Source organism: Streptomyces tibetensis, from assembly GCF_040647715.1.
In the GTDB taxonomy this organism is placed as follows: domain Bacteria; phylum Actinomycetota; class Actinomycetes; order Streptomycetales; family Streptomycetaceae; genus Streptomyces; species Streptomyces tibetensis_A.
This window is the reverse complement of sequence record NZ_JBEZCR010000004.1, coordinates 285979-342135: the sequence shown is the minus strand read 5'-3', so window position 1 is coordinate 342135 and position 56157 is coordinate 285979. Positions and strand designations below refer to the sequence as shown.

Here is a 56157-nt window from a genome sequence, read left to right as displayed (position 1 = left end):
GGTGAAGAACGCGATCGCGGCCGGCACAGTGCGCGCGGACTCGGTGGACGTCAGCGAGATCGCGAACAGGAAGTCGTTCCAGCAGAAGATGAACACGAGGATGGCCGTGGTGAACACGCCCGGCGCCGCCAGCGGCGCGATGACCAACCGGAACGCCTGCGCGGGCGTCGCGCCGTCGACCTTGGCGGCCTTCTCCAGATCCCAGGGGATCTCCCGGAAGAACGCCGACAGGGTGTAGATCGCCAGCGGCAGGGAGAAGGTCATGTACGGGATGATCAGCCCCAACCAGGTGTCGAAGATCCCGATGATCCGCTCGATGTTGAACAGCGGCGACACCAGGGAGATCGGCGGGAACATGGCGATCAGCAGTGACATGCCGATGAGGACCCGCTTGCCGGGGAACCGCAGCCGGGCCACCGCGTAGGCGGCCATGGTGCCCAGCACCACCGCGATCACGGTGGCGATCAGGGCGATACCGATCGAGTTGATCAGCGCACGGGTGAATTCGGAGGTCGCGAAGATGCCCCGGTAGTTCTCCCAGGTCCAGTCCCTGGGGAGGTAGTCGCCGTCCGTCAGGGTCCCGGGGTCCTTGAACGACAGAGCGGCGATCCACCAGACCGGGAACAGGGCGTACAGCACCACCACCACGTTCAGGACGCCCCATCGGACGGCATGTGTCCTTCCCGCAGCGGCCATCAGCGCTTCACCTCCGCGCCGGGTGCTGCGGCGCCGAACAGTTTGACGAAGGCGAAGGCGATGATCCCGACGCAGATGAAGATCAGGACCGAGATCGCCGACCCGATGCCCAGGTTCAGCGCGGTGAACAGGTTGTCGTACCCGAGGATCGACAGGGAGCCCGTCCCCTGGGCGCCCGCGGTCAGGATGTAGATGTTGTCGAAGATCCGGAACGCGTCCAGCGTGCGGAAGAGCAGCGCCACCAGGACGGCCGGTTTCATCAGCGGCAGCATGATCTTGATGAAACGCTGCCAGGAGGTGGCACCGTCCACCATGGCCGCCTTCAACGTCTCCTCGGGGACCAGCGCGAGACCCGCGAGCAGCAGCAGGGCCATGAACGGCGTCGTCTTCCACACCTCGGCGAGGACGATCAGCCAGAGGGCGGGCCACTGCTCGGTCAGTGGGGCCTCTCCGCTGGGCAGCAACTCGGCGAGGTATCCGAGGTCGGGGGTCCAGGCGTACTGCCAGGAGAATGCGGCGACCACGGTGACGATCCCGTAGGGGATGAGGACGGAGGTGCGGACGACGCCGCGCCAGAAGATCGTACGGTGCATGACCAGGGCGAGCCCCATGCCGAGGACCAGTTCGATCGTCACGGACACGGCGGTGATGAAGAAGGTGACCCAGAAGGCGTCCCACCAGAACGGGGAGGACAGCACCGCCCCGTAGTTGCTGAAGCCGACGAACTCCGCCCGTCCGGGAAAGCGCAGGTCGTACCGCTGAAGGGACAGATAGACGGCGTACCCGATGGGGTAGGCGGTCACGGCGAGCATGACGACGACGGCGGGCGCGCAGAGCAGCCAGCCGAGCCGCCGCTCCTGCCGGGCGCCCGCCGAGAGTGCCGCCCGGTCCGGCTCCGTCGCCGCCTCGGGGGGTGGCGGGGGTCCGGCGGGTTGCGCCCGTGTGGTCATCTCGGGCCGCCCGGAGACGTGGCCCAGGCGCCGTGGCGCCGGGCGGCGAAGTGGTGCGGGAGGTGGTGGTTCACGGGATCACACCCTCGGATCGCAGGGCATCGTCGATCTGTCCGCCGATGGTGTCGACCGAGCTCACCGGTTTGATCCCGGACGGCGGAGACAGCGTGTGGGAGACCGCGATCGACACGTTCTGGTAGACCGGGGTGATCGGGCGCACGCTCGCCGCTTCCAGGGCGGCCAGCACGTCCGCGGAGAAGGGGTATGCCTTCATGAACGCGGGCTCGTCGTACAGGGCGCGCAGAGTGGGCGGCAGTCCGCCCTCGAGCGCGGCGGTGAGCTGGTTCTCCCGGTTGCGCAGGCACAGTGCCGCCTCGAAGGCCAGGTCCGGGTGGCGCGAGTAGGCGCTCACCGCCAGATCGATGCCGCCGATGGTGGGCCGGGCCGGGCGGTTCGCGTCGACCCGAGGGTACGGCGCCCAGCGGAAGTTCTTGAACAGCGCGGGGTTGTTCGCCTTCATCGACGGATAGACGAACGGGTAGTTGAGCTCGAACGCCGCCACCCCCGACTCCATGGCGAGGCGGTTCTGGTCCTCCATCTGGTTGGGCAGGGAGGGGTCCGCGGCCGGGGACTTCGCCAGATCGCGCATGACTCCTGCGGCCCGCACAGCAGGAGGACCGAGGGAAGGCTCTGTCGCGCTCGCGTTGAGGATGGAGCCGCCGGCGCTGTTGATCAGGGTGTTGAACCAGGCGGTCAGGCCTTCGTACTGGGCGCCCTGGATCTCCACGAAGTGCGGTTTGCCCTGCCGGGCGAGGGCATCGGCCATGTCCAGCATCTCGGCCCAGGTTGTGGGCGGGGTGGGCACCAGGTCCTTGCGGTACCACAGGAGCTGGGTGTTGGTGTTGTACGGGACGGCGTACAGCTTGCCCTTCCAGGTCGAGGTCTGCAGCGGTACGCGCAGGGTGCCCTTCACGGCCTGCCGCCTCGCCGTCCCCGTCCATTCCCGGATCCAGCGCGCCTCGGCGAACTCCGCCGCCCAGGTGACGTCCAGGCCCAGGATGTCGAGCGAGTCGTCCTCGGCGGCGAGTCTGCGGACGAGCTGCTGGCGCTGGCCGTCCGCGGCACGCGGGAGCTTGTTGTAGCTGATCCGGTAGCGGCCGCCCGACGCCTGGCCGCACCGGTCGGCCGCCTTCTGGAGCGCGCCGGAGTCGTCAGGAAAGTTGTACCAGTTGAGGGTGGGCGTACCGGAGCCTTCGTCGCTGCCACAAGCCGCAAGCCCCGACGCCAGCAACGGCAGTACGGCGAGCGCCCGCAACCATCGCGCCCCTTTGGGACGCACCTTCCGACCCGAAACGGGCCGGCAGTCGCACCTCGCGTGCACCGCTCCACACCTCGTTTCCGGACGATGGCACGGGCCTCGGGCCTCGCAGCGTTTCCCTCCGGCGAACACTAAAGACCACTTAAAGCAACATCAAGGACATAACGCATCGAATCGCCCACCGACCGGCCGGGGAGCCCCGTACCAGGGCCCAGGATCAGGCGGAAGGAAGCCCGTGGCCCGATGTCGAGGTGGTCGGGTGCCGCCATGAGCGCGCGTACACAGCGCGTCAGTCCACGTTGGCGGGGAAGGGTGAGACGCGACCCCGAGAAACGATCAAGGGCCTTGTCTCACCGAAGTGATTCAAGGCCCTGACCTACGATGACAGCCCATCGAACTGTCGGGACGACAGGATTTGAACCTGCGACCCCTTGACCCCCAGTCAAGTGCGCTACCAAGCTGCGCCACGTCCCGGTGCGCGCCACCCGCGGTTGAGCCGCGTGATCGCGCGAACAGCACCTTACCCCACACCCCTGGCCACACCGAAAAACGGGCTGGGCGGGACAATCGGCCTATGGGCAGCACAGGAGAGACCGGCTCGGGCCGGCCGAGCGGCACGCGGGACCGTGACGGTGAGGGGCGGGCGCGCAACGCCCGGCCCCGGGACGGACTCGGACGGCCCCTGCCGTACGGCACCTACGGTGTGCCCCGGCAGCCCGAGGGCGTCGTCCGCACCCCCGAGGAGACCGTCGCGGAGGCGCAGCGGCTGCTGGACGAGGGCAAGCCGTTCCACGCGCACGAGGTCTTCGAGGACGCGTGGAAGTCGGGACCCGACCAGGAGCGCGAGCTGTGGCGCGGACTCGCCCAGCTCGCCGTGGGGCTCACGCACGCGGCCCGGGGCAACCTGACGGGCGGGGCCCGGCTGCTGCGTCGCGGGGCGGGAGCGGCCGAGGCGTGGGTGTCCGAGGCCGGGCAGGCGCTGCCGCACGGGATCGACGTCGCGAGCGTGGCGGCGTGGGCGCGGGAGCTGGCCGGGGAGGTGGAGCGGGAGGGCCGAGCCGTGGAGGACGCGGGTGCGCGAGCGCCCCGGCTGCGGGGCGAGGTTCCCGGGCGCTGAGACGAGGTCCGGGGACGGGCGGCCAGGCGGTGAGCCGGGGGCCGGGGACGGGCGGCCGGGCGCTGAGCCGAGGTCCGGTGATCCGACCGCGGTGAAGGCCGCCTCACCCCCGTGCGGCAGACTCGGGGCGTGCGAAAGATTCATGTCATCGGTATCGGCGCGGGCGACCCCGACCAGCTCACCCTCCAGGCGGTCAGGGCGCTGCGGAGCACGGACGTGTTCTTCATCCTGGAGAAGGGCGAGGTGAAGGCGGACCTCACCGGGCTCCGCCGGGACATGCTCGACGCGCACGTGCCCGAGGGGACGTACCGCGTGGTCGAGGCGCGGGACCCGGAGCGGGACCGGAGCGCCGGCGGTTCGGCCTACTCCCCCGCCGTCGGGGACTGGCGCCGCGCCCGTGCCGACATCTACGAGCGGCTGATCGCCGAGGAGCTCGGCGAGGAGCAGACCGGCGCGTTCCTGGTGTGGGGCGACCCGTCGCTGTACGACAGCACGCTGGGGATCCTGGAGGAGGTGCTGGCGCGGGGCGCCGTGGCGTTCGAGTACGACGTCGTGCCCGGCATCAGCAGCGTCTCGGCGCTCGTCGCCCGCCACCGCACGGGCCTCAACCGCGTGGCCCGGCCCGTGCAGATCACCACCGGCCGGCGGTTGGCGGAGGGCTTCCCGGAGGGCGTGGACGACGTCGTGGTGATGCTCGACGCCCATCAGACCTTCCGGCAGTACGCGCAGGAGGACGTCGACATCTACTGGGGCGCCTACATCGGCACTCCGGACGAGATCCTCGTCTCCGGCCCCATCGCCGAGGCGGCGCCCCGCATCGAGCGGTTGCGGGCCGAGGCCCGTGAACGCAAGGGCTGGATCATGGACACGTATCTGCTGCGCCGGCACCCCCGCGACTGACGGGACCGACGGGCCGGCTCCGGGTGCTCCTGCGGGCGTTCCGGCATGCGCCCGTAGCCCGAGCTCGTGGCTGGAGCCCCTGTACGTGTGCGTGCCGGCGCAGCGACATCCGCCTCTTCACGCAGGCGCTGACGATCGCGGTGCGGAACGCCGAGAGATCCCTCACGGTGGGTTCGGTGCGAGGCCCTGCCCGAGCCCCAGCCGCCCCAGCACGCCCTCCACATCGGGTACGGCCGTCACCCCGTCCGGCAGGGGCGGCCGCACTACGACCACGACCGGGAGGCCGAGGTCCCGGGCCGCTGTCAGCTTGGCCGCTGTGGCTGCTCCCCCGCTGTCCTTGGTCACCATGACGTCGATGCGGTGCTCGCGGAGCAGGGCGGTCTCCCCGGGGACGGTGAACGGGCCGCGGGCGAGCAGTACATGGGTGTCGGGCGGCAGCGGCGGCTCGGGGGGATCCACCGAGCGCACGACGAAGTGGAGGCGTGAAAGGTGGGCGAAGGAGGCCAGGCCGAGACGCCCGGTGGTGAGGAACACCCTGCTGCCCAGGGTCGGGAGCAGGTCCGCTGCGGCGTCCAGTGAGGGGACCGGGAGCCAGTGGTCCCCGGGGCCGGGGCGCCACCCGGGGCGACGCAGCACCACGGCGGGGACGCCGGTCTCGGCAGCGGCGCGGGCCGCGTTGGCCGTGATCGACTCGGCGAAGGGGTGTGTGGCGTCGACGAGCGCGTCCACGCCTTCCTCCCGCAGCCAGCCGGCCAGCCCCCGGGCCCCGCCGAAGCCCCCGACGCGCACCTCCCCGTCGAGCGCCCCCGGCCGGGCGACCCGCCCCGCGAGGGAGGTCGTGACGCGGACGCCGGGGCGGTTGGACAGCGCCGCGGCCAGGGCGCGGGCCTCGGTCGTACCGCCGAGGATCAGGACATGAGGGGACACGGCGTCGAGCGTAGAGGCCCGGTGCGGCGCGGGCCGGGGCGGGTGCCGGCAGGGAGCGGCAGCGGGACGGTGGTCGGTCGGCCTGGCCGGATTGCGCCTGCGACTGCGCGACCGGTTCGAGCGGCGCCCCCGGCCCCCCGTCGCTATCGTCCTGCCATGGGGTCCGTGCGTGCCGTGCTCGTGGACATCGACGGGGTGCTCACCGTCTCGTGGCGACCGTTGCCCGGAGCCGTCGAGGCGTTGCAGGAGATCCGGGAGGCCGGGCTCGGCGTCCTGCTGGTCACCAACACCACCTCGCGTACCAGGGCGTCGATCGCCGGGACGCTGGCCGAGGCGGGGTTCCCGGTGTCCTCCGAGGACATCCTGACGGCGCCCGCCGCCACCGCCGCGTACCTCGCCGAGCACTGCCCCGGTGCCCGATGCACGCTGCTGAACAGCGGTGACATCGCGGAGGACCTGGACGGTGTCACCGTCGTCGAGGCGGGCGGCGAAACCGGCAGCGTTCCCGATGTCGTGCTGGTCGGCGGTGCCGGCCCCGAGTTCGGCTACGCGGCGCTCGACCGGGCCTTCGGGCATCTGCAGCGTGGGGCCCGGCTGGTGGCGATGCACCGCAACCTGTACTGGCGCACGGCCGAGGGGCTGCGGCTGGACTCCGGGGCGTTCCTGGCCGGGCTGGAGCGGGCCGCGCGGGTGGAGGCCGAGATCACCGGCAAGCCCGCGCGGGCGTTCTTCGACTCGGCGCTCGCCCGGATGGGCATCGGCGCGGAGCAGGCGCTGATGGTCGGCGACGACGTCGAGTCCGACGTGCTGGCGGCGCAGCGGGCCGGTCTCACCGGCGTGCTCGTGCGGACCGGGAAGTTCCAGGAGGAGACGCTGCGGGCCGCCGACGGCACGCCGGACCACGTGATCGACTCCTTCGCGGACCTCCCTGCGCTGCTGCGGGAGTCAGCGCAGCAGTAGCTGCAGACCCCCCACGATCGTCGCGGCGATGACGAGCCGCTCGAACAGCCGCTGGTTGATCCGGTGCACGGCCCACTTGCCGAACAGCGCGCCGGGAACGACGAACGCCACGAGCGCCAGGTCGAGGAGGAGCGAGTGGCCGTCGATCAGGCCGAGGCCCGCGCTGAAGGGCAGCTTGGAGACGTTGACGATCAGGAAGAAGAAGGCCGAGGTGCCGAGGAAGCCGAGCTTGCGGAACCCCGCGGAGAGCAGGTACATCGACATCACGGGGCCGCCGGCGTTGGCGACCATGGTGGTGAAACCGCCGAGGACGCCGTAGGAGCGGGCCTTGAGGCGGCCCGACCTGGTGGTGACCGACTCCGGCTCCTGCTCCTTGTCGGCCGTACGGCGGCGCCACACCGTCACGGCGGCCATCAGCAGCAGGATCGCGCCGATGGAGGTCCGTACGATCGCGTCGTCCGCCCAGAGCAGGAACACCGTGCCGACGACGACGCCCGCGGCGACCGCCGGGAACAGCCGCCACAGCGTGGGCCAGTGGGCGTGCCGCCGGTAGGTGGCGACGGCCAGGAGATCGCCGGCGATCAGGATGGGCAGCAGGACGCCGGTGGAGGCGCGGGCGGGCAGCACCGCCGCGAAGATGGCGAGGCTGACGGTGTTGGCCCCGCTCACGGCGGTCTTCGAGAAGCCGACGAGCAGGGCCGCGCAGGCGAGGGTGGCGAACTCCCAGCCGGTGATGTGCCAGAGGGTCATGGTGTTCATGCGAACACTGATGCTATGTGCAACGAACCGGTGCTCGTAAGCGCTGTCTCGCCTGGTGGGCCGGGGGCCGGGTTCGCTAGGGCCGTTCTACGAGCATCGCGCTGCCCTGGCCCACCCCGACGCACATCGTGGCCAGTCCCCGCCCCGCTCCCGTGCGCCGCATCCGGTGCAGCAGCGTCGTCAGGATGCGGGCTCCGGAGCAGCCCAGCGGGTGGCCCAGCGCGATGGCGCCGCCGCTGGGGTTGACCAGCTCGGGGTCGATGCCGAGCTGATCGACGCAGGCCAGTGCCTGCGCGGCGAAGGCCTCGTTGAACTCGGCCTCCTCCAGGTCCCCGACGCTCCAGCCGGAGCGGGCCAGCACCTTGCGGGTGGCGGGGACCGGGCCGATGCCCATGACGTCGGGGTGGACACCGGCGGAGGCGCCGGCGACGTAGCGGCCCAGGGACGTGAGGCCCAGGTCGTTCAGGGCGTCCTCGCTCACGAGGAGGAGACCGGCGGCGCCGTCGTTCATCGGTGAGGCGTTGCCCGCGGTGACCGTGCCGCCGTCGCGGAAGACCGGCTTGAGCCGGGACAGCTTCTCGTACGAGGTGTCCTCGCGGACGCATTCGTCGGTGTCGACGACCACGCCGTCGGGGCGCTCGACGGGGAGGAGTTCGTCGTCGAAGTGGCCGTTCTTGCGGGCCAGGGCGGCGCGCTGGTGGCTGCGCAGGGCGAAGTCGTCCTGGCGTTCGCGCGGGATGCCGTACCGGGCGGCGACCTCCTCGGCCGTCTCCCCCATGGCCAGCAGACCGTGCAGCTCGCGCATCGCCGGGTTGACCAGGCGCCAGCCGAGACGGGTGTCGGCGGTCTCCATACGGTGCGGAAGGGCCTCGTCGGGGCGGGGCAGGACGAACGGGGCGCGGCTCATCGACTCGGAGCCGCCCGCGATCACGATGTCGGCCTCGCCCGCGGCGATGGTGCGGGCGGCCGTGGTCACGGCTTCCAGACCCGACGCGCAGAGGCGGTTGACGGTGGCGCCGGGCACGGAGTCGGGGAGGCCGGCGAGCAGCGCGGCCATGCGGGCGACGTTGCGGTTGTCCTCGCCCGCCTGGTTGGCGGCGCCCCAGTAGACGTCGTCGATGCGGGCCGGGTCCAGCGCGGGCACGCCGGTGACCAGGGCGCGGACCACGGTCGCGGCGAGGTCGTCGGGGCGGACCGTGGAGAGGGCTCCCCGCAGCTTGCCGATGGGGGTGCGGCGGGCTGCCGCGAAGTGGACGGGACGCACGTAGGGCTCCTCACACCGCGCATCAACGCGCATTAATTAGCACTGCTAGTTTCGAACTATAGACCTTGGCGCCGCCTCCTGTGAAGATTCTGCGGCTCCGGGGGGTACTCCGCAGTCGTACCGCAGGTCGGGCGACGCCCATGCGTCGCGTTTGCACCGATGCGTCGGGGGCACCCGCGCGTTCATGGAGTGGTTGCGGAGCGCCGCCTGCGTGGACGAGGACCCCGAGCTGTTCTTTCCCGTCGGCACCGCCGGTCCCGCGTTGCGCGACGTGAGCGCCGCGAAGCGGGTCCGTGCGCGCTGCCCCGTGACCGAGCAGCGCCTGCACTCCGCGCTGAGCAGCGGCCAGGCCGCGGGCGTGTGGGGCGGCACCGGCGAGGAGGAGCGCGACGCACCGCTCCGGACGACCAGGAACGACGCGAAGAGGAGAAGCGCCCTATGACGACTGTGAGGAGCACCCTGCCCGACGACGCCCGCAAGGTCGCCTGCGAGGCACTCCAGGACACCTTGGTGGATCTGCTCGGGCTCTCGCTGGTCGGGAAGCAGGCGCACTGGAACATCGTCGGACCACGGTTCCGGTCCATCCACCTCCAGCTCGACGAGGTGGTCACGGCGGCCCGGGACTTCGCCGACACGGTCGCGGAGCGGTCCGCGGCGCTGGGCGTCCCGCCGGACGGCCGGCCGGAGACCGTCGCCAAGGCCTTCACGCTGCCCGCCCCGCAGGAGGGCTGGGTGCGCGACTCGGACGCCGTGCAGGTGATGGTGGATGCGCTGCAGGAGGCTGTCGGCCGGCTGCGCGAGCGCATCGACGCGACCGAGAAGGCGGACCCGGTCACCCAGGACCTGCTGATCGGCATCACCGCGGAGCTCGAGAAGCAGCGGTGGATGTTCGACGCCGAGAACTTCCCCCGCTGACGCGCGGGCGGACCGGCGCAGAACACCCACGTACGGAAAGGGGCAGGCGATGACCGACGCCCTCGAACTCGACGCGCTGTGGGAGGACTTCCACCGCGTGGTGAACATGACCTCGCAGGAGCTCGCGGCGTGGCTGCGGGTCCGCGACGCCGACGAGGCCACCGAGCCGCTGCCCGACCAGGCGGGCCCGGCCACCGGGCAGCACGTCCTGGCCATCCTGCAGAAGCGGCGCACCGATCTGACCGAGGACGACCTGCGCGTGATGCGGAAGGTCGTGGACAAGGTCACCGCCGAGGTGGACCTCGAGAACGAGCCGGAGCCCGAGGTGACGGCCGAGGACACCCGCCGCAGGCACCGGCTGATGACCGTCGGGCACGACCCGCTGAAGGGCTAGTCCGTGGACCGTCCGGAGCGCGTCGTGCGGGAACTCGTCCGCGCGCACGGCCGGACGTACGCCGAGGAGGCGGGCATCGGGCTGAAGGACACGCCCCAGCCGCTGTACCGGCTGCTGGTGCTGTCCCATCTGCTCAGTGCCCGCATCCGCGCTTCGATCGCGCTGGCCACCGCCCGTGCGCTGCACGAGGCGGGGCTGCGCGACCCGCGGCGCATGGCACGGGCCTCCTGGCAGGAACGGGTCGACGCGCTGGGTCGTGGCGGGTACCGGCGCTACGACGAACGTACGGCCACCCAGCTCGGTGACGCCGCCGAGCTGCTGACCCGGCGGTGGGGCGGCGACCTGCGGCGGCTGCGCCGGGAGGCGGACGGCGAGATCCTCGAACTGCGCCGCCTCCTCCGGGAGTTCCCCGGAATCGGGCCGGCCGGTGCCGACATCTTTCTGCGTGAGGCGCAGGGCGTCTGGCCGGAGGCGGCCCCGTACCTGGACGCCAAGGCCCTCCAGGGCGCCGAGCGGCTACACCTGCCCCGGGATCCGAAGCGCCTCACCGAACTGGCCGGGAACACCGACCCGGCGGTCCTCGCCGCCGCACTGGTGCGGGCGGCGGTGGACCAGCAGGTGGCACAGGACGCACTGCGCACCGACTGACCGGCGCCCCGTCTGACCGGCGCACCGACGGGCCGACCACCTCGGAACAGCCGCCCTTCCTTCCGGCCTGCCTCCGGCCCGTCCTTCAGGACGGCCCCCAGCACGCCCGTGGGGCCGGGTCCTCGCGCGCTCTTCCGGCCGGCCTGCCCCTCGCCCTCTCCTCCGGCCAGCCCCTGTCCCCCCGTACGGCCGGCCGTCGGCTGTCCCTTCTGCCGACCAGCTGCTCACCCCAGCAACCACCCTCCGTCCACCGTCAGTTCGACGGCGTTGACCGCCCGGTTGCGCAGCAGGAAGTCCACCGCGTCCACCACGTCCGCCATCTCGGCGAGCCGCCCCGTGGGTGTCTCGGTGCGCAGGGTGGCCAGCACCTTCTCCGGCTTGGCCTGCCAGTACGGGCTGTCGCCCACGACACCGGGATGCACGGCGTTGACCCGGACGGGAGCGAGCTCGACGGCGAGGGAGTTCATCAGGCCCCGCACCCCCGCGTTGACCGTCGCCACCGTCGTCGCACCCGGGTAGGGGCGTTCCTTGGCCTGGCCGCCGAACAGCACGATGGCGCTGTCGTCGTGGAGGCGGCCGCGCAGCGTGTGCACGACCTCCGTGTACCCGACGAGTTTGAGGGTGACCAGATTCAGCGCGGCGTCGATGTCGTAGTCGGTGACCTTGTTGTCGTCCCGACGGACGCCCGCGATCACCAGATGGTCGACGCGCCCCATACCGGCCAGGGCCGCCGCGATCTCCAGCGGCCGTGCCAGGTCGAGGGCGAGCCCGCGGGCGCCGAACTCCTTCGCGACCGCTTCGGCCCGCTGGGTGTCGCGGCCGGTGAGAACCACGTCGTCTCCGTTTCCGGCGCGCGTCCGGGCGAACTCGAGCCCGATCCCGGACGTGCCGCCGACGACGAGCACACTGCTCATGACTTCTCCTCCAGTGCCGCGCGCAGGTAGTCCCAGTCCCGCGTGAACCGGTACGAGTTCCGTGACGGCGGTTGCGGCGCCTGGGTCTCCAGCCAGCGCAGCGGGCCGTGCCCGGCGTTGACGAACCCGTGCACGCACCCGGCACCCGCCCAGGCGACGTCGCCGGGCTCCAGCCGGTACCGCTCGCCGTCGAGGGTGGCCTCCGCGACGCCCTCCCGGATCAGATACGTCTCCTCGAAGGGGTGGTCGTGGGTACCGATGACCCCGTCGGACGCGTACTGCACCATGAACATCGTCGAGGCGACCGCGCCCAGATCGCCGTCGATCATCATCTTCACCGTGATCCCGCTGTAGACCAGCAGCGCGGTCCGCATGCTCGCCGTGGCGGCCAGCAGCTCCTGGGACTGCCTGCCGGGATCCAGCTGGCCGGGCTCGAACCGGCCGAAACCGCGGGTACGCGGGTCGCGCACGTCGACCCGGACCGGCTCGCGCGCGGGCAGGTCCGGCACGGCCAGGGTGTCGTGCCCGTAGCGGGCGCGCGGCACCGGGGCCAGCATGTCCGCCCAGCGGCCGCCGGTGCCCCCGGCCCCGCGCCAGGCGTGCGGGACCCCGGTCGGCAGCAGGCCGTAGTCGCCCTTCTCCAGCAGGTACGACCCCTCGGGCAGGTCGAGGATCACGGAGCCGTCGAGGAGGTGGAAGCTCTCTTCGTACGAGTGCACATGAGCGGGCAGCCGGCCGTCCGGGAGCAGTTCGCACAGCCCGAAGCCGGTGTGGACGCTTCCGTCGTCCTCGCCGACCAGTGCCCGGCGCCGGTGCCCCTGGCCGTCGAAGGGCGCCTCGGGCAGGTCGGCGGCGTGCCGCACCAGGTGACCGGTCATGCCGGAGCCTTCGCTCCCTTGGCCTCCTTCGCCGCGAGGAGCCGGTCGCGGGACTCGCCGACGAGCCGCAGGGCGCGGGCGGTGTCACCGAGGAGCCGGCCGTCGCGCTTGTGGATCACGCCGTCGACGAGGACGGTGTCCACGTTGGAGACGTCGGCGCACAGGGTCACCGCCGCCACCGCGTCGTGCACCGGGGCGACGTTGGGGGCGGTGGCGTCGATCGCGACGATGTCGGCGCGCTTGCCGGGCGTCAGGGAGCCGGTACGGCCCTCGAGACCGGCGACATGTGCGCCGTTCACGGTGGCGGCCTCCAGCATCTGACGCGCTGTCAGCATGGTGCCGGGCACGGGCATGTTGGCCTGCCAGCAGTCGGCGTTGACGCGGGCGCGTTCGGCGGCGAAGGCCGCGCGGATCTGGGTGAACATGTCGCCCGGCACGGTGGTGACGACGTCGATGCTGAGCGCGGGGCGCAGGCCGTACTCGATGGCCTGCATCACGGGCGGCCAGCCGTGCCCCATCTGGAGCTCCACCTGCGGCGCGACCGAGATCGTGCCGCCGCTTTCGGCGACCATCTGCCACTCCTCCCCGCTGAGGTGGCAGCTGTGGACGTAGGTGGTGTCCGGGCCGAGCAGCCCCAGGCCGTGGAGCTGCTTCACCATGCCGAAGCGGCCGGCGAGGCGCCCCATGGCCACGTGCACGGTGATCGGCAGGCCCAGCTCGCGCGCCATGGCCCACTCGGCGGTGACGACCTCGTCGACGCAGAATCCGGGGCCGCGGGTGGCGAGGCCCATGGTCAGCAGACCGTCGTCGGACGCGAAGTGCGTCGACCGGATCCGCCGCACGTCGTCCGCGGGGATCGCGATCGTGCTCTCGAACCAGTACTCGGCGAGGGAGGTGTTGGCGCTGCCGTACGCGTACTGCGCCCGGATGCCGGACTCGCGCAGGCCCTGGATCGCCGCGTCCGGGTGCTCGGGGGTGTTGTTGATGTGCGACCAGTCGACGAGTGTGGTGATGCCGGCGTTGAGGCACTCCAACGCGCCCGCGAGGTTGCCGGCGTACACGTCCTGCGGGGTGTAGAGAGGGGCGAAGGTGTCGAGGATGTCGACGAAGTAGTCGTCGAGGGTGGCGTCGGGGGCGACGCCCCGGATGGGTGCCTCCCAGGTGTGGCGGTGGGTGTCGACGAAGCCGGGGATCACGATGTGGCCGCTCAGGTCGAGGACTTCGGCGTCGGCGCTGATGTCGGGTTCGACGGCCGCGATCCTGCCGTCCTCGACGAGGACGTCCCCCTGGGGCAGGTCCCCGATGTCCGGGTCCATCGAGATCACGTGGCCGGAGCGCAGCAGTGTCCTGGTGGTCATCTCGCTTCCTCCCATGGGCTGTTCGGTGCGGGTGGGCGGCTCAGTACGCGGCGAGCCGGCGCACCTCCGTGACGATCTTGTCGACGGTGGGGATGACCTGTTCCTCCAGCGCGTCCGCGAACGGCAGCGGGACGCACTCCCCCGCCACCCTCCGCACCGGCGCGTCCAGCAGTCCGAATCCCTCGTCGGCGACGACCGAGACGACGGTTGCGCCCCAGCCGCCCTGGTACGGGTTCTCCTCGACGGTGACGAGCCGGGAGGTTTTACCCAGCGAGGCGAGGACGGTCGCGGCGTCGAGCGGGACGAGGCAGCGCAGGTCGACCACTTCGGCCTCGATGCCCTCCCCTGCCAGGATGTCGGCGGCCTTCAGGGCCAGGGGGACCATGGAGGCCAGCGCGACGAGCGTGACGTCGCCACCCTCGCGGACGACCGCGGCCCGGCCCAGCTCGACGACGTGATCGGGCGGGGGCGGCGGGCCCTTGGTCGCGAGCAGTCCCTTGTGCTCGAAGAAGACCACCGGGTCGTCGCTGCGGACCGCGGCCGCCAGCATGCCGGTGACGTCGGCGGGTGTCGCCGGCGCTGCGACCTTCAGCCCCGGGACGGCCAGGGCCCAGTTCTCGGTGGCCTGGGAGTGCTGCGCGCCGAAGCCGAGTCCGCCGCCGTTGGCGGTGCGCACGACGAGGGGCACGGTCACCTGGCCGCCGGTCATGTAGCGGACCTTGGGGATTTCGTTGGCGAGGTAGTCCCAGCAGCAGGCCAGGAAGTCGGAGAACATGACCTCCGCGACGGGCCGCATCCCGGTCATGGCGGCGCCCATCGCCGCGCCCACGATGGCCTGTTCGGAGATGGGCGTGTCCCACACGCGCTCGGGCCCGAACTCCTCCAGCAGCCCCGTGGTCGTCTTGAACACGCCTCCGGCCGCACCGATGTCCTCCCCGAGGCACACCACCGACGCGTCGCGCCGCATCTCCCGGGCGATGCCCTCGGCGACGGCGTCCCGGTAGGTGATCACGTCCGCCATGCGGCACCTCCGTCCGCCCACACGTCGGTCAGTGCCTCACGCGGATCGGGCGGCGGCGCGGCCTTCGCCGCCGCCACGGCCCGCTCCACCACGTCCCGGGCCCGCCCGTCGGCCCCGGCGACCGTCTCCTCCCCCACCCCCAGTTCGGCCAGGCGCCCCCGCGCGAGGTCCAACGGGTCGTGTTTCAGCCAGCGTTCGACCTCCTCGGCCGGACGGTAGGTCGCCGGGTCGGCACGACTGTGCCCGAAGTGGCGGTAGGTCTCGGCCTCCAGCACGGCGGGCCCGTCCCCGGCCCGGGCCCGTCCTGCGAGCCGCCCCACCGCTTCCTCGACCGCGACGACGTCGTTGCCGTCGACGACCTCGCCCGGGATGCCGTGGGCGGGGGCCCGGTCGGCGGCGGGGCGGGGCACGGCGGTGACGTCGGCGATCGGCGTGTACTCCATGTACAGGTTGTTCTCGCACACGAACAGCACCGGCAGCTTCCACACGGCGGCCAGGTTGAGCGACTCGTGGAAGGCGCCGATGTTGGTCGCGCCGTCGCCGAAGAAGGCGACCGCGAGCTGCTCGGTGCCCCGCAGCCGGGCCGACCAGGCGGCGCCCACCGCCATCGGGAGGTGTGCGCCGACGATGGCGTACGAGCCGAGCATGCCGGTCGCCGCCTTGGTCAGGTGCATGGATCCGCCCTTGGCCCGGCACAGCCCGGTGGCACGGCTCATCAGCTCGGCGAGGCACTCCTCGGGTGTGGCTCCCCGGGCGAGGGCGTGGTGGTGGCCTCTGTAGGTGGCGAACACGTAGTCGTCCGGGCGCAGGGCGGCGCTCGCGCCCACGGCGATCGCCTCCTGCCCGGCGGCGAGGTGCGTGGTGCCCTTCACCAGTCCCCGCAGGAACAGGTCGTGGGCGGCCTTCTCCGTCCGGCGGATGACGTTCATCCGCTCGTACCGGTCGAGGAGCGCGGTGGCGTCCATCAGCGGTCCCGGTGGGTCGACCGCGGGCCGTGCCCGGTGTGCGCGTATGAGCGCTCCACGGTGTCCGCCCGCGTGCGGTCCCCTGTGTTGAGGTGGGACTGCGCCTCGCGGCGGGTGTTCAGTTCGCCGCCCACCGTCCAGTACTTGCGCCCGGCCACCAGCAGTTCCTCGGCGGGGAACTTGGTGATGACCTCGCAGCCCTCGGCGGTGACGACCAGTTCCTCCTCGATCCGGGCGGCGGACCAGCCGTCGGCGGCCGGCCAGTACGTCTCCAGGGCGAACACCATGCCCTCTTGGAGGACTTCGGGGTGGTCGAGGGAGACCAGCCGGCTGAAGATCGGCTTCTCCCAGATCGACAGGCCGACGCCGTGGCCGTACTGGAGGGCGAAGGCGGCGGTCTCGTCGGCGAAGCCGAACTCCTCCGCGCGCGGCCAGACCCGCACGACGTCGGCGGTGGTGGCGCCCGGCCGGACCAGGGCGATCGCCTCGTCCATGTACGCCCGGCAGCGCACGTAGGCGTCCCGCTGCGCCGGCGACGCGCTGCCCACCGCGAACGTGCGGTAGTAGCAGGTGCGGTAGCCGAGGTGGCTGTGCAGGATATCGAAGAAGGCCGGGTCGCCGGGGCGGATCAACCGGTCGCTGTAGACGTGCGGATGCGGCGAACAGCGTTCACCCGAGATGGCGTTGACGCCCTCGACGTACTCGCTGCCGAGGTCGTACAGCACCTTGCTGACCACGCCGACGCACTCGTTCTCGCGCACCCCCGGGCGCAGGTACCCGTACAGCTCCTCGTAGGCCGCGTCGACCATGGAACACGCCTGGGCGAGCAGGGCGATCTCGTCGCCGGTCTTGATGCGGCGGGCCTCCAGGAAGACCTGCTGCCCGTCGACGACGTCGATGCCCTCGGCGCGCAGCGCGGTGAGGACGGGCATCTCGGCGACGTCGACGCCGAGCGGCTCGCCCGCCAGACCATGGGCCCGCAGCTCGGCGGCGATCTTGGCGGCCACGTCCTCGGCGATCCCGGCGTCCGGGTGGAAGGCGCCGCGCAGGGTGGAGATGCCGGCCCGGGCGCCCGTGGGCGGGCCGCCCTCGCCGTCGCTGTGGTCGAGCCACGGGTTGTACAGCTGGTGGTGGCGGGCGGCGGAGCCGAAGTCCCAGACGACGGGTTCGCCGTCGCGCACCAGGAGGGCGAAGCGGATCAGCTTGTCCATCGCCCAGGTGCCGATGTGGGTGGCCGTCATGTAGCGGATGTTGGCGAAGTCGAAGCTGAGCACGGCGCCCAGCTCGGAGCGGTTCAGGGATGCGTGCAGCCGGGCCAGCCGCTGTCCACGCAGCCGGTCCGGGTCGATGCGCTCTTCCCAGTCGACGGCGTTGGGGCCGTATGTGCGGATCGCCATGGCGACCACCCCCACTTCGGAGTGAACGCCCGTGTGCGGCGGGTGTCAAGCGTCACTGAACATCGCCGGACACGAACCAGACGCCCACCGCGGGTACCTCTCCATCGTTGCGGTAGCGGTGGGGAGTCGTCGACTCGAAGCAGACGGAGTCGCCCGGTCGCAGTGTGTACTCCTCGAAGGCGAGGGTGAGGATCAGCTCGCCGGAGGTCAGATAGCCGTACTCGGTGCCGGGGTGCCGCATCAGCGCTCCCGAGCCGGAGGACGAACCCCCGGGCCGGTACGTCACCAGCAGGAAGTCGGTCTCCGCGCCCGGGACCCGCCCGAGCCGCTCCCACACCACCCCCGAGTCCAGCTCCAGCGTCTCGCGCCCGCCCGCGGCGACCAGCGGCCCGATCCGCCGGCCAGGCTCGGCGGCGAGGGCCGCGAGGGTGAGCGGCACGGTGGCGGGGGACGCGCCGGGCGGCCCCGCGGTCCGGAGCGTGGCGGGCGGGATCGCGGGCCGGAGCGTGGCGGGCGGGATCGGCGCGGCCTCATCCCGGGCGTCGAAGAGCGACTCCACGGAGATCCCCAGCGTCGTGGTGATCGCGTACAGCGTGCTGACGGACGGCTGGCTCTTGCCGGTCTCGATCTGCGACACGAGACTCGCCGACACCCCGATCTCCCGGGCCAGCGCGCGCAGGCTCGTCCCGCGCTCCAGGCGCGCCTGCCGGATGCGCGCGCCGACCGGCGGCACGACGGCGGGGGACACGGGCGGCTCCTCTGCTCGGGAAGACGGTGCACACTGTGCAGCTTCATTGAACAGCGCTCGCCGGCCCTGGCGCCAGGGCCCTGCAGGTGGACCCAGCGGCGGCCGGCGCTCACCCGAACGGTCCGACGCCGGTGGTGGGCCACAGGGGGAGGTGGTGCGCTGAGGGCACGCGTCACGTTCTCAGGAGGCACTCCCGATGACCCGTCGTCCGTCCAGGCTCATCCGTGTTCTCTCCTCTTCCCTGGCGGCGGGCACGCTGCTCTCCACCGCCGCCTGCTCGGACGACGGCGGCACGGACGGCTCACGCGTCTCCGGTGTCACCGCGTCCCAGGTCGCCGAGATGCGCCAGACGCCCTCCCCCACCGCCACCCTCTCCACGGACGGCGCACGCACCGCGCTGATCACCGAGGCGGACATCGAGGACGACTGGACGCAGGTCAAGGACACGGAGGCCGAGAACTGGCACGACAGCCTCCTCATCGGCACGGTCGACGTGTCCGACTTCGTGTCCGGCAAGGCCCAGGCATCCGACTGCCAGCGGCTCATCGACTCCCTGTACGACGACGATCTGCTGGGCAAGCCATCGGGCGCGTCCGAGTTGCGGGGCTTCGAGCAGGGCGACTCCCGCCTGCTGTACCAGGTCGCCTCCTACGACCGGACCGATCCGCAGGACTCCCTGAACTGGATGGCGACCCTGCCTCAGAAGTGCGACCAGTTCACCGTGACCGACGGCAAGGACAAGCGCACCGTCCAGGTCGTCGAGACCTCGGTGCCCAAGGTGGGCGACGCCCGGCAGGGCCTGCGCGTGACGGTGCAGGGGTCGGTCGACGGCAACGACGCCACACTGACCCTGGACGTCGCCGCCGTACGGGTCGGCGACGACGCGATCACCGTCACGGCGGGCGGGCTCGACGGGGGCGAGGACGACTCCATGAAGCAGGCGGCGCAACAGGGCACCCAGCGCCTCGAGGACGTCCTGGCCGGCAAGTCGCCCGCCGCGAGCCCCACCTAGGCCGTCCCGCACACCCGGAAGCTCCTTTCCGGCGCCAACCGCCCTTACCGCTGCGCCGATTCCCGGGACAGCTGATCAACGGAGCGGCACAATGACGGCGATGACCGGCTTGGGTCGTGCGTGCGAGGAGAGGACGAGTCGTGAGTGATGGCCACACCCCTTCGGGAGGGTCCACGACGCTGAACACCGGTGTGGCGCACAACGCGCGCGTGTGGAACTACTGGATCGGCGGCAAGGACAACTACGAGGTCGACCAGCGGGTCGGCGAGCACGTCGCCGGCATGTTCCCGATCATCCGGGACATCGCCCGGGCGGACCGGGACTTCCTCGGCCGGGCCGTGTCCTTCCTCGCCGGTGAGCGGGGAGTGCGGCAGTTCCTCGACGTCGGCACGGGACTGCCCACGGCGGACAACACCCACGAGATCGCCCAGCGGCTCGCGCCCGAATCGCGCGTCGTCTACGTCGACAACGACCCGATCGTGCTGGTGCACGCCCGCACCCTGCTCACCGGTACCCCCGACGGCGTCACCGCCTACATCGACGCCGACGTGCACGACCCGGACGCCATCGTCGAACGGGCCGGACACACCCTCGACCTCACCGAACCCGTCGCCGTGATGATGCTGGGCATCCTCAACTTCGTCCTGGACGTCGACAAGGCCCGGGACATCGTGCGCCGGGTGATGGCCGCGATGCCCTCCGGCAGCTTCCTTGTCCTCACCCACCCGACCTTCGACGACGAGCTGGGCGGCGCGGGCCAGATCCCGGCCATGAAGTTCTGGAACGAGAACGCCACTCCCCCGATCACGGCCCGCAGCGGCGCGGACATCGCCACGTTCTTCGAGGACCTGGAGCTGCTCGCACCCGGAATGGTGTCCTGCGGGCAGTGGCGTGCCGAGCCCGGCTCGGCCGTCGTGGTACCGCAGTACGGTGCGGTGGCCGTCAAGCCCTGACGGTGCCGCCTCGTCGCAGAAGTCCGGTGAACCGCGGGAGGACGCATGACCACCCTGGCCGATCCCGTGCCCGGCGGCCGTCCCGGCGACGTCGAGCGGGCCACCGCGCTGAGCGGCGAGCTCGCCGGCCGGGGTGTGCACGGTGTGGTGCTGGCCTACGTCGACACCGCGGGCATCGGCCGGGTGAAGACCGTCCCCACGGCCCGGCTCCCCTCCGCCGCGGCCTGGGGTGTCGGCATGTCGCCGGTGTTCGACACGTTCCTGGCGAACGACTCCGTCGTCACCACCGACGTCCTCGGCTCCCCCGACGGCGACCTGCGCCTGTACCCGGATCTGGACCGGCTCGTCGTCCTGGCCGGGCAGCCCGGCTGGGCCTGGGCGCCGGTCGACCGCATCACCCAGGACGGCGAGCGCCACCCTGGCTGCACCCGCACGTTCCTGCGCCGGATCGTCACCGAGGCGGCCGAGCGGCACGGCCTCACCTTCAAGGCGGCCGTCGAGGTCGAGTGGACGGTGGCCCGGGGCGACGCAGCCGACGACGCGTTCGTGCCCGCGACGACGGGACCGGCGTACGGGGCGACCCGGCAGGTCGAGCTCGGTGACTGCACCGCCGACCTGCTGGCGGCGTGCGCGGCCCAGGGGGTCGAGGTCGAGCAGATCCATCCCGAGTACGCGGCCGGGCAGTTCGAGATCTCGGTGGGTGCCGTCGATCCGGTGGCGGCGGCCGACCTCAGTGTGCTGGTCCGGCAGACCGTGAGAGCGGTGGCGGGGCGGCACGGGCTGAGGGTGTCCTTCGCCCCGGCCGTCGTGGGCCGGGGCGTCGGGAACGGCGGGCACGTCCACCTCTCCGCCTGGCGCGACGGGATCAACCTGCACTCCGGCGGCCCGGGGCGGTACGGCATGACGGACGAGGCGGAGTCGTTCACGGCCGGCATCCTCGCCCACCTGCCCGCCCTCACGGCCGTCACCGCCCCGAGCCCCGCCAGCTACCTGCGGCTCAGGCCCTCCCAGTGGGCCGGCGTGTTCACCGCCTGGGGCCGCGAGACCCGGGAGACCGCGCTCCGCGTCGTCACCGGCACCGAGGGCCTGCGCGACCGGGCCGCCAACCTGGAGATCAAGCCCGTCGACCTGGCCGCCAACCCCTACCTCGCGATCGGCTCCCTGATCGCCGCCGGGCTGGACGGTCTGACCTCGTCCGCCGCCCTCCCCGACGAGACCACTGGCGACCCGGCCCACCTGGGCGCGGCCGAGGCGGCGGGCCGGGGCGTGCGACGGCTGCCGGAGTCGCTGGAGCGGGCCGTCGAGGAGTTCCGCGCGGACGAAGCCCTGCGCGCGGCCCTCGGGCCGGTCCTGGCCGACGCGGTGATCGCCGTACGCCTCGGAGAAGTGACGTCCGTCGCCGGTCTGGACGACGACCGGGTGGCGGCGGCCTACCGCTGGGTGTACTGACATGGCCGCGGTCCGCGAGGCGCTCGACTCCGTACGGCTGGTCGACCACCACTGCCACGGCACCGTCACGGCCGACCTCGGCCGGGACGCCTTCGAGTCCCTCCTCACGGAGGGTGAGGCCTGGCCGGGCATCTCACCCTTCGACAGCCCCGCGGGCGTGGCCGTGCGCCGGCACTGCGCTCCCCTGCTCGGCCTGCCCCGGCACGCTCCCCCCGGCGAGTACCTGGCCCGCCGCTCGGAACTGGGCTGGCGCGAGGTGCAGCGCCGCTTCCTGCGCGCGACGGGCACGGACGTCTTCTGCGTCGACACCGGCCACGCCCCCGACCGCCTCACCACGCCCCGGGACATCGCCGAGGCCGCGGGCGGGACGTCGTACGAGATCGTACGGCTGGAGGGCGTCGCGGAGTCGGTGGCGGCCGCGGGCGTCGAACCCGGGGCGTACGCGGACGCCTTCCGCACGGCCGCGCTGGACGCCGTGCGGCGGCCCGGTGTGGTGGCCGTGAAGTCGGTGGCGGCCTACCGCACCGGTTTCGACCTGGACCCGGCCCGCCCGTCGGACGCGGAGGTCACCGAGGCGGCCCGCACCTGGCTCGGCAGAGGAGGCCGTCTCGACGACCCGGTCCTCGTACGGCACCTGCTGTGGACCGCCGTCGACCTCGGTCTGCCGCTCCAGCTGCACACCGGGTTCGGCGACAACGACATCCGGCTGCACCGCGTCGACCCCACCCACCTCACGGACTGGCTGCACCTCACCGCCGGAACGGTTCCCGTGCTGCTCCTGCACTGCTGGCCCTACCAGCGGCAGGCCGCCTACCTGGCGGCGGTCTTCGAGCAGGTGTACCTCGACGTCGGCCTCACCCTCCACCACGTCGGCCCCGCCCGGGCCGGTGCGGTCCTCGCGGAGGCCCTGGAGATCACACCGTTCCGCAAGCTGCTGTACAGCTCCGACGCCTACGGTGTGCCCGAGTTCCACCACCTCGGGGCGCTCGCGTTCCGGCAGGGGCTCGCGGGGCTGCTCCAGGAGCGGGTGGACGCCGACGAGCTGGCCCTGCCGGACGCGCTGCGGATCGCCCGCTGGGCGGCGCGGGACAACGCCCTGCGGGTCTACCGGCTGCAGGACGAGCGGCCCCAGGACGATTGAAGAGGCGTGGGGCCGGTCACAGTTCCCCTGAAGTGGCTACCCAGGAAGTCCGAACGGCTGAAAGTATGATCAAGCGATGTCTGACATGACCGAAACCACGCCCGGCTGGCTGTCCTCCGACGAACTGGAGATGACACGTGCCCGCATGCCGATCCTGTACGTCGAGGCCGTCCCGGTACGCGTCGACGACAGCGGCGAAGTGACCAGTGTCGGCCTGCTGCTGCGCATCGGGCCCGACGGCACGGTCAGCCGGACGCTGGTATCCGGCCGCGTGCTGCACCACGAGCGCGTGCGCGACGCCCTGCTGCGCCACCTGGAGAAGGACCTCGGCCCGGTCGCGCTGCCGCGCGTCCCGGCGTCGCTCCAGCCGTTCACGGTCGCGGAGTACTTCCCGACGCAGGGCGTCACGCCGTACCACGACCCGCGCCAGCACGCGGTGTCCCTCGCCTACATCGTGCCGGTGACGGGCGACTGCCGACCTCGGCAGGACGCACTCGACCTGGTGTGGTTCAGCCCGCAGGACGCCGTCTCGGAGGCAGTGCAGAGCGAGATGCCGGGCGGGCACGGGGTGCTGCTGAAGCAGGCGCTGGCGCACGCGGGCTGCGGGATCTGACCGTCCCGGGCGGTCAGGAGTGGTGGTCTTCCTGACGGCCGGGCAGGAGGGCGTCTGGGCCAGCCGGCGCGTGGGCGCCGGAGGTGCACGCGTGGGACGGCAGGTACTACCTGTTCACGACGCTGCACAACGCGGACCGGCCGCTTCCGGTGCTCCCGCCCAGGCGGTCCCGCTGGCACCGGGCCTGTCCCGCGCGGCGGGCGATCACATCACCGACGGCCCCCAGCTGTACCGCGCCCCCGACGGCTCCCTGCTCATGCTGTGGTCGACCTACGAGAAGAACGAGGCCGGCCGGAACGGCACGGTCAGCGGCGGCTATGCGCGGACCTACGCCGTGTACCGATCGGGCAGCCTCGCCGGGCCGTGGGAGCAACGCCGTCCGCTGGTCCGCGACGACAGCGGCCACGGCATGCTCTTCCACACCTTCGACGGCCGGCTGATGCTGATCCTCCACCGGCCCTTCGAGAACGCCCGCGGCAAGCTGTACGAGATGCGGCTCGACGGCCACACGCTGGAAGTCTCTCGCCGGCGGGAGGATCTGGACGGCGGAGGCTGAGCCGCGGGGGCAGCCGGCCGGGTACGCCCTGGCCGAGCTACTGCCAGCCCTCGCGCGGCAGTTGGGCCTGCGCACATTGGTATCCTCGCAAGCCTTCCGGGGGCATGACCGTCCCGGGTGTACGGGGAACTGCGGGGGGCTCGATGACACCACGTCTCGTCTTCGTCCACGGGGTCGGCAAGCCCCGGGTCGTGGCCACGGATCTGGACGAGTGGCGACGCGCGCTGGGTGAGGGGATGCGGGCCGCCGGGCACTCCCGCCGGGTGCCGCAGTTGCTGGACGGCACGTCGGTCGATGTCCGTTTCGCGCACTACGGTGACCTGTTCCCGGGCCGGGAGCCCCAGGAGACCGAGGCGTCGGAGGAGGAGGCGGAACTCGCGCAGATGCTCCTGGACGCGGTGGACGCCCGCCTTGACGAACCGCGGGAGGACCGGGAAGAACAGGTGCTGCGCAGGGCCAGGAACCAGCTCGCCCCGGACGGGGAGGCACAGGGGGCGGGAGATGTCCTGCGGCGTGTCCTCGCCGCGGGGAACACGCTCCTGGCGATGCCCGGGCTGCGCACCGTCGGGGGCTGGACCAGCGGCCGACTGATGGTCCACCACCTCCGGCAGGTCAGGCAGTACCTGGCTCGCCAGCACCCCGACGAGGCCGGCGCGGGCCTCGACACCCGCATCCGCGACCGCGTACGGGCGGAACTCGACCCGGCAGGTCCCACCGTCGTCGTCGCTCATTCGCTGGGCACCGTGGTGGCCTTCGAGACGCTGCACGAACACCAGGCGCCGGTGCCGCTGTTCGTCACGCTGGGCTCGCCCCTCGGCATGCGAGCGGCCGTACAGCCCCGGGTACGCCCCCAGCCGCTGCGAACGCCGGACCAGGTCCGCGAGTGGCTGAACTTCTGGGACCGCGACGACTTCGTCACCGCCCGGCCCGATCTCGAGCGGTTCGTCGCGCCGAACGCAGCGTCGGTGGCCCCCGTGAGCAGGCGCGTGGACTCCGACGGTGCCTATGTGCACCCGGCGGCCAAGTACCTCGCCCAGCCGGGTGTGGCGGGCCCGATCGCCGAGGCGCTCGAAGCAGTCACGTCCGCATGAATCCGCCTTCCCCGCCCCGTCACCTCCTGGTGGTCGCACCGCAGTGCCCCGACCTGGGGCTGCTCGACGGTCTCGAAGAGGTGGCCCGGTCCCTGCAGACGGTCCTCACCGACCCTGCGACCGGCGGCTGCGACGAGAGCTCGCTGCTGAGCGGAGCGGACGTCACCCAGGCGCAGGTGGAGAAGGCGGTCAGGGAGGCGGCGGAACAGGCCGGCGAGGCAGGGGCCACGCTGCTCCTCGCATTCCTGGGCCACGGGACCACACCGGGTGACATCCCTCGGCTGTCCTTCATGGCCTGCGACTCCCGCGCCGACGCGCCGACCACCGTCGTCGATCTCGGCAGGCTGCTCGCCGACGCCCTGGACACGCCGGGTGTCGAGGGCGTCATCGCTCTGGTCGACACCTGTCGTGCCGGTGGAGCCGTACCGGACCTCACCACGCTGAGCGCGGGCGTGCGCCAGGGGTCGACCATGTTGTCGATACTGACGGCGGTGGGCGTCACCGAAGACGCCTACGGTCTGGCGTTCACCCGTGGCGTCGTCCAAGTCCTGCGCGCAGGCGTGGCCGGAGCGGGCGAGTACCTCTCGGCCGGGGACGTCCGGGACTCCGTCAACGCGGTGGCGGGTACGGGCGTCAAACTCGTCACGCAGGAGGGCGATCTGATCGGACCGCGTCCGTGGATCGCCCGCAACGCCCGGCACGCAGCGCATGCCGGAGCGCTGCTCGGACCGCTGGGCGAAGAGGAACTGCACTGGGTGCTGGAGCCCCTCGGCGCGGCGGTGCCCACCGCCGTGCCGGGCACCGCTGCCGAATTGCAGCGACTGCGTGAGACGCTGAACGAGCTGCGCCGGGCCGGTACCGCCGACGCATACGAGGTGGCCACGGCCCTCCGCATCGTCGACGGCCTGTCGGTCGCGGTGCGCACCACCGTCCTCCTGCTGCGGTGGCCGGGCCGGCCGCTGACGTCCGTCCGCCTGCGACGCGCCTTCTCCGCGGCGGCGGGCGGCGCCGTGCGGGCACCCCTCACCGAGGGCACCGACCTGCTGCGCGATTGCGTGGAAGCCCTGTGCCTGCGTGTTCCCCGGGCGGGCAGCAGCCGTACGGCGCCCCTGGCCGCGTTCGTCGCCGCGCTCGCCACGGAGGATCATCTGGACGCGTCCACGGGTGAGGTGGCGGCGTGGTCCACCGCCGTGGGAGCGGTCGTGGAGCTGAACGACGCCTTCGCAGAAACGGCCGAACGTCGCGCCGAGTGCCGACTGCGCCTCGTGGTGAGCTTGCACGCGGCGGTCGCTGACGACTGGCCCGAAGTCCTGCTGGCCTGGCTGCTCGACGGTGACACGCCCCTCGCCCACGAGGAGTTCCCCTGCGACCCCACCCAGCCCGGAGTCGAGAGGACACTCGGCGCCGTGCTGACCTGGGCCGCCCGGCGTGCACGAGAGGCGGGTCTACGGCTGAGAAATGTCGACATCGCTGCTCCCTCTGCACTGCTTGCCTGTTGGCGGCCCGAAGAGGCCCGGGTCGGGCCGCGGCTGGGTGTCCAGTACAACGTCGTCTTGCGGTGGAGCGACCGGCTGTGCCCGCCCGCTCACATCTCCTGGATCAACGACTACGCCCGTGACCGGCTCGAGGCAATGCACAAGGGCGACAGCGTCCCTCTGGACTGGCTCGGACCACAGGAAACCGGTCACCTGGACGACCTCACCGCTCGCCTGGAGAGTGGCGTCTACGAACAGGCCGTGGCCCTGGCCCACCGGCCCGAGCGGCTGGGGGACCTTCTGCCGCCACTGCTGGCGTACGCCCCGATCGTGCTGTGGCCCGACGGTCCGGGCGAGCTGCCCGCGGCTTCGCGTGACAGCGTGGAGCGGCTGTGGGACCAGCTCCCCGCCGAGTTCAGCGCGGCCTACCGCAAGGCGTGGCGAGAGGCCGCCGGCGGAGCGAACCCGGCGAGCCGCCAAGTCGATCTCGCCCGGGTGCGGTCCGCATGGCTCGACAATCAATGGCTCAACTTCTGCGACTGGTTCGAAACCCGCACGGGCGATGGAGAGAACACCCGATGACCTGGACCCCTTTCTACGTCGGCGACGGCCAGCCCAAGGAGGTGGACCTCGGTGACCCCCCGCCCTGGCGCTCTTTCCCCCGTCGGCCGCGGCCCGACCGGTTCCAGCCGCCTCCCGGCCTGGTGGAGGCGGTCAACGCCGCGCTGTTGCTGCGCCGTCCACTGCTGCTGACCGGTGCTCCCGGTTCGGGCAAGTCGAGCGTGATCGAGCAGGTGGCGGAGGAACTCACGATGGGCGAGCCCCTGCGCTGGCACATCACCTCACGCAGCACGCTCGTCGACGCGCTCTACCGGTACGACGCTCTGGGCAGGATCCACGCCCAGCGACTGGCCGACGACTCCGGCGACGACATCGCCCCGTTCCTGCGGCTGGGCCCGCTGGGCACTGCCCTGCTGCCGGTGAAGCGACCCCGCGCCCTGCTGATCGACGAGATCGACAAGAGCGACTTCGATCTGCCCAGCGATCTCCTCGACGTCCTGGAGCACGGCGAGTTCGAGATCCCGGAACTGGCCCGCTACCAGCGGGCCGAGGTCGACATCCGGGAATGGGGCGGTGACGACCTGCACACCATCGCCAACGGCAGGGTGCGGTGTGACACCTTCCCGTTCATCGTGATGACGAGCAACGGTGAGCGCGACTTCCCGGCCGCGTTCCTGCGCCGCTGCATCCGTTTCACGATGCCGGCGCCGACGGTCGAGTCGCTGCGCGGTGTCGTGGCGGCCCATCTGCGGGTCGGCCCCGAGCACTCCGCGTCGGTCGACACGCTGATCGCCCGGTTCGTGGACCGGCTCGCGTCCGGCGAGAGCCTCGCCGTCGACCAGTTGCTGAACGCGGTCCATGTCCTGACCAGTGGGGAAGCCCCTTCCGGCGACACAGTCCAGGACGTCATGGAGCTGATCTTGCGCGAGCTGTCCCGTGTCTGAGGGCCCACGGTCCCCCGATGAACCACGGGCTTCGGACGGCGCTTTGATGAGAGCTGTCTCGACGCTGAGTGCCGTAGCACCCCAGCTCGATGCCACGGGCCTCGCGGAGGCACTCTGGCTGGCGTCGCGCATGGGAACCGGCCCTCTTCCGGCGGGAACCGAGTCGGACGAGGCAGAGCCCGCGCCTCCCACCGCCGGAAAGGCGCTGGAGGATGCACGACCGCGTTCCGTCGACGGCGGGACGGCTCCCCGGTCGACCTCGCTCCCGTCTCCGCAACAGCAGACCCGTCCCCTGCACGAACGGCTGCCCGGCGTCGACTCCCCGGTCGCCGGGGACGCATTCGCCGCTCCCCGTCCCTCCGCGCTGCCCCTCGCGCTTCCTCTCACCAGGGCATTGCGCCCCTGGAAGCGGCCGTGGCCGACGGGGCGGCGCCATACGCTCGACCTCAGCGCCACCGTGGACGGCTACGCGCGCAGCGGGGAACTCCTTCCGGCGCTCACCCACGAGCCGGAACGCTGGTTCGACCTGACTCTCGTCGTCGACCGCTCCCCCTCCATGCAGGTGTGGCAAGCGACCGTCCAGGCGTTCGTGGACGTACTCGACCAGCTCGGCGCGTTCCGCACCCTTCAGGTCCGTGTGCTGCGCTTCGACCCCGAGAACGGCGTGGCACTGAGCGACCGGCAGGGAAGGCCGGTGTCGTCCGGGCAGCCCGGCTCGGCCGACGGCCGCCGACTGATCGTCGTCGTGTCGGACTGCGTCGCCGGAGCCTGGCGTGCACCCGAGGTGTGGCAGCGTCTGTGGGCCTGGTCCCGCACCGCGTCCCTCGCCCTGCTGAACCCACTGCCCACCAAACTCTGGCGCCGCACGGGTCTCGACCTGCCGACCACCCGTGTCACGCAGGCCACTCCCGGCGGCGGCAACAGCGGGCTGGCTTTCCGGCTCCCGTCTCTGATGCCGCGCGGCGAGGACGGTGCCGGCCGCGACCAGTGGCTCGCGGTGCCGGTGCTGTCCCTCTCCGTGCACTCCCTGGAGCGGTGGTCGCGGGCCATGATGCTCGGAGCGCCGGAGGGCTGTGCCGCCACCCTGGTTCCCTCCGCCGGGCGTCCTGACCCGGCCCGGGGCACGGGGGACGTACCGTCGTCGGCCGGCAGGGGGCCGGAGGCCCGCACCGAGGGCTTCCTGCGGACCGCCGCGCCCGCCGCCGCACGGCTCGCCGTGTTGTGCTGCACCTTCGACCGGCTGAGTCTCGACATGCTGCACGTGCTCCGCCAGGAACTGGTCCCCGAGGCCACGACCGCGAACGTCGCCGAACTGATCGCCTCCGGCCTGTTCGCCCTGCACGCGGACTCCGCCGGCGCGGTCGTCCTGGAAGCACAGCCGGAGATCCGCGCCCGGTTGGCGGCTGAACTGTCCGAACACGATGCTCTGCGACTGGGCCGAGCCCTCGGCCGTCATGTGACGGCGCGGCGGGAAGGGCGCGGGACCATGGCAATGGTGGCGGGCCGTACGGACGGCGACGACGGCGACCTCTTCGCTGAGGACCTTGCGGCGGAGTCGACGCCGGTGGGGCGGGCGCTGACGCGGACACTGGAGCTGCTGGGAGTACGCCGGACGCCGGAACCGTCGCCGGCAACAGGCGGCAGCCGCCCGTTGCCGGCGCTGACAGACCACGTGCCGGAGCCGGTGCCCGACGCGAGCCGGCTCGCGGCACAGGTGGTGACGGCCCTCCTCGCTTCCGACCTCGACTCCATGAGGGACGCCTTCGATGTGGCCTTGACGCTCCTGCGCCGACAGGGCATCGACGTGGACCCCGACGCCCTGTGGCGCCTGCTGGACGCCGAACGCTCGGGCCCGCGCCAGGGCCTGCCGAGCGGCCGGGAGCCGTGGCACCGTCGTGAAGTGCGTCCCCGCTACGAGACGTTCTGGGGGCGTTATGCGGCCCTGCTCGAACAGGCACCGAGCCGTACGACGTCTCAGACGTCCCTGCTCGACCAGGCCACGGACCGGCTGCTGGAAGAGCTCGTGGATCCGCGCAGTCGAGGACGGCGGCAGCGGGCGGGCGTGGTCATCGCTCCTGATCAGGCGTCGCAGTCCACGGTCGTCATCGGCCTGGCCGCCAAAGCACTGGACGCGGGCTACCGTCTGATCGTCGTTCTGACCGGACCGTTCCATGACGAGCGCCTGCAGACCCAACGGTTGATCGACGAGGGCTTGCTGGGCTTCGACACCGCCTATCAGACCGCGTACTCCCGCTACGACCCGCAGGTGGTGAGGCCCGTGGGCGTGGGCACCCTGCGGACGCACGAGCATCTGGAGATCGCCGCGCTCACCAGCACCACCAGCGACTTCACGACGCGCGGAGCCGCTCGTACGGACGCCGCTCCGGACGGCTCTCCCCTGATCTTCGTGATCAAGAAGAACAAGCGCGTGGTGGACAGTGTCCGTACCTGGCTCGTGCGACGGAGCCGGCGCATGGCCCCGGCGCCGGACCTTCCGCTCCTGGTGATCGACTCAGCCACCACGGGCAGGCCCTCAGCAGTGGATGACAGCGTCCTGCACCTGTTGTCACAGTTCTCGGTAGCGACCTACGTCAGCTTCGCCTTCGCGCCCTTCCTGCCGATCCCTGGTCCCGGGGGCGAGGAACGGCTGCGGTATCCCGACCACTTCGTGCACAGTCTGCCGATGCACCGCTGGGGCGAGGAGCCCGAGCCGATGACGGAGGAATGGCTGCCCCGCCTGTTCGAGGTCACCGACCAGGAGTGGTGGCTGCCCGCCCGCCATGACGCCACCCAGTCGGTGGGCAGGGATCTCCCGTCCTCCCTGCGGGAGGCCGTGCACGCGTTCGTGCTGGCCGGCGCGCTGCGGCGGGAGCGGGGACAGACACACATGCACCACTCCATGCTGGTCTCGGTGAGTCGGTTCACCGCCGTCCAGGCCCAGGTCCACGAGCAGTTGGCCGGGTACATGCGGTTCGTCGCCACCCGTCTGTCGGAACCGGGCAGCCGAGAGCTGCTGAACGAGTTCTACTCCCTGTGGCGGTCGGATTTCGCCCCGGAGGACATGCGCCCGGAGACAGCTGCGGAATCGGTCGCCTGGGCGCGCGCGTCGCGGCATCTGGCGACCGTCGCCCAGGAGATCCACGTGGTCCTGGTGAACAGCGGCTCGACCGGATTGCCCGCATGGCACGCACACCCCAAGGGTCTGAGCATCATGGCCGTCGGAGGTACGAAACTGGCACGGGGCGCAGTCCTGGAGGGGCTGACCGTCGGCTATTACCTGCGGGCCACCGGCACACCCGACACGCTGCTTCAGTTGAGCAGCGCCTTCGGTTACCGCACCGGCTACGAGGACGTGTGCCGCCTGTACGTGACGCCCGAGGTGCTGGGGCGTCGCCGGAACGCCGTGGAGCTCCACCCAGGGGCGCTGATCGAGCTCCGGCACTTCCGTCTGTCACCTCCTGTGGTCCGGCGCAACTTCCGGATGCTGGAGAGCTTCGTCCGTTCACTCGACGGGCTGGGCCCGGGCCCCCGGCCCGTGGACGGGGGGAACCTCGTGTGGGACGACGTCCCGACGGAGCGCGTGCTCACGGGATTCCTGGATCCCTACGTCCCCGCGCTTCCTCCGGCAGGGCAGGGAGAACCGATCAACGACCTCTCCACCTACGTGCGCAAGTGCGTGGCTCGCGGGGAGATGCAGCGCTGGGCAGTGCAGATCGCCAGCCCGGCGACCGGCCGGGGTGAGGTGGTCGTGGCCGGGCACAGCGTCCGGACGGCGGTGCGTCGCCCCGAGGACGTGTCCGAGGACGGCGTCTACCAGTTGAAGGCCCTGCACGACCGCCGCAACGACGAGGTTCACGGCATCGACGTACGACACGCGGATCAGCCTCTGCTGACGATCTACCTGATCGCCCCGGAACTACCCCTGGCGCGCGCTGCGGCTGCCCAACCCCTGGTCGGGTTCGCGGTGAGTCTCCCCCGCGCCAGGGTCGGGATCATGTAGCTGCCGCCCCGGCGGCCGGAGTGGCGCTGCACCCCCGGGTGTGGACCCCTCCGGACCGCGGGTAGGGCCGGACCGGCTCTTTGGCCGGTCCGCCATGACGGCCGTCTTCATGTCGGCCTGCACGAAAAGGGGCCTTCACAGGCTGCTGCCCGTGAAGACCCTTCGCACGGTCGGGACGACAGGATTTGAACCTGCGACCCCTTGACCCCCAGTCAAGTGCGCTACCAAGCTGCGCCACGTCCCGTTGCCCGTCTGACCTGGGGGTTCCCCCGGCCGAACGCGCAGGGAAACAATACCGCACTCGCACCGGTGATCGCGCATCCGTTTCCGAGGGACGCCGCTTGACCTCAAGCTTGGTTGAGGTTGCACGCTCGTCGTCATGACCGACGCGACACTGACGCACACGTACACCCATGGCGATCTGCCGGGGCTGATGAGCCTGATGACCGGCGACGAGAAGCACGGGCCGGCCGCGACGTCCACGCTGGACGCCCTGTGGGTCCTCTACGACCGGGTGCTGCGGGTGAGCCCGGAGAGCCGGGAGGACCCGGGGCGGGACCGGTTCCTGCTGTCGAAGGGGCACGGGCCGATGGCGTACTACGCCGTCCTGGCCGCCAAGGGCTTCCTGCCGGTGGAGTGGCTGCCCGGCTTCGGCTCGTACGACTCCCCGCTCGGCCACCACCCCGACCGCACGCTGGTGCCGGGGGTCGAGATCGGCAGCGGATCGCTGGGGCACGGGCTGCCCATCGCCGTCGGTACCGCGCTGGGGCTGCGTGCCCAGGGGCTCGACGAGCCGCGGGTGTGGGCGTTGATCGGGGACGCCGAGCTGGACGAGGGCAGCAACCACGAGGCGATCGCCTTCGCCGGGCCCGCCGGGCTCGACCGGCTGCACACGGTCGTCGTCGACAACGCCTCCGCCGCCTATGCGCGGCCCGGCGGGATCGCCGCCCGCTTCGAGGCGGCGGGCTGGTCCGCGCTGACCGTCGACGGCCGTGACCACGATGCCCTGTACGCCGCCTTCACCGCGCCGCACCCGGGCCGCCCGCACGTGGTCGTGGCCCGGGTCGAGCCGAAGTCCGCCTGATCCCTGCACCGAGAGGAACCCTCCCCCATGGACACCATGCGCGACCGTTTCGCCCCCGTCGTCCCCGGCTCCTCGACGAGGACCCCCGGGTGGCCGTGGTCCTCGCTGCGATCGGCACGGACGGCTTCGCGGCGGCCGCCCGCCGCCATCCCGGCCGGGTCGTCGACGTCGGCATCCGCGAGCAGCTCCTGGTCGGGGCGGCGGCGGGGCTGGCGCTGACCGGGCTACGGCCCGTCGTGCACACTTTCGCCAGCTTCCTCGTGGAGCGGCCCTTCGAGCAGGTGAAGCTGGACCTCGGGCACCAGGACGCGGGGGCGGTGCTGGTGAGCGCCGCCGCCTCCTTCGACTGGCCGGCCGGGGGCTACACCCACATGGCTCCCGGCGACGTGGCGCTGCTCGACACCCTGGACGGCTGGACCGTCCATGTGCCGGGTCACCCGGACGAGGCCGAGACACTGCTCAGGCACGCGGTCGCCGCGGGTGACGACAAGGTGTACGTGCGGCTGTCCGTCCAGGCCAACGGACAGGCACTGCCGGTCGACGGCGAGCACTTCCGTACGGTCCGCGAGGGACACTCCGGCGTGGTGGTCGCCGTCGGGCCGATGCTCGACGCCGTGCTCGCCGCCACCGAGGGACTCGACGTCACCGTCCTGTACGCGACCACCGTCCGACCCTTCGACGGCGCCGCCCTGCGCCGGGCCGCCGAGACGGCCGGGACGGACGTCGTCCTCGTCGAGCCCTACCTGGCGGGCACCTCGACGGCCGCCGCGAACGACGCGCTGTCGGATGTGCCGCACCGGGTCCTCGGACTGGGCGTGGGCCGTCGAGAGCTGCGGCGCTACGGGCAGATGGAGGAGCACGTCGCCGCCCACAGTGTCGACGCCCGGTCGCTGCGGGAGCGCATCGGGGGCTTCGTCGGGGCGGCGGCCGTCCGAGGGTGAGACCGGGCGGACGTCACTGCGCCGGCAGGCCGAGCCGGGGATGGGCCTCGAGGAGTCGGGCCGGGGCCGCCTGGCGCCAGGAGTCGGCCAGGATGTCGCGCAGTTCGGCCTCGTCCTCGATGGCGTCGAGCCGGGCCCGCACCCAGGCGAACTGGGACTCGTGGTCGGCGATCCAGAACTTCCCCGGCTCGGCGAGCACCAGCTCGTTCCGCTCCTCCTTGGGGCAGCGCACGGCGAGGGACGTCTCGTCCTCCGGCAGCGTGGCGAACATCTTGCCCGCGACCCGGAACGTGGGCATGCTCCAGGCGATCTTCTCCGTCGTGTCCGGCAGGGACAGGGCGATCCGTCGTACGTCTTCGGCATCCGGCATGGCAGGCACCGTATCGGCTCGCACTGACAATCACCTGGTGGGAGCCGGGGCCGGGATGTGCTTGTAGTAGATCGTCGTCGGCCGCAGCACCCCGCCGGGATCGGCCGCGTAGTCGGGGATCGCGCCGATCGGGATCCACCCGGCGGACCGGTACAGGCGCTCGGCGGGGCTGCCGGTCTCGGTGTCCAGGTGCAGGAGGCCGACACCGGCCGCCGCCGCCTCGGCCTCCGCCCCGGCCAGAAGCCCGCGGCCGAGACCGCGGCCACGGGCCGTCCGGTGCACCATCAGCTTCACGAGTTCGGCGCGGTGCCGGCTGTTGGTCTTGCCGGGGAAGGCCAGGCTCACGGTGCCGAGCACCCGCTCCCCCTCGCACACGGCCCAGACGGCGAGCCGGCCCGCGGCGACGTCCGCGGCCCGCTCCTCCCACCAGGCCAGGGCTTCCACCCGGGTGAGCGGGGCGAGGAATCCGACCGACGCGCCACCGTTGACCGTGTCGCACAACAGATCTGCCAACGTCTCCACGTGTTCCCGGAGCCGGGCCTCGTCCAGGCGGATCACGGCCGCACCACCGTCAGCAGATACCGCACGCCCTCGGGAGCGGCGCACCGGAACCGGGTCGGGCCCCACACGCGCAGCCTCAGGCAGTCCCCGATGGCGAGGTGGTGTTCGGTGTCCTCGGCGGTCACGTCCAGGGCCCCCTCCAGGATCCAGATGTGCTGCTCCAGCCCGGCCAGGGGCGGACGGTCGTAGGCGATGTCGGCGCCGGGCGAGAGGCGGGCCTCGATCAGCTCGCCGCGCAGGGCGGGGTGCGGGGGCGACACGGAGCGCCGGACGAAGCCGGAGGCCCGGTCCTGCCACACGGGCTGCCCGGCGGAGCGGACCACGGCCTCCGGTTCCGCCTCGACCTCGCTGAGCAGCTGGGACATGGTGCGTCCGTAGACGGCGCAGAGGCGGTTCAGGAGTGCGGCCGTCGGGCTGGTCTCCGCCCTCTCGGCCCGGGACAGGGTCGACCGGCTCACCCCGCTGCGGTCCGCCAACTCGCCCAGGGACCAGCCGTGTTCGGCCCGCAGCTCGGCCAGGCGTGCGCCCAGCCGGGCGTCGACCGGGTCCACTTCGTCGTCGCTTCTCATATGCGGGACGTTATCCCGCATATGAGACGGCTGGGTTACGGGGCGCTCACACCTCGGCCGCGGCGCCGAGCGCGTCCAGCACGGGGCGGATGAGGGGGTGCTCCTCGGCTCCCCTTCGGACGGCGGCGAAGACCCGACGGGTGGGGGGCGTCCCGTCGACGGGACGGACGACCACCCCGGCGAGGTCCATGCCGCGCAGCGCCGAGCGCGGTACCAGGGCGACACCCGCGTCGGCCGAGGCAAGGGCGACGACCGCGCGGAAGTCGTCCGAGGAGTGCTGCATACGCGGCTGGAACCCGGCGTTCTCGCAGGCCAGGACCACCACGTCATGACAGGGATTGCCGGGGTAGGGGCCGATCCAGGCGTCCTTGGCGAGTTCGGCGAGAGGGACCTGCGTCGCGTCCGCCAGACGGTGGGTGACCGGCAGGACCGCGTCGAAGGGCTCGGCGTACAGCGGTACGTGGGCCAGCCGCGGGTCGTCGGCCGGCGGGGCACCGCGGTACTCGACGGCGACCGCGACATCGACCTGCCGGTCCAGCACCATCGGCAGGCTGGCGTCGCCCTCGGCGTCCTGGACGCGGATGCGGATCCCGGGGGCCGACCGGGCGAGACCGGCCACGGCGGGCGCGACGACCAGGGCGATGCCGGTGGCGAAGGAGGCGACCGTGACGGTGCCGGCCGCACCCGAGCTGTACGCGGCGAGCTCGGCCTCGGCCCGCTCCAGCTGGGCGAGGACCGCGTTGGTGTGGTTGAGCAGGATCTCGCCGGCGGGGGTGAGCCGTACGCCCTTGGCGCCTCGCTCGACGAGCCGGTGGCCGGTCTCCTGCTCCAGGGCGGCGAGCTGCTGGGAGACGGCCGAGGGGGTGAGGAACAGCGCGGCGGCAGCCGCCGTCACCGTACGGTGGTCGGCCACCGCCCGGAGGATGTGGAGCCGCCGCGCTTCGATCATGCGATCGATTGTCTCAAACGCGCCCCTCAGGCCTGCCCGGCGTCCAGCTGGGCCCGGGCCGCCACGAAGGCGTCGACCGCGCGGTTGACGTCGTCCGTGGAGTGCGCGGCCGACAGCTGGACACGGATCCTGGCCTGGCCCTGCGGCACCACCGGGTACGAGAAGCCGATGACGTAGACGCCGCGCTCCAGCAGCAGCTCCGCCATGCGGCCGGCGACCGCCGCGTCCCCGATCATCACCGGGGCGATGGCGTGATCGCCGGGGAGCACGTCGAAGCCCTCCTCGGTCATCCGGCCGCGGAACAGGGCCGTGTTCTCGGCCAGCCGGACGCGCAGGTCGTCCGCCGACTCCAACAGGTCGATGACCTTGAGGGAGGCCGCCGCGATCACCGGGGCGAGCGTGTTGGAGAACAGATACGGCCGGGAGCGCTGGCGCAGCAGGGCGACGATCTCGGCGCGGGCGGCGACGTAGCCGCCGGAGGCTCCGCCGAGGGCCTTGCCGAGGGTGCCGGTGATGATGTCGACGCGGTCCATGACGCCGTGCAGCTCGGGCGTGCCCCGGCCACCGGGGCCGACGAAGCCGACCGCGTGGGAGTCGTCGACCATGACCATCGCGTCGTAGCGGTCGGCGAGGTCACAGATCTCGCGCAGCGGGGCGACGTAGCCGTCCATGGAGAAGACGCCGTCGGTGACGATCAGGCGGCGGCGCGCGTCGGACGCCTCCTTGAGACGGGTCTCCAGCTCGGCCAGGTCGCGGTTGGCGTAGCGCAGGCGGCGGGCCTTGGACAGCCGGATGCCGTCGATGATGGAGGCGTGGTTGAGCGCGTCGGAGATGACCGCGTCCTCCGGGCCGAGCAGCGTCTCGAACACGCCGCCGTTGGCGTCGAAGCAGGAGGAGTAGAGGATCGTGTCCTCCTGGCCGAGGAACGCCGACAGCCTGGCCTCGAGTTCCTTGTGCACCTCCTGGGTGCCGCAGATGAAGCGGACGGAGGCCATGCCGTAGCCCCAGCGGTCCAGGGCCTCGTGGGCGGCGGCGACGACCTCGGGGTGGTCGGCGAGCCCGAGGTAGTTGTTGGCGCAGAAGTTGAGGACCTCGCCGGGGCGGCCGCCCGCGGTGACGTTCACGGTGGCGGACTGCGGGGTGCCGATCACGCGCTCGGGCTTGTGCAGGCCGGCGGCGCGGATCTCGTCGAGGGTGGCGCGCAGGTCGTCGCGCACGGAGTCGAACATCGGGAAAGCTCCTAAGGTGCTCGCGGAGTGGGGGGTTACGCGGTCCAGTCGAGGATGACCTTGCCGCCGCGGCCGCTCGCCGCGTCCTCGAACGCCGCCTCGAAGTCGCGGTGGCTGTAGCGGCCGGTGATGACGGGCGCCAGGTCCAGGCCCGCTTCGAGCAGGACCGACATGGCGTACCAGGTCTCGAACATCTCGCGGCCGTAGATGCCCTTGATGGTGATCATCGAGGTGACGACCCGGGCCCAGTCGACGGGGAACTCCTGTGCGGGCAGGCCGAGCATGGCGATGCGGCCGCCGTGCGTCATGTTGGCGATCATGTCGCGCAGGGCCTCGGGGCGGCCGGACATCTCCAGGCCGATGTCGAAGCCCTCGCGCAGTCCGAGCGTGCGCTGCCCGTCGGCGATGGTCGAGCCGGAGACGTCGAGCGCCAGGCTGACCCCGATCTTGCGGGCCAGCTCCAGCCGCTCCGGGCTGACATCGGTGATCACGACGTTGCGGACGCCGGCGTGCTGGGCGACGGCGGCGGCCATCAGGCCGATGGGGCCTGCGCCGGTGATCAGGACGTCCTCACCGACGAGCGGGAACGACAGGGCGGTGTGCACGGCGTTGCCGAACGGGTCGAAGATGGCTGCCACGTCGAGGTCGACGGGCACCCGGTGCACCCAGACGTTGGCGGCGGGCAGGGCGACGTACTCGGCGAACGCGCCGTCCCGGCCGACGCCCAGCCCGACGGTGGCGCGGCACAGGTGCCGGCGCCCGGCCTGGCAGTTGCGGCACTTGCCGCACACCAGGTGGCCCTCGCCGCTGACGCGGTCGCCCACGGAGATGTCGGTGACGTCGCGGCCGGTCTCGACGACCTCGCCGACGAACTCGTGCCCGACCACGAGCGGGGTGCTGATCGCCTGCCGGGCCCAGCCGTCCCAGGCCCTGATGTGCAGGTCGGTGCCGCAGATGCCGGTGCGCAGCACCCTGATGAGCACGTCTTTGGGCCCGACGGTGGGTTCGGGGACGTCCGCGAGCCACAGCCCGGGTTCCGCCTTCTGCTTGACCAGCGCCTTCACCGCTACGGCTCCTGTGGGTGAGTCCCGGCTCCGGGCATGCCGAAGGAACCCCTGGGCCGGGAGAGGAGTGGGATCGCACTGCAATCTGCCGTACCGCGGCCTGCCGGTCCATCGAGGTTTTCTTAAGCGCCGCCGCAGCTTTCCTTCACGCCCCCAGGGGTCCGGTGGGAACCCCGGCGTCAGTAGGGCGGCAGGCCGTCGCGGCTCTCCAGCTCCACAACGAGCCGCGCGGCGTGTTCCTTGATCGTCGTCAGGCCGGGTTTCCCCCAGGGCCGCGGCGCGACGTCCGCCACGCTGACCGTGCCCAGCACCAGGCCCGTACGGTCGATGAGCGGTGCCCCCAGATAGGAGCGGATGCCGAACTCGTCGACCACCGGGTTGCCCGCGAACCGGGGGTAGTCGGCGACGTCCTCCAGGGCGAGGGCCTTGCGGCGCACCACCACATGGAGGCAGAAGCCGTGGTCGCGGGGCAGGGCACGGCCGAGGCGCGGGCTGGTCCCGTCGCTGCGCACGACCGGGGCGACGGCCGGCACGTGCAGGCCCGCGTAGAACTGCCCCTGTTCGCCGGGGAGGTTGACCATGGCGTACGGCGCCCCGGTGAGCTCGGCGAGGCGCTGCGCGAAGGCGTCGAGTGCGGGTTCGGGACGCTCCCCCAGGCCGAGGCCGCGCAGTCGGCCGGTGCGGGCGGGGGCCTCCTTGTCCTCGGGTGTGAGCAGTAGACGACCGGCCGGGCGCGGCGGGTCGTAGGTCATGGGCATGCTCCTGGGCTGTGGGCTTGTGTCATATAGGGACTCCCGGGCGGGTGTGTTGGGGTCATGTGTGGGCGCCATACCCCGTAGTGGGGGCCGGCGTGTGGGCGATGAGGTGGCGCACCAGGGTCAGCAGGGTCTGGACCCCGGAGCTGGAGATTCGCGCGTCGCAGCACACGACGGGGACGTCCGCGGACAGGTCCAGGGCACCGCGCACCTCCTCGGGGTGGTAGCGGTGGGCACCGTCGAACTCGTTGACCGCGACGATGAAGCCGAGGCCGCGCTGCTCGAAGAAGTCGACGGCCGCGAAGCACTCCTGGAGCCGGCGGGTGTCGGCGAGGATGACCGCGCCGAGCGCGCCCTCGCACAACTCGTCCCACATGAACCAGAACCGCTCCTGCCCGGGCGTGCCGAACAGGTACAGCACGTGCTGCGGGTCGAGGGTGATGCGGCCGAAGTCCATGGCCACGGTCGTCTCGAGCTTGTTCTCGATGCCGTCGAGGTTGTCGGTCGCGGCGCCGACGGTGGTGAGCAGCTCCTCCGTGCTGAGCGGCGCGATCTCGCTGACCGCGCCGACGAAGGTCGTCTTGCCCACGCCGAATCCGCCCGCCACCAGGATCTTCAGAGCGGTGGGGAACGGGTCTGCGGTGTGGCCCGGTCCGTCGGTGTAGTCAGAGCTGTCGTCGTAGTCCATCGAGCACTGCCTCCAGAAGGGCCCGGTCCGTCGGGTTGTGGTGGAACGCGGGGGGCTTGGTCGTCAGGGCCCCGCAGTCGACGAGGTCCGCCAGCAGCACCTTGGTGACGGCCACCGGCAGTTTGAGATGGGCGGCGACCTCGGCGACGGCGACGGGCACCCGGCACCGCTCGATCGCTTCCGCGTGTTCGGGGCCGAGATAGCCGAGGGGGGTCGCCCCGGTGGCCATCACCTGCGACACGAGGTCGAGCGCGACGGTCGGACGGGTGCGGCCGTTGCTGACCGTGAACGGCCGCACCAGCCGCCCGGCCGCGTCGTCGAGCCAGGGCCCGTCACCGGCCGCCGTCACGCTCAAGGCCTCATCGCCGGGGAATCGACGGACTGACGGGGGGCGGTCACCAGGTAGGGGCGGACGCTCTTGACCAGCATCGCCATCTCGTAGCCCAGCACGGCCGCGTCGGCCTCACGGCCGGCGAGCACGGCGAGGCAGGTGCCGGAGCCCGCGGTGGTGACGAACAGCAGGGTCGAGGCGAGTTCGACGACGACCTGCCGCACGTCGCCGCCGTCGCCGAAGCGGACACCGGCGCTACGGCCGAGGGAGTACAGGCCGGAGGCCAGCGCCGCCATGTGGTCGGCGCTGTCCGGGTCGAGGCCGTGCACGGACTTCACGAGCCCGTCGCAGGACAGGAGCACCGCGGCGGTCGTGTGCGGTACGCGCTGCACGAGGCCGCTCATCAGCCAGTCGAGGTCGGAAACGTGGGCGGTCGGCGCATCGCTCGCCATGGTGGATCGACTCCTTGGGGTACGAAGGTCTGGGGAGCGCTGGGGGTGGGGGTGGGTAGGGGGGATGGTCATCCGGCGGGTGCGCTCCCGTCCTGCCGGGTGGTGGTCGTGCGGTGGTCGGAACGGGATCCGGGCGCGGGCCTGTGCGAGGGGGACAGCTCCGAGGGGAGCGCCTCGAGGTGAACCGGCCGGACGGGCATCGGCTCCCTGGGGGCGGACCCGCCGGGCGCGGGGTCCGTCCGGGCCTGGCCTGGGTGGGCGGAGTCGATGCGGGCGGAGCCCATGTGTGCGGAGCCCGTGTGGGTCGGGTCCGTGCGGGAGGGCTCCTCGTGCTCCCGGTCCGGGTACCCGGACTCCATGTTCTGCTGGGCTTCCGCGAGGCTGATGCCGCGCTGGAAGGCCGCCATCAGACCCGGGTCGTGGCCCACGAGGTGGTCGGGGTCCTGGCGTGGCGTCGGGCCGTCGCGCAGCTGGGGTGCGATGTGCTCCTGGGCGCGTCGGCGGGGCAGTTGGGGTTTGCCCATGGTGCCGCGCACGGCGCTGCTACGGGGGGTGGGCAGCTCGGTGACGTTCTCGGCGAGCACGCGCCGGTCGTCGGGACCGATGCCGGGCCGTGCCTCGGCCGGGGTCGGACGCTCCCGACGGGCACCGCGCAGGGGCAGGGGCGCGGGCCTGCCCCCCGGAGCGTTCCCGCCCGGGGCTGGTTCTGCTTCCCGTTCGTGCCCGCGCGAGGCGCCGGGCGCCGGTGCCGCGAGCCGCATCGACGCCCCGGACCCGGACGCGGGCAGCTGGAGGGAGGGGGCCCCGCATTCGGTCCCCTCGACCGGCGACCGCGCCGTGGAGGTAGCACCGGCAACGACACTCGGCCCGGCTCCGGCTCCGGCTCCGGCCTGCCCGGCCGGTGGTCCCGCCACGGCCGGTCGCTCCGCAGCCGTTCCGCCCTGCGGCTGCCCCGCTCCCCCTGCGGCCCCCGCCTCCGCTCCCAGCAGCGCCTGCGGTACGACGAGCACCGCCTGCACTCCGCCGTAGATGTTGGTCTGGAGCCGGACGGTGATGCCGTGCCGACGGGCGAGCTGGGAGACGACGAACAGGCCGATGCGCCCGTCCGCCAGGAGCCGGGCGACGTTCACCTGGTCGGGGTCGGCGAGCAGCGCGTTCATCCGCGTCTGCTCCTCCAGGGGCATGCCGAGTCCGCGGTCCTCGACCTCGACGGCGAGCCCGGAGGTGACGAGGTTGGCGCGCAGCAGGACGTGGGTGTGCGGGGCGGAGAACACCGTGGCGTTCTCGACGAGTTCGGCCAGGAGGTGGATGACGTCGGCGACGGCGTGTCCCCGCAGCTGCCCGTCGACCGGCGGCACGAGCTTGACCCGCGAGTACTGCTCGACCTCGGCGATGGCCGAGCGCAGCACCTCGGTCATGGAGACCGGGTTGCTCCACTGGCGGCGCGAGACGGCGCCGCCGAGCACGGCGAGGTTCTCGGCGTGACGGCGGATGCGGGTGGCCAGGTGGTCGACGTGGAAGAGCCCCTTGAGCAGGTCGGGGTCCTCCATCTCGTTCTCCAGCTCGTCGAGGATGGAGATCTCGCGGTGCACCAGGGACTGCAGGCGCCGGGCGAGATTGACGAACACCTCGAGCTTCTGTTCGCTTCCGGCCTGGCTGGAGAGCTGGGAGGCCTGCACGACGGCGGTGACGGCGCCGTCGTGTGCGCGGGACAGATCGGCGGCGAGGAGGTCGAAGTCGTCGGCGTCCTCCGGGGGAGCGCCGGTCCGGCTCTGCGGTGCGAGCTGCGGCGGGCCGTCGCCGCGGCGCAACGTCTCGACGAGGGTGCGCAGATCGGCCTCGCGCCGGGCGGTGCCGCGGCGCAGCACGCCGATGCGGTCGTGCACGGAGCGGGCGGCCCGGTCGGCGGCCACGGCGGCGACGACGATGCCGACGAGGGCCACGAAGACCGCGCCGCCGAGCACCGCCCACAGGGTGGGGCCCGGCCGCGTTCCGGTGGACCGGACGGTGAAGAGAACGGCGGCGCAGCCGCTGAGTGCGACGGCGACGGGGGGCAGGACCGCGAGCCGCAGCAGCTGGGGCCGTATATGGGTCTCGGGCAGCGTGGGTGCGGTACGGACGGCGGGGCGCCCGTGCCGCCCGCCCTCACGGCGGTCTGCGCGCGCGGCCGGTGCGCGGAGGTGAGACATCGGTGTCCTCGTGCTGGTACGTCGGGCCTGGGTGCCAGGGGGGCTCACGGGGGTGCGGCCGGGTTCGCGGGGCCGCTTGCGCACGCCCCGGGCCGTGCGCCCGGACCCCCCTCGCTTCCGTCCCGTCCCGGCGCCACCGGGGCCCGCGTGCCGGCCCGGACCATGGGCCCCGGCGCCACGCGCGCCGACGGCGGCCGAACCCGCGCCACCGACGGCGGCGGTCGCGTCACCGGCCCGGGCACCCGGGCCCGACGCACCCGGGTCACCGGCCCGCGCACCCGGGTCGCCGGCCGCGCCCGGGCCGGCGTCGGTGGCGCGCGGGCAGCGGGGATCCCCGTCGCGTCGACTCCCTCGTCCGCCCTGCGCCTGCACCTGCCGACCCCCCGCTCTGTGATCCGTCCTGTTTCCCGACGGCCACTGACAGTAGTCGCCAGCGCATCATGTGCGGTGGGCAGTTGACAAACTCATACGGTGAGCGTCCCGCTCTGGTATGAGGTCTCGTACGACAGACCGATAGCACCTCGCCGCATCCGACCATGAACATCAAGGGATCGATCCGACCTGGTCAGAAGCGGTCACGCAGAGGCGGCGAGGGCCGGGGAGCCTCTCGCTCCCCGGCCCTCGCCGCCGGTCCGCCGGACCCCCCGGGTCAGCTCGCCGGAAGCGCCTCCGAGCCCTCCGCCCTCTTCCCGACCTTCCCCTCTTCGTCACTCACCGTATCGGCCTGGCCATGGCTGCCGCTGCCGTTGCGGCCTTGAGCGCGGCAGGCGCGGTCGGCCAGCTCGGCCGCCGTCTCGGCCGCCGCCGGGGCCGCCTTGAACCCGGAGCCCGACCAGCCCGCCGCCACCACGGTGCGCGGAAGGCCGGGCACGGATCCCAGCAGAGGTGCCGGACTGACGTACAGATCGCGGCCGCGCACGCTGGTGAGCGCCTTCGCCCCGGTCAGGAACGGCAGCCGCGGACCTGCCCGTTCCCTGAGGGCGTCGATCTGAGCTGACGTCAGGCCGGTGTCGGCGGCGGGCGGCACGTTCCACTCCTCGACCGGGAATCCGGCCAGCACCGCGTCCAGTCCGTCGGGCCGCGCCCACATCCCGGTGGTCAGGTCGACCAGCGCGGGAAACGGGTCGCCGCGCATGCCGGACGGTCGCTCGAAGATCGCGTACTGGATTCGCTTGGTGCGGGCGGTGTGCCCGGCCGGCCAGTGCTCACCGAGCAGTTGCGGTGTGCCGCAGCCCGCTGCCAGTACCGCCGCCGCCACGCGCAGGTGACCGTCCACGACGACTGCGGAACCGGAGTCGTCGGCCAGCGTCCGTACCGCGGTGCCGTGCACGATGTGCGCCCCGGCACGGCGGGCCCGGTCCGCCATCGCCGCCAGCGCCACGGCCGCCACCGCGTACCCGCCGCCCGGCTCCCACACCGCGCCCTCGAGACCTCCGCCGTCGATCAGCGGCCAGCGGCGGGTCACGTCGTCGATGTCCAGGACCTCGGCGGCGAGGCCCCCGGCGACCAGGTCGGCGACTCCTTCGACCGCGGCGGCCCTGCCCCCCGGACCGAACAGGACCAGCGCGCCGGTCCTGCGGAAACCATGGGCGGCCGCCCGCTCTTCGCGGCCCCACAAGAGCTGGAAGGATCTGATCGCCCGGGCCCGCTCGGCGGGGTCGGCCTCGAACGCCCGCACCAGTGCCCCGGACACCGTGCTCGCGGCGTCTCCTCCGCCGTCCAGCAGCGCCACCGACCTTCCACGCTCGGCGAGTTCGGCCGCCGTCGCCCTGCCGACCACGCCCGCTCCCACGACTGCGACGTCGTAGGAACCCCGAGTCGTGGGAGGGACGGCGACGGGCACCACCTCCCAGCCGGCGCCGGGTGAGCTGTCCACCGGCTCGCCTCGTGCGTCCAGTGCACAGGCCAGTTCGCCCCGCACGGTCTCCACCAGCCGCTCGCCACGACGCTCCGGATGCTTGCCGAGAGCCCCCGCCAACGCCGCGCAGGCCGCCACGACCCGTGCCGCGGGCCCTCCGGCGAGCCGGGCGACCCGCACGCCCTCGACGGCGGCCCCCGCGAGCTCGGCGAACTCGGGGATGTCGCAGTCGTCGGTCGCTACGATCCACCGTCCCCGCTCCCGTGGCGTACGGCTTCGCAGCAGCGAGGCCGCCCCGTGGTGGACACCACAGAGCGCGACCGCCGTTCCCGAGGCCGCGCTCCAGCTGGAGTGCACACCCACCGACAGCTCCGGCTCGGCGGCCTCCCGCAGCAGTCCGGCGAGACGCAGCCCGTAGCCGCTCCCGTCGTGCACCACCTCCAGGCGCTCGTGCCCCTGCTCGCGGCAGGCAGCCACCACGGCCGCGGCCTGCCCGGCGTCGTCGGAGCACAACCTCAGCGCGAGGCCACCGGACCCGTCGAGCAGCCCGGGTGCCGTGGCGAGCGGCAGCAGCACCGGCAGCCGGTGCTCCCGGTAGACCGGCAGGGCGTGGCCGGCGCCGAGGCTGTTGAAGTGGCCGACGACCGCGGCGAACCCGCCGTCGGTGACGATCTCGTCCGCCCTGACCCGGCCCTGCTCCGCGTCTCCCTGATCGTCGAAGAACTCCCATGCGACCGGGGCCCGGCGCACCGCGTCGACCGCGCTGCTCAGGAGCTCGCCCCAGGCGGCGCGTGGCCCGCTGAAGGGCCCCACCACGGCCACCCGGGGGTGCCGGCGCGCATCCCGTCCTCGCATCGGCCGTCAGCTCCCGAAGATCGGGCCGTCCGGCAGCGCGAGCACCGTCCCAGCCGGGGGCGGGGTCAGTGCCGCCGCGTCCACGCGCCGCCCCGGGTCCCACCCCAGGGCCTCGCTCAGCCGGGCGGCGCCCATGGGAACGATCGGGGCCGCCCAGGCGGCCAGCGCCGACGCCACGGCGAGTTCACCGCTGAGGGCGGCCCGGTACGCGTCGCGGCCCGCCGGGCGTTCCCGCTCGTGGCGGTGGACATGTCCGAAGTCGGCCCCGCAGCACACGACTTCATCGAGGAGAGCGACCGCGCGGCGGGTGTCGAAACCCTCGACCGAGTACGCCTCGCGCAGCTCGTCGCAGAGGCGGACGAGGCGCGCCTCGAGCAGCTCCCAGCCGTCGGCTCCCGCCGGTCGCTGGGCCGGGGCGACGCCGCCCGTCTCCACGCGTACGGCCTCCACCAGGCGCTTCAGCCAGTCGTTCCACACGGAGTCGAGATGCCGGCGAGCCCTGACCAGGTCGCTGCGGCTGAAGTTGGTCTGGCGGCCGTTGGGCCGGTCGCGCAGCACGTGGAAACGCAGGGCGTCGGCGCCGCCCTCCTTCAACGCCTCCAACGCCCACACCGCGTGCCGGCGGCTCGTGGAGAACTTCTTTCCCTCCAGCCGGTAGAACTCGTTGACGACGAACGCCCTGGCCAGCGGCATCTCCGGGTCCCAGGCCATGAAGAGCGCCGGGAAGAGGACCGCGTGGAAGTAGCCGTTGTCGAAGCCGAAGAACTGGACGGGACCGACGGAGGGCCGGGCGGAGTCGGGATCGCACTGAAGGAGGTACCCGGGCGCCATCTCGAACCACACGAAGGTCCGCTGGTCCTCGAAGCCGGGCACGGTCACCGGGACACCCCAGCCGGAGGGGTGACTGACCGCGATCTCCGGCATGCCGTCCCCGAGCATCCGCTCGCACAGCGCGCGCAGGTGCGGCGGCATCGGCGTGTCCCGCCAGAAGCGGGCGAGCCGGTCGGCGAAGGGCGCCAGCGGCAGGTAGAGGCGGGTCTGCGGACGCAGCTCGGCCGCCGCGCCGCACACGACGCAGTGCGGATCGACGAGGTCGCCGCAGTCGTTGGGACGGCCGCACGGCTCGCAGGCGTTGCCGTTGGAGCTGCTGCCGCAGTGCGGGCATCCTCCGGTGACGTACGCCTCGTAGAGCCAGCGGTCACAGGGCACGCAGTAGGGGAGCGGCCGAGTGCGGGGTACCAGCACTCCGTTGTCGTACAGCTTCTGGAAGAAGGCCTGCACGAACTCGGCGTATCCCGGGTCGCGGCGCGGCGCGACCAGCCGGTCGAAGTCTGCTCCGGCGAGTTCCCACCCTCGGGTGATCCGCTCGCCGTTGAGGTCGGCGACCTCCTCGCCGGTGAGCCCGTCGAGTTCCCCGCGCACGGCGACGTAGCTCTGGTGGTCGTCGAGTCCACTGGTCATCAGGACGCGCTCGCGCTCGGCGAGGGTGAAGCGGCGCAGCACGTCCGCGCCGAGGTAGGGGCCCGCCAGGTGGCCCACGTGCAGTTCACCGTTGGGCGTCGGCGGAGTCGCGGTGATCCAGGTGAAGGCGGACGCGCTCATGCCTCGTCCCCGTTCTTCGGGTTCTCGGAGTTGTGCGAGTTCTCGGGATTCTGCGGGTTCTTCGGCTCGTGCAGGGGCCAGTAGAAGGAGACCCAGCTGAGGCCGGTGTCACCGGAGTTGTGCACGACGTGGGCCTGGTTGCGGGGAATGACCAGCACCGTGCCCGCGCCGATGGCGGCGCTCTCCTCACCGACGTCGACCGTGCCGCGGCCGCCCAAGGTGATCATCACCTCGTCCTGGTCGTGGCAGTCGGGCGCGGAGCTGTCTCCTGCGGGGAGGAAGCAGGCCATGGCGCCGAAGGGCGGCTCCTCGCCCTGTCCGGCCCAGGGCACCAGACGCTGGCAGGCCATGCCGAACTCCTGGGCCGCGTTCTCTTCGTGGATACGGAACGTCCTGATCATGTGCCTCTCGTTCTGTCAGCACGTGCTTGTGGGGCGTCCATCGGTCCTGGTCGGGCGTCAGTAAGCCCTGACCGGGGCGGCGTCCTGCCGCGCGACGGCCGGGTTCACCGCGCGTCCTGCGCGTTCCAGCACGGAGTCGAGGACCTCGCCGGCCCGTACGGCGGCGTTGGACAGCAGTGAGGAGGTGATGCCGTGGGAGTGCTCGGTGGCTCCGCAGAGGTACACGCCCGCCTCGGTGTCGGCCACGGTGGCGACCCGGTACTCACGCTCGACGAGCAGCCTGCCCTCCGCATCGCGGCGCAGCAGGTCCCCGGCGGGACCGAGCAGGTCCAGCGGGTCGGCCGCCCGATAGCCGGTGGCGCACACCAGCAGATCGGCCTCCAGGTCGGTGGTGCGGCCCGTGGGCAGGTGATTGATCGTCAGCTTCACCGAGTCGTCGGACTCCTGGACGTCGCGCATCACCGAGACGTTGTGCAGGCGCAGGCGCTCGACTCCGACGATCTTGTCCTGGTAGATCCGGCGGTACATCTCCTCGATGAGGTCGACGTCCACGACGGAGTAGTTGGTGTTGGCGTGGTAGCCGAGGAGCGAGCCCTTCACCTGCGGCGGCGCGCCGTGGAAGTCGTCGACGGCCGAGGGATCGAAGATCCGGTTGGCGAAGGGGCTGTCGTCGGCCTGGCTGTAGCCGAACCGGGAGAAGACCGCGTGCACTTCGGCGGCCGGATAGGCGCGGTGCAGGTGGTCGGCGACCTCGGCGGCACTCTGCCCGGCGCCCAGGACGACGAACCGGCGTGGTGTGCGCCCCGACGCGTCCAGCCGCGCGAGGTCGCGCAGCGTGGTCGAGCTGTGCCGTACGTGTGCGGAGACCTCGAGCCCGCTGGGCATACGAGGGATCAGGCCCGGGGCGAGCACCAGGTTGCGGGCCTTCCTGACGGTCGGATCGCCCGTGCCCGCGTCGCGGGCGATGACCTCGAAGTGGGTGACGACCCCGTCCTCGGTGACCGGCCGGGCGGAGACCATCTCGTGGCCGTAGCGGACCAGGTGGTCCAATTGCCCCGCACACCAGGAGAGGTAGTCGTGGAACTCCACGCGGGAGGGGTACAGGACCTTGTGGTTGATGAAGTCGACGAGCCGGCCCCGGGCGTGCAGATACGGGACGAAGCCGAAGCGGCTGACCGGATTGCGCATCGTCGCGAGGTCCTTGAGGAAGGCCACCTGCATGGTGGCGCCCTCGATGAGCATGCCGCCGTGCCAGTCGAACGCGGGTTTGCGTTCGAGGAACTCCGCGGTGAGCGGGACTGTGCCGCTGGTCTCGTTGTGCTCGGTGACCGCGATCGCCAGTGCCAGGTTGGCCGGGCCGAACCCCACGCCCAGTACGTCGACAACGGGGCTGTCCGTCCGCGACGAATCCATGTGTTTCCCTTTCAGTCTTGTGCCGGACGCCCCACGAGTTCGGAGCCCTCCCCGTCGATCGCGGCCCGCTCCCGGGCGCGTGCGACCAGGACGGTGCGGTACTTGAGGATGATCACGACTCCGAAGACGCCGTACAGCGCCGCGACACCCCAGCGCGAGACGACCGCTCCGAGGGTCATGCACAGCGAGGCGATGAGCAGGGCCAGACGGACGTTGAGGTTGAAGATCGCCATGTACTTGGTGCGCGACTGCTCGGGGACCAGGTCGGCCAGCATGGTCTGCTGCACGGGCACGTTGAGCAGCTCACCGACGGTGAGGACCAGCATGGCCACGAGCAGGACCCAGCCGTTGCCCGACACGGCCATCACCATGTAGCCGGCGGTGAACAGGATCACGCCGGCGTACAGCCGCGGACCGTCGCTCATCCGGCGCAGCACGCGGTGGACGACCAGGGCGAGCAGGACCACCAGGAGCGTGTTCTCGGCGCGCAGGATGCCCAGGATCTCGACGCCGTTGACGGTCGCGTCCCAGGATCCGAGGCTGAACAGCCGCTGTTCCGCGAAGGTCTCGCTGACCCGTACGTTGATGTAGTAGTTGATCTGTACTTCGATGGCCATCCGGAGGGTGGCCGCGATGAGAAGCGCCGAGAAGAGCCGGTCGGCCAGGACCGCGCGGTATCCGGAGGCGAAGCTGCGGACGTAGGCGCGCGCCGATTCGGACTTCTGCGCGACCGTGTCGTCGGGAGCCGTCTCGCTGATCTTGAAGAAGGTGACCAGGAGCACGGCGAGCGATCCGGCGGCGACGGCCGCGAGCATCTGGGGGAAGTAGTCCCCGTACAGGAAGCCCCCGATGAGGACACCGCAGGCGAGGGCGAGGTTGATCGACCAGTAGTTGATCGTGTAGACGAACTGCCGTGACTCGGGGGTGCTGACGTCGACGACCATGGCGTCGTTCGCCGGCACCGCGAGGTTGGAGGCGAGGCTCGCGGCGAGGAAGCCGGCGTAGATGACGCCGGCGTTCTCCCACCAGGGCATCGCGGCGGCTGCCATCGTCACGTACGCGACGACGACACCCGCCTCACCCGCCAGCAGCAGCGGGCGGCGGCCGTGGATGTCGGCCAGGTAACCACCGATCAGCGATCCCGACACCTCGCACACGGCGATGACCAGGACCATCGCACCCGCCGCCGCAACACCGAACCGCTGGGCCAGGAACACGGTCATCAGGGGCATGACCATGACGTGGAGGAAGCGCTGCACGGATCCCACGACGATGCGGACGCGGAGGTTGGGGTGCAGAGACCGGAACTTCATGTCAGGCACGTACTCCGGTGTAGATGTCGTAGTACTCACCGGCGACGGGCGTCTTGCGCACGTCGGTGAGGCCGCAGCCCTTGAGGATCTCGATGAGCTGGTCGTGGCGCAGGTAGCGGGACCGTCGCTGGAACTCCGTGTGGACACCGTCCACCGTCAGTCTGCTCGACCAGGTGCGGATACCCGTGGACCGGTCGATCGAGATGGTTTCGGCGATGTCGACGGTGTGCTGCCCGATCCGCAGGGTGGGGTGGACGACCGACTGGTCCTCGCGCCGCTCCAGGTCCTCCGCACGCGTGATGTCGACGTAGAAGCGCCCGCCGGGACGCACGCAGGCCACCCACTGGCCGATGGCCTCCGCCATCGTGGCCTGGTCGGCCAGCCCTTCGTCGTCCCAGGCGCCGGCGTAGATGTAGTTGCCCCCACCGCGGTTCATCACCACGTCGAAGCCCTCGGCGTGCCGGCGCGGGAGGTCCTCCCACAGCACGAGTTCGGGCCGGACGTCGAGGCCCTCGACACGGGCGTTGCGCCGGAAGTGCGTCAGCATCAGTTCGCTGCCGTCGGTGCAGGTCACGTCATAGCCGCGGCGGATCAGTTCCAGGGCGGGAAAACCGCTTCCGCAGGCGCAGTCGAGAATGCGGAGGCCCTCCGCCGGGCCCAGCCACTCGGCTATTCCGTCGGCAGTCTCCTCACGGTCGAACTCGAAGAGCATGCACAGTTCCCACAGGGTTCCGATATCCGGATCCCCGGCATCCAGAGCCGCCTCGATGCGTGCATCGGAAACTGACACGACTTCACCGTTCGTCAGGACTGTTGCTTTTCCCACACCCCATCCCTCCCATGCCATATGAACATTTCCTTGTGACCTTCGCAGCGCGTGGAGCGCCCTGTCAAGCGGTTCCTGAAAACATCCCAGACCCCCTGGTCGCGCGATAGAGCCGCGTTATGAGCTGATTAGGAGAAGGGATTGGACAGGCCCTCGTCTTTCATGCGCCACTGGTTAAGTGCACTCCGAATGCGAAAGGTGCACATTGCTCCGTACCGGAATTCCGAAAGCCCTCCGGAGGCAGCCCTGATGCTCGATGAGCACTCTCGTGTGTTCCGCAGGCGGCGATACCTCATGTGTCCGCCGACCCATTTCGACGTCACCTACTCGATCAATCCGTGGATGGACCTGAGCAAACCGGTCGACCAACGACTGGCCGTCGCGCAGTGGGAGGACCTGCGTGACCTGTACGTCGCGCTGGGACACACCGTCGAGTTGATCGACCCCCTGCCCGGGCTGCCGGACATGGTCTTCGCGGCGAACGGGGCCACTGTCGTGGACGGCCGTGTCCTGGCCGCCCGTTTCCGCAACGCGGAGCGCGCCGCCGAGGCGCCCGCGTACGCGGACTGGTTCCGCGCCAACGGCTGCTTCGAGGTGCGCGAGTCCGACCACGTGAACGAGGGCGAGGGCGACTACCTCGTCACCGGCCGCTGGCTGCTGGCCGGCTGCGGCTTCCGCTCCGACCCGGCGGGCCATCTCAAGGCTCAGGAGTTCTTCCGGCGTCCGGTGGTGAGCCTCACGCTGACCGATCCGCGCTACTACCACCTCGACACCGCTCTCGCCGTGCTCGACGACGACCAGATCATGTACAACCCGTCCGCGTTCTCACCCGGCAGTCTCGCGGTGCTGCGCGAGCTGTTCCCCGACGCGCTGATCGCCTCCGAAGCCGACGCGGCGGTCTTCGGCCTCAACGCCGTCAGCGACGGGTACAACGTGGTCCTCGCACAGGCGGCGACCGGGCTGATCGAGCAGCTGCGCGCGCACGGATTCCGCCCCATCGGCGTGGACCTGTCCGAACTGCTGAAGGCCGGTGGCGGCGTCAAGTGCTGCACGCAGGAGATCCGCACACCGCTCACCCCCGGGCACCGGACGGACGCAGCTCCCGTTTAGCCAGCGTGCGCGGGATCCTCGCGCCGTCCGACGGCCGTCCGCGTCGTGCCCGCCCGCCGGCGACGGCGTCGGAAGCGGGCGAGGAAGGGGGCACGGCCGGTCCGATCGCCCCGTGAACGAACGACACGAAGGTGTGCAGGGCGGCGTTGGCGTTGTCCTTCCGCCAGGCCAGCGCCATGGGCACGGCGACCGGCACGGTGAAGGGCTTGAACACCACGCCGGGCACCGCCAGCAGCGCCGCCGACGGCTCGGTGACGAGGGTGATGCCCGCCCCCTGTGCCACGGCCGCCAGCATGTGGGCCTCGTCGGGTTCCAGCCGACTGATCTCCGGGACGGCGCCCTGGCCGTACACCGCGCCGAGGATGGACTCCCACAGGCCGCTGCGTTCCCGCGGGAAGAACACCAGCGGTTCGCCGGCGAGGTCCGCCGGCGAGACGCCCGGCCGGTCGGCCAGCCAGTGGCCGGTCGGGAGGGCAACAACCACACGGTCGTGGGCGATGACGGAGCACTGGAGGTCGTCACCGTCGATCGGCGGCCGTATGAAGCCGGCGTCGATGGCGCGCATGCGTATCCTCTCGACGTTCGAGTGGGTGTGGCCCGTCGCGGTCTCGACCGTCATGTGGGGGTACTGCTCACGGAACCGGCTGGTCAGTTCGGATGCCAGCCCGATGCCGCCCGAGCGGGAGTAGGAGAGGGTCAGCTTCCCGTTGTGACGGCCTGCCAGCACACTGGCGAAGCGGTCGAACTCCTCCGCGTGGGAGAGAAGTTGGCGGGCCTTCGGCTCCAGCACCCGGCCCGCCGCCGTCAGGGCGACGCCCTGCCGGTCGCGCTCGAACAGTGGCATGCCGAGCCGGCGCTCCAGCGCCTTGATGCCCTGGGAGAGTCCCGGTTGCGTCATGTGCAGTCGCACGGCGGCCCGGCCGAAACTCAACTCGTCGGCCACGGCGAGGAAATAACGCAGGCCGCGCAGGTCTCCGGCGGTGATGCCCTCGCTCTCGAAGACGTTCTGATCGTTCACGGCGCACGCTCCAGCAGCCCACGGGTACGCAGCACGTACCGCTCCAATGGTGCGAAGACAAGGAGTTCGACACTGATGCCGACGCACAGGATCAGCAGAATCGTCGCGAGGACCAGAGGCATGTCCTGCGCCACGCGCCCGTTCTCCAGCATCTGACCCAGTCCGTACCCCATCTCCGGTGATCCCGCGATGAGTTCGGCGGCCATCAGGGACCGCCAGGAGAAAGCCCAGCCCTGTTTCAGCCCTGCGAGGTAACCGGGCAGGGCGGCGGGCAGCAGGATGTGACGCACTCCCCGCGCACCCCGTGCGCCCAGCGACCGCCCGGCGCGCACGAACAGCGGCGGCACCTGATCCATGCCCGCGACCAGCCCGTTGGCGACGGACGGTACGGCGCCCAGCAGCACGACCGCGTAGATGGCCGTCTCCGTCAGGCCGAACCAGATGACCGCGGCCGGGACCCAGGCCACCGAGGGCAGGGACTGCAGCCCGGTCAGGATCGGCCCGACCGCGGTCCTGACGGGCCGCACACGCCACACGAACAGCCCGAGCGGCGTGCCGATGACGATCGCCGCCAGGAAGCCGAGGGCTCCGCGCGAGACACTCTGGCCGATCACGCCCAGCGTGGTGCCCAGGTACCACTGCTCCACCAGGGCGTCCCACACCGCGCGGGGACCGGGAAGGACGTAGTCCGGCTTGACTCCCGAAAGGTGGACCAGTTCCCAGACCGTCAGGATCAGGGCGCAGGCCACCACGGGAGGTGCCACGCGCATGAGAAGCACCCTGCCCAGCCTGGCGCCGCCCTTGTGCTGGGTGCTCTGCAGAGCGTCCAGCCCGGTGCTCAGCCCGTCCAGGTCGGTGCCGACCCGCGGGGTGTTCGGCAGGACGGCCCGGGGGTCCGCCGTCCTCCGGGACCGTCTGGTGTCAGCTCCTGGCATGACGGCTGATTTCCTTGCGTAACTCTTCGGTGATTTCCTTCGATTTCTCCGCCACTGCCTCGTCCTCCAGACGCCTGGGGTACGTCAGGTCGATGCGCCACTCGCGGGCGATCCGGCCCGGCCGGGAGGCCAGCAGCACCACGCGGCCACCGAGCCGCACCGCCTCCCGGACATTGTGGGTCACGAAGAGCACCGACAGACTGCGGGCGTCGGTGCCGGGCTGGTTCCACTCCTGCCAGACCCGGATCAGCTCCTCGTGCAGCAGGTCGCGGGTGATCGCGTCCAGCGCCGCGAACGGCTCGTCCATCAACAGGACTTGTGACGCCTGGGCCAGGGCCCGGGCGAGTGCGACGCGCTGGCGCATGCCGCCCGACAGCTCGTGCACCCGTTTGCCGTACGCGCCGCTCAGGCGGACGAGCCCGAGCAGGCGTTCTGCCTCGGGGCGTCGCTCACGCCGGGGAACTCCCCTGAGCCTGAGGGCCAGTTCGATGTTCTTCCCGGCGGTCAGCCACGGGAACAGGGCGTGTTCCTGGAACATCAGCGCGGGGCGCGGGCCCACCGCCGAGACCTCCCCCGCGCTGGGCTCGTCGATCCCCGCCGCCAGGGCGAGCAGGGTGGACTTGCCGCAGCCGGAGGCACCGAGGAGACACACGAACTCGCCGGGGGCGACGGCCAGGCCGATGTCGTCGAGTACGAGCTGATCGCCGCCTGGGCGGCCGAAGGACTTGGACACCCCCCGCAGTTCCAGCGCGGGCCGGGCGGCGACGGTGCGCACCGGGGCCGGCCGCGGGGCCTGCGGCATGCCGGCGGTCGCGACGGGCTCGGCCGTACGCGGGCTGTCGTACACCGGCCGGTTCACAGGCCGCCCCCGCGGCCGTCCGTGAACGCGGCCCCCGCCATGCCCGCGCCCAGGGTGGCCCCGTCCGCCGGGTCGATCAGCAGGAAGGACCCGGTGCGGCGCGAGTGCGCGTATCCGTCCATGGCGAGCGGCTCGGAGGTGTGCAACACGACCTTCGCGATGTCGTTGACGGTCAGGGACTCCGGCCGGGGGCGGCGTGCCAGGCCGTGTCCGGTGTCCATCCGGTAGGGGAGGTCCTTGACGATCGCCTTGACCGTGCGCGTGGTGTGCTTGAGCAGTACGTGAGCCCCCACGACGAGGGGCCGCTCATGGAGGTGGCAGACCGTCGCCTCGATACGCCGTGTGAGTTCGGGGGCGGCCGCGGTCGGCACGACCAGGTCTCCACGGGCGACGTCCAGGGCGTCGGCCAGCAGGACGGTCACGGACTCCGGCGCCGAGGCGCTCGGGACGGGGACGCCCAGGGCGTCGATCGCCGCGATGGTCGTCACCTGGCCGGAGGGCAGCAGGGTGACGGACTCTCCGACGTGGAAGCTGCCGGCGGCGATCTGGCCCGCGTATCCGCGGTAGTCGGGGTGCTCGGCGGTCTGCGGCCGGATCACGTACTGCACCGGAAAGCGCGCGTGGTCGCCGGACAGGTCGCGGCTCACCGGGACGCTCTCCAGGTGTTCCAGGACGGTGGGGCCGCCGTACCAGTCCATGTTCGCGGACGGCTCGACGACGTTGTCCCCGGCCAGGGCGGAGATCGGGATCGCGGTGATCTCCGGAACGCCCAGTTCGGTCGCGTAGGCGGTCAGTTGCGCGGCGATCCGGGCGAACACCGCCTCGTCGTATCCGGCGAGGTCCATCTTGTTCACCGCGAGC

General features: G+C 71.9%; 52 protein-coding genes, 2 tRNA genes and 2 pseudogenes (2 of these 56 cut by a window edge). 20 read left to right on the top strand and 36 right to left on the bottom strand.

Annotated features, from left to right (window positions below; all coding sequences use genetic code 11):
- The 4 genes from AB0B29_RS13200 to AB0B29_RS13185 all read right to left on the bottom strand — a co-directional run.
- Window positions 1-696, bottom strand: the 5' portion of a protein-coding gene (locus AB0B29_RS13200; protein ID WP_362237985.1) for a carbohydrate ABC transporter permease. It extends 138 nt beyond the left edge of the window; 696 of the gene's 834 nt are visible here — the first part of the coding sequence; its start codon is at window positions 694-696; the stop codon falls past the left edge of the window.
- The gene (locus tag AB0B29_RS13195) at window positions 696-1646 is read right to left on the bottom strand and encodes a carbohydrate ABC transporter permease (RefSeq protein WP_362237982.1); all 951 of its coding nucleotides are present in this window, start codon (window positions 1644-1646) and stop codon (window positions 696-698) included. Before AB0B29_RS13195 ends, AB0B29_RS13200 begins: the two co-directional genes overlap by 1 nt.
- A gap of 70 nt (window positions 1647-1716) precedes the next feature.
- Entirely contained in the window at window positions 1717-2961 is a 1245-nt protein-coding gene (locus tag AB0B29_RS13190; protein ID WP_362237980.1) for an ABC transporter substrate-binding protein, read from the bottom strand.
- A 403-nt stretch (window positions 2962-3364) separates the two neighbouring features.
- A tRNA-Pro gene (locus AB0B29_RS13185) sits at window positions 3365-3438 on the bottom strand.
- 100 nt (window positions 3439-3538) lie between these two features.
- Here AB0B29_RS13185 and AB0B29_RS13180 point away from each other — a divergent pair.
- Window positions 3539-4081: a DUF309 domain-containing protein gene (locus AB0B29_RS13180; protein ID WP_362237978.1), complete on the top strand. Its 543-nt coding sequence runs from the start codon at window positions 3539-3541 to the stop codon at window positions 4079-4081.
- A 129-nt stretch (window positions 4082-4210) separates the two neighbouring features.
- Entirely contained in the window at window positions 4211-4981 is a 771-nt protein-coding gene (gene cobF / locus AB0B29_RS13175) for a precorrin-6A synthase (deacetylating) (RefSeq protein WP_362237975.1), read from the top strand.
- A gap of 162 nt (window positions 4982-5143) precedes the next feature.
- Here cobF and AB0B29_RS13170 read toward each other — a convergent pair whose 3' ends face one another.
- A complete protein-coding gene (locus AB0B29_RS13170) occupies window positions 5144-5908 on the bottom strand; it encodes a cobalt-precorrin-6A reductase (protein ID WP_362237973.1) in 765 nt (254 codons plus the stop codon).
- A 156-nt stretch (window positions 5909-6064) separates the two neighbouring features.
- Here AB0B29_RS13170 and AB0B29_RS13165 point away from each other — a divergent pair, with 156 nt between their 5' ends.
- Complete coding sequence (locus tag AB0B29_RS13165) at window positions 6065-6868, top strand: HAD-IIA family hydrolase (RefSeq protein WP_362237971.1); 804 nt, start codon at window positions 6065-6067, stop codon at window positions 6866-6868.
- Here AB0B29_RS13165 and AB0B29_RS13160 read toward each other — a convergent pair.
- Both AB0B29_RS13160 and AB0B29_RS13155 read right to left on the bottom strand, forming a co-directional pair.
- Window positions 6854-7627 (bottom strand): sulfite exporter TauE/SafE family protein, encoded by a 774-nt coding sequence (locus tag AB0B29_RS13160; protein WP_362237969.1) that lies wholly within the window; start codon window positions 7625-7627, stop codon window positions 6854-6856. The two genes, AB0B29_RS13165 and AB0B29_RS13160, sit on opposite strands and share 15 nt — an antisense overlap.
- Before the next feature lie 76 nt (window positions 7628-7703).
- Window positions 7704-8891: a thiolase family protein gene (locus AB0B29_RS13155; protein WP_362237966.1), complete on the bottom strand. Its 1188-nt coding sequence runs from the start codon at window positions 8889-8891 to the stop codon at window positions 7704-7706.
- A gap of 184 nt (window positions 8892-9075) precedes the next feature.
- Between AB0B29_RS13155 and AB0B29_RS13150 the strand changes: the two genes are divergently transcribed.
- Genes AB0B29_RS13150 through AB0B29_RS13135 form a run of 4 tightly spaced genes read left to right on the top strand, consistent with a single transcriptional unit; the run spans window position 9076 to window position 10848 of the window.
- Window positions 9076-9333 carry a WhiB family transcriptional regulator gene (locus AB0B29_RS13150; RefSeq protein ID WP_362237964.1) on the top strand — a complete coding sequence of 86 codons (258 nt, stop codon included), beginning with the start codon at window positions 9076-9078 and terminating at the stop codon, window positions 9331-9333.
- A complete protein-coding gene (locus AB0B29_RS13145; RefSeq protein ID WP_362237961.1) occupies window positions 9330-9806 on the top strand; it encodes a Dps family protein in 477 nt (158 codons plus the stop codon). Before AB0B29_RS13150 ends, AB0B29_RS13145 begins: the two co-directional genes overlap by 4 nt.
- A gap of 49 nt (window positions 9807-9855) precedes the next feature.
- A complete protein-coding gene (locus tag AB0B29_RS13140) occupies window positions 9856-10200 on the top strand; it encodes a DUF3140 domain-containing protein (RefSeq protein WP_362237958.1) in 345 nt (114 codons plus the stop codon).
- Window positions 10201-10203: 3 nt separating this feature from the next.
- Entirely contained in the window at window positions 10204-10848 is a 645-nt protein-coding gene (locus AB0B29_RS13135; RefSeq protein WP_362237956.1) for an endonuclease, read from the top strand.
- Window positions 10849-11072: 224 nt separating this feature from the next.
- On the opposite strand, the gene AB0B29_RS13130 is transcribed toward AB0B29_RS13135, so the two are convergent.
- From AB0B29_RS13130 to AB0B29_RS13100, 7 genes are read right to left on the bottom strand one after another with little or no spacing between them, the layout of a single operon-like run.
- A complete protein-coding gene (locus AB0B29_RS13130; protein WP_362237953.1) occupies window positions 11073-11762 on the bottom strand; it encodes an SDR family oxidoreductase in 690 nt (229 codons plus the stop codon).
- On the bottom strand, window positions 11759-12640 hold the full coding sequence (locus AB0B29_RS13125) for a cupin domain-containing protein (RefSeq protein ID WP_362237951.1): 882 nt from the start codon (window positions 12638-12640) through the stop codon (window positions 11759-11761). The genes AB0B29_RS13130 and AB0B29_RS13125 overlap by 4 nt, the downstream gene beginning before the upstream one ends.
- The gene (locus AB0B29_RS13120; protein WP_362237948.1) at window positions 12637-13998 is read right to left on the bottom strand and encodes an amidohydrolase family protein; all 1362 of its coding nucleotides are present in this window, start codon (window positions 13996-13998) and stop codon (window positions 12637-12639) included. Before AB0B29_RS13120 ends, AB0B29_RS13125 begins: the two co-directional genes overlap by 4 nt.
- Window positions 13999-14038: 40 nt before the next feature.
- Window positions 14039-15019 carry an alpha-ketoacid dehydrogenase subunit beta gene (locus AB0B29_RS13115; RefSeq protein ID WP_362237946.1) on the bottom strand — a complete coding sequence of 327 codons (981 nt, stop codon included), beginning with the start codon at window positions 15017-15019 and terminating at the stop codon, window positions 14039-14041.
- On the bottom strand, window positions 15007-15984 hold the full coding sequence (locus AB0B29_RS13110; protein WP_362237943.1) for a thiamine pyrophosphate-dependent dehydrogenase E1 component subunit alpha: 978 nt from the start codon (window positions 15982-15984) through the stop codon (window positions 15007-15009). Before AB0B29_RS13110 ends, AB0B29_RS13115 begins: the two co-directional genes overlap by 13 nt.
- Window positions 15984-17381, bottom strand: a complete 1398-nt coding sequence (locus tag AB0B29_RS13105) for a M24 family metallopeptidase (protein WP_362237941.1) — start codon at window positions 17379-17381, stop codon at window positions 15984-15986. Before AB0B29_RS13105 ends, AB0B29_RS13110 begins: the two co-directional genes overlap by 1 nt.
- A 52-nt stretch (window positions 17382-17433) precedes the next feature.
- Window positions 17434-18129 carry a helix-turn-helix domain-containing protein gene (locus AB0B29_RS13100; protein ID WP_362237939.1) on the bottom strand — a complete coding sequence of 232 codons (696 nt, stop codon included), beginning with the start codon at window positions 18127-18129 and terminating at the stop codon, window positions 17434-17436.
- Between the two features lie 196 nt (window positions 18130-18325).
- On the opposite strand from AB0B29_RS13100, the gene AB0B29_RS13095 reads away from it, so the two are divergent.
- The 10 genes and pseudogenes from AB0B29_RS13095 (at window position 18326) to AB0B29_RS13050 (ending at window position 31924) form a co-directional block, all read left to right on the top strand.
- The gene (locus AB0B29_RS13095) at window positions 18326-19141 is read left to right on the top strand and encodes a hypothetical protein (RefSeq protein WP_362237937.1); all 816 of its coding nucleotides are present in this window, start codon (window positions 18326-18328) and stop codon (window positions 19139-19141) included.
- 140 nt (window positions 19142-19281) lie between these two features.
- Complete coding sequence (locus AB0B29_RS13090; protein WP_362237934.1) at window positions 19282-20094, top strand: SAM-dependent methyltransferase; 813 nt, start codon at window positions 19282-19284, stop codon at window positions 20092-20094.
- A gap of 45 nt (window positions 20095-20139) precedes the next feature.
- A complete protein-coding gene (locus AB0B29_RS13085) occupies window positions 20140-21543 on the top strand; it encodes a glutamine synthetase family protein (protein ID WP_362237931.1) in 1404 nt (467 codons plus the stop codon).
- A 1-nt stretch (window position 21544) separates the two neighbouring features.
- Entirely contained in the window at window positions 21545-22684 is a 1140-nt protein-coding gene (locus AB0B29_RS13080; protein ID WP_362237929.1) for an amidohydrolase family protein, read from the top strand.
- A 76-nt stretch (window positions 22685-22760) separates the two neighbouring features.
- Entirely contained in the window at window positions 22761-23297 is a 537-nt protein-coding gene (locus AB0B29_RS13075; protein ID WP_362237926.1) for an NUDIX hydrolase family protein, read from the top strand.
- A 19-nt stretch (window positions 23298-23316) separates the two neighbouring features.
- Window positions 23317-23853 (top strand): annotated as a pseudogene (locus AB0B29_RS13070) (hypothetical protein); the annotation flags it as partial.
- 143 nt (window positions 23854-23996) lie between these two features.
- Window positions 23997-24944, top strand: a complete 948-nt coding sequence (locus AB0B29_RS13065; RefSeq protein ID WP_362237924.1) for an alpha/beta hydrolase — start codon at window positions 23997-23999, stop codon at window positions 24942-24944.
- Window positions 24941-27001, top strand: coding sequence for a hypothetical protein (locus AB0B29_RS13060; RefSeq protein ID WP_362237921.1), 2061 nt, complete (start codon window positions 24941-24943; stop codon window positions 26999-27001). Before AB0B29_RS13065 ends, AB0B29_RS13060 begins: the two co-directional genes overlap by 4 nt.
- Window positions 26998-27924, top strand: a complete 927-nt coding sequence (locus AB0B29_RS13055) for an AAA family ATPase (protein ID WP_362237919.1) — start codon at window positions 26998-27000, stop codon at window positions 27922-27924. The genes AB0B29_RS13060 and AB0B29_RS13055 overlap by 4 nt, the downstream gene beginning before the upstream one ends.
- A 46-nt stretch (window positions 27925-27970) precedes the next feature.
- Window positions 27971-31924 (top strand): SAV_2336 N-terminal domain-related protein, encoded by a 3954-nt coding sequence (locus AB0B29_RS13050; protein WP_362237916.1) that lies wholly within the window; start codon window positions 27971-27973, stop codon window positions 31922-31924.
- Window positions 31925-32094: 170 nt separating this feature from the next.
- Here the strand turns inward: AB0B29_RS13050 and AB0B29_RS13045 are convergent.
- Window positions 32095-32168 (bottom strand) — tRNA-Pro (locus tag AB0B29_RS13045).
- Window positions 32169-32303: 135 nt separating this feature from the next.
- Between AB0B29_RS13045 and AB0B29_RS13040 the strand changes: the two genes are divergently transcribed.
- Together AB0B29_RS13040 and AB0B29_RS13035 are read left to right on the top strand one after the other, a co-directional pair.
- The gene (locus AB0B29_RS13040) at window positions 32304-33008 is read left to right on the top strand and encodes a transketolase (RefSeq protein ID WP_362237913.1); all 705 of its coding nucleotides are present in this window, start codon (window positions 32304-32306) and stop codon (window positions 33006-33008) included.
- Between the two features lie 27 nt (window positions 33009-33035).
- Window positions 33036-33949, top strand: a pseudogene (locus AB0B29_RS13035) (transketolase family protein).
- A gap of 13 nt (window positions 33950-33962) precedes the next feature.
- On the opposite strand, the gene AB0B29_RS13030 reads toward AB0B29_RS13035, so the two are convergent.
- The 17 genes from AB0B29_RS13030 to AB0B29_RS12950 all read right to left on the bottom strand — a co-directional run bounded on the left by AB0B29_RS13030 (window position 33963) and on the right by AB0B29_RS12950 (window position 51338).
- Window positions 33963-34319, bottom strand: a complete 357-nt coding sequence (locus AB0B29_RS13030) for an MmcQ/YjbR family DNA-binding protein (RefSeq protein ID WP_362237910.1) — start codon at window positions 34317-34319, stop codon at window positions 33963-33965.
- A gap of 30 nt (window positions 34320-34349) precedes the next feature.
- Window positions 34350-34877: a GNAT family N-acetyltransferase gene (locus AB0B29_RS13025; RefSeq protein WP_362237908.1), complete on the bottom strand. Its 528-nt coding sequence runs from the start codon at window positions 34875-34877 to the stop codon at window positions 34350-34352.
- Window positions 34874-35449 (bottom strand): helix-turn-helix domain-containing protein, encoded by a 576-nt coding sequence (locus AB0B29_RS13020; RefSeq protein WP_362237905.1) that lies wholly within the window; start codon window positions 35447-35449, stop codon window positions 34874-34876. Before AB0B29_RS13020 ends, AB0B29_RS13025 begins: the two co-directional genes overlap by 4 nt.
- A 46-nt stretch (window positions 35450-35495) precedes the next feature.
- Complete coding sequence (locus AB0B29_RS13015; protein ID WP_362237902.1) at window positions 35496-36398, bottom strand: LysR family transcriptional regulator; 903 nt, start codon at window positions 36396-36398, stop codon at window positions 35496-35498.
- A 26-nt stretch (window positions 36399-36424) separates the two neighbouring features.
- Window positions 36425-37627, bottom strand: a complete 1203-nt coding sequence (locus AB0B29_RS13010) for a glycine C-acetyltransferase (RefSeq protein ID WP_362237900.1) — start codon at window positions 37625-37627, stop codon at window positions 36425-36427.
- A gap of 35 nt (window positions 37628-37662) precedes the next feature.
- Window positions 37663-38691, bottom strand: a complete 1029-nt coding sequence (gene tdh / locus AB0B29_RS13005; protein WP_362237898.1) for an L-threonine 3-dehydrogenase — start codon at window positions 38689-38691, stop codon at window positions 37663-37665.
- A 179-nt stretch (window positions 38692-38870) separates the two neighbouring features.
- Window positions 38871-39443, bottom strand: a complete 573-nt coding sequence (locus tag AB0B29_RS13000) for a GAF domain-containing protein (RefSeq protein ID WP_362237896.1) — start codon at window positions 39441-39443, stop codon at window positions 38871-38873.
- A gap of 61 nt (window positions 39444-39504) precedes the next feature.
- Window positions 39505-40134 carry a GTP-binding protein gene (locus tag AB0B29_RS12995; protein ID WP_362237893.1) on the bottom strand — a complete coding sequence of 210 codons (630 nt, stop codon included), beginning with the start codon at window positions 40132-40134 and terminating at the stop codon, window positions 39505-39507.
- On the bottom strand, window positions 40112-40483 hold the full coding sequence (locus AB0B29_RS12990; RefSeq protein WP_362238693.1) for a DUF742 domain-containing protein: 372 nt from the start codon (window positions 40481-40483) through the stop codon (window positions 40112-40114). The genes AB0B29_RS12995 and AB0B29_RS12990 overlap by 23 nt, the downstream gene beginning before the upstream one ends.
- 2 nt (window positions 40484-40485) lie before the next feature.
- Complete coding sequence (locus tag AB0B29_RS12985; protein WP_053671618.1) at window positions 40486-40917, bottom strand: roadblock/LC7 domain-containing protein; 432 nt, start codon at window positions 40915-40917, stop codon at window positions 40486-40488.
- A gap of 68 nt (window positions 40918-40985) precedes the next feature.
- Window positions 40986-43106 carry an ATP-binding protein gene (locus AB0B29_RS12980; RefSeq protein WP_362237890.1) on the bottom strand — a complete coding sequence of 707 codons (2121 nt, stop codon included), beginning with the start codon at window positions 43104-43106 and terminating at the stop codon, window positions 40986-40988.
- A 649-nt stretch (window positions 43107-43755) separates the two neighbouring features.
- A complete protein-coding gene (locus AB0B29_RS12975; protein WP_362237887.1) occupies window positions 43756-45819 on the bottom strand; it encodes an FAD-dependent oxidoreductase in 2064 nt (687 codons plus the stop codon).
- Window positions 45820-45825: 6 nt separating this feature from the next.
- A complete protein-coding gene (locus tag AB0B29_RS12970; RefSeq protein ID WP_362237885.1) occupies window positions 45826-47421 on the bottom strand; it encodes a class I tRNA ligase family protein in 1596 nt (531 codons plus the stop codon).
- Window positions 47418-47822, bottom strand: a complete 405-nt coding sequence (locus AB0B29_RS12965; RefSeq protein WP_362237882.1) for a cupin domain-containing protein — start codon at window positions 47820-47822, stop codon at window positions 47418-47420. The genes AB0B29_RS12970 and AB0B29_RS12965 overlap by 4 nt, the downstream gene beginning before the upstream one ends.
- Window positions 47823-47879: 57 nt before the next feature.
- Window positions 47880-49235 (bottom strand): lysine N(6)-hydroxylase/L-ornithine N(5)-oxygenase family protein, encoded by a 1356-nt coding sequence (locus tag AB0B29_RS12960; RefSeq protein ID WP_362237880.1) that lies wholly within the window; start codon window positions 49233-49235, stop codon window positions 47880-47882.
- An 11-nt stretch (window positions 49236-49246) separates the two neighbouring features.
- Complete coding sequence (locus AB0B29_RS12955; protein ID WP_362237877.1) at window positions 49247-50548, bottom strand: MFS transporter; 1302 nt, start codon at window positions 50546-50548, stop codon at window positions 49247-49249.
- A 1-nt stretch (window position 50549) separates the two neighbouring features.
- A complete protein-coding gene (locus AB0B29_RS12950; RefSeq protein WP_362237874.1) occupies window positions 50550-51338 on the bottom strand; it encodes a class I SAM-dependent methyltransferase in 789 nt (262 codons plus the stop codon).
- 285 nt (window positions 51339-51623) lie between these two features.
- On the opposite strand from AB0B29_RS12950, the gene ddaH reads away from it, so the two are divergent.
- Complete coding sequence (gene ddaH, locus AB0B29_RS12945) at window positions 51624-52484, top strand: dimethylargininase (protein ID WP_362237871.1); 861 nt, start codon at window positions 51624-51626, stop codon at window positions 52482-52484.
- On the opposite strand, the gene AB0B29_RS12940 is transcribed toward ddaH, so the two are convergent.
- The 4 genes in view from AB0B29_RS12940 to AB0B29_RS12925 are tightly spaced (at most 53 nt apart) and all read right to left on the bottom strand, a layout consistent with a single transcriptional unit that may run on beyond the window.
- The gene (locus AB0B29_RS12940) at window positions 52447-53502 is read right to left on the bottom strand and encodes a LysR family transcriptional regulator (protein WP_362237869.1); all 1056 of its coding nucleotides are present in this window, start codon (window positions 53500-53502) and stop codon (window positions 52447-52449) included. The two genes, ddaH and AB0B29_RS12940, sit on opposite strands and share 38 nt — an antisense overlap.
- Window positions 53499-54437: an ABC transporter permease gene (locus AB0B29_RS12935; RefSeq protein WP_362237867.1), complete on the bottom strand. Its 939-nt coding sequence runs from the start codon at window positions 54435-54437 to the stop codon at window positions 53499-53501. The genes AB0B29_RS12940 and AB0B29_RS12935 overlap by 4 nt, the downstream gene beginning before the upstream one ends.
- On the bottom strand, window positions 54424-55239 hold the full coding sequence (locus AB0B29_RS12930) for an ABC transporter ATP-binding protein (protein ID WP_362238690.1): 816 nt from the start codon (window positions 55237-55239) through the stop codon (window positions 54424-54426). Before AB0B29_RS12930 ends, AB0B29_RS12935 begins: the two co-directional genes overlap by 14 nt.
- Before the next feature lie 53 nt (window positions 55240-55292).
- Window positions 55293-56157: the 3' portion of a sulfate adenylyltransferase subunit 1 gene (locus tag AB0B29_RS12925; RefSeq protein WP_362237864.1), read on the bottom strand. It continues 458 nt past the right edge of the window; the window shows 865 of its 1323 coding nt (coding positions 459-1323); the start codon falls outside the window, past its right edge; the stop codon is at window positions 55293-55295.

Bases quoted from the DNA above. Each gene is read 5' to 3' on its own strand.
- ddaH (WP_362237871.1), top strand. From the start codon at position 51,624: ATGCTCGATGAGCACTCTCGTGTGTTCCGCAGGCGGCGATACCTCATG.
- AB0B29_RS13075 (WP_362237926.1), top strand. From the start codon at position 22,761: ATGTCTGACATGACCGAAACCACGCCCGGCTGGCTGTCCTCCGACGAA.
- AB0B29_RS12995 (WP_362237893.1), bottom strand. From the start codon at position 40,134: ATGGACTACGACGACAGCTCTGACTACACCGACGGACCGGGCCACACC.
- AB0B29_RS13055 (WP_362237919.1), top strand. From the start codon at position 26,998: ATGACCTGGACCCCTTTCTACGTCGGCGACGGCCAGCCCAAGGAGGTG.
- AB0B29_RS12970 (WP_362237885.1), bottom strand. From the start codon at position 47,421: ATGAGCGCGTCCGCCTTCACCTGGATCACCGCGACTCCGCCGACGCCC.
- AB0B29_RS12955 (WP_362237877.1), bottom strand. From the start codon at position 50,548: ATGAAGTTCCGGTCTCTGCACCCCAACCTCCGCGTCCGCATCGTCGTG.
- AB0B29_RS13125 (WP_362237951.1), bottom strand. From the start codon at position 12,640: ATGACCGGTCACCTGGTGCGGCACGCCGCCGACCTGCCCGAGGCGCCC.
- AB0B29_RS13120 (WP_362237948.1), bottom strand. From the start codon at position 13,998: ATGACCACCAGGACACTGCTGCGCTCCGGCCACGTGATCTCGATGGAC.
- AB0B29_RS13160 (WP_362237969.1), bottom strand. From the start codon at position 7,627: ATGAACACCATGACCCTCTGGCACATCACCGGCTGGGAGTTCGCCACC.
- AB0B29_RS12980 (WP_362237890.1), bottom strand. From the start codon at position 43,106: ATGTCTCACCTCCGCGCACCGGCCGCGCGCGCAGACCGCCGTGAGGGC.
- AB0B29_RS13040 (WP_362237913.1), top strand. From the start codon at position 32,304: ATGACCGACGCGACACTGACGCACACGTACACCCATGGCGATCTGCCG.
- AB0B29_RS12985 (WP_053671618.1), bottom strand. From the start codon at position 40,917: ATGGCGAGCGATGCGCCGACCGCCCACGTTTCCGACCTCGACTGGCTG.
- AB0B29_RS13050 (WP_362237916.1), top strand. From the start codon at position 27,971: ATGAGAGCTGTCTCGACGCTGAGTGCCGTAGCACCCCAGCTCGATGCC.
- AB0B29_RS12935 (WP_362237867.1), bottom strand. From the start codon at position 54,437: ATGCCAGGAGCTGACACCAGACGGTCCCGGAGGACGGCGGACCCCCGG.
- AB0B29_RS13015 (WP_362237902.1), bottom strand. From the start codon at position 36,398: ATGATCGAAGCGCGGCGGCTCCACATCCTCCGGGCGGTGGCCGACCAC.
- AB0B29_RS13030 (WP_362237910.1), bottom strand. From the start codon at position 34,319: ATGCCGGATGCCGAAGACGTACGACGGATCGCCCTGTCCCTGCCGGAC.
- AB0B29_RS13065 (WP_362237924.1), top strand. From the start codon at position 23,997: ATGACACCACGTCTCGTCTTCGTCCACGGGGTCGGCAAGCCCCGGGTC.
- AB0B29_RS13150 (WP_362237964.1), top strand. From the start codon at position 9,076: ATGGAGTGGTTGCGGAGCGCCGCCTGCGTGGACGAGGACCCCGAGCTG.
- AB0B29_RS13180 (WP_362237978.1), top strand. From the start codon at position 3,539: ATGGGCAGCACAGGAGAGACCGGCTCGGGCCGGCCGAGCGGCACGCGG.
- AB0B29_RS13115 (WP_362237946.1), bottom strand. From the start codon at position 15,019: ATGGCGGACGTGATCACCTACCGGGACGCCGTCGCCGAGGGCATCGCC.
- AB0B29_RS13020 (WP_362237905.1), bottom strand. From the start codon at position 35,449: ATGAGAAGCGACGACGAAGTGGACCCGGTCGACGCCCGGCTGGGCGCA.
- AB0B29_RS13095 (WP_362237937.1), top strand. From the start codon at position 18,326: ATGACCCGTCGTCCGTCCAGGCTCATCCGTGTTCTCTCCTCTTCCCTG.
- AB0B29_RS13105 (WP_362237941.1), bottom strand. From the start codon at position 17,381: ATGGCGATCCGCACATACGGCCCCAACGCCGTCGACTGGGAAGAGCGC.
- AB0B29_RS13000 (WP_362237896.1), bottom strand. From the start codon at position 39,443: ATGACCTACGACCCGCCGCGCCCGGCCGGTCGTCTACTGCTCACACCC.
- AB0B29_RS12975 (WP_362237887.1), bottom strand. From the start codon at position 45,819: ATGCGAGGACGGGATGCGCGCCGGCACCCCCGGGTGGCCGTGGTGGGG.
- AB0B29_RS13060 (WP_362237921.1), top strand. From the start codon at position 24,941: ATGAATCCGCCTTCCCCGCCCCGTCACCTCCTGGTGGTCGCACCGCAG.
- AB0B29_RS12930 (WP_362238690.1), bottom strand. From the start codon at position 55,239: ATGCCGCAGGCCCCGCGGCCGGCCCCGGTGCGCACCGTCGCCGCCCGG.
- AB0B29_RS13110 (WP_362237943.1), bottom strand. From the start codon at position 15,984: ATGGACGCCACCGCGCTCCTCGACCGGTACGAGCGGATGAACGTCATC.
- AB0B29_RS13145 (WP_362237961.1), top strand. From the start codon at position 9,330: ATGACGACTGTGAGGAGCACCCTGCCCGACGACGCCCGCAAGGTCGCC.
- AB0B29_RS13080 (WP_362237929.1), top strand. From the start codon at position 21,545: ATGGCCGCGGTCCGCGAGGCGCTCGACTCCGTACGGCTGGTCGACCAC.
- AB0B29_RS12960 (WP_362237880.1), bottom strand. From the start codon at position 49,235: ATGGATTCGTCGCGGACGGACAGCCCCGTTGTCGACGTACTGGGCGTG.
- AB0B29_RS13085 (WP_362237931.1), top strand. From the start codon at position 20,140: ATGACCACCCTGGCCGATCCCGTGCCCGGCGGCCGTCCCGGCGACGTC.
- AB0B29_RS13140 (WP_362237958.1), top strand. From the start codon at position 9,856: ATGACCGACGCCCTCGAACTCGACGCGCTGTGGGAGGACTTCCACCGC.
- AB0B29_RS12965 (WP_362237882.1), bottom strand. From the start codon at position 47,822: ATGATCAGGACGTTCCGTATCCACGAAGAGAACGCGGCCCAGGAGTTC.
- AB0B29_RS13010 (WP_362237900.1), bottom strand. From the start codon at position 37,627: ATGTTCGACTCCGTGCGCGACGACCTGCGCGCCACCCTCGACGAGATC.
- AB0B29_RS13165 (WP_362237971.1), top strand. From the start codon at position 6,065: ATGGGGTCCGTGCGTGCCGTGCTCGTGGACATCGACGGGGTGCTCACC.
- AB0B29_RS13195 (WP_362237982.1), bottom strand. From the start codon at position 1,646: ATGACCACACGGGCGCAACCCGCCGGACCCCCGCCACCCCCCGAGGCG.
- AB0B29_RS13130 (WP_362237953.1), bottom strand. From the start codon at position 11,762: ATGAGCAGTGTGCTCGTCGTCGGCGGCACGTCCGGGATCGGGCTCGAG.